Genomic DNA, 57,519 nt, shown 5'->3' with positions numbered 1-57,519 from the left:
TGTGCCCCGTCCTTCTCGTCGTAGACCCCTGACGCGGCCGCCAGCGCGCGGCCGAAGGCGTCGCCGGCGGACAGGTCGCGGGAGACACGGGTGCTCAGGCCCGCGAGGTCCGTGAGTGCCGCTCGGGCGGCCGTCGGGTTGTGGGACAGGGCGCTGAGGAAGCGGCCGGTGACGTCCGCGGGGCCGGCGGGGGTGTGGGTCAGGTGGCGGCGCGCCACGGTGGTGAGCCATTGCGTGGGGAAGGCGCCCTCGCTGACGAGCCAGGACAGGGACGTGAGGTCGATGTCGTCCCCGCCCCGCTCGATGTCGCTCATGATCTTGGGGAAGCGGGGGTCGGGCGGGGACGCCGCGGCGGCGGAGGCGAACAGGCGGCTGAACTCGCCGAGGAGCTGCTGCTCCGCGGGCCTGACGGCGATGCCGGGCGCGGCCGGTCCGAACAGGTCGAGGATGTCCTTGGGCAGGGCGAGGGTCCCGGCGGTGCCGAGTTCGCCGAAGAAGGCGGCGGCGAAGCCGGGGTCGTCCTTGTGGGCCAGTACGCGGTCCATGAGTTCCCTGAAGCGGCCGACGGCGTCGTTCGGCCGCGGGCTGCTCATGCCGAGCCTGGCCTCGTGGGCGTACTGGCGGAAGAGCGCGCCCATGGCGGCGCCCTCGCGCCGCGACTGCTCCGGGGTGCTGAACGGCATCGTGGCCTCGTCGTACGTCACGAGGCCCGGCGCCCAGCCGGGGACCTGCCTGCGGATGACGGTGTTGCGGGTGCGCAGCGCCGGCCCCTGTTCGCCGACCCAGCGTTCGATCTCCACGAACGGGGTCAACGTCAGCGTGCCGACCCCCAGGCGGGTCAGTTCGGCCCTGATCGCCTGGGTGCGTTCGGCGACGACCACGCGGGCCCGGTCCATCGCGGCGATGAACGTGTCCATACGATCGGGGTCGATTCCGGACAGGCCGGGCTGCCACGGAACCGTCGGATGAGCCACGCGTCGCTCCTCCCTCGCCCTGGGACGGCGGCCTGCTCCGGACCATACGACTGCGGGGCACCAAGCCTCCCACAGGCGATCCGGCGGCACTCCGCCGTATACCTTTTCCGCCACCTCCCATTCGGGAGGTGGCGTTTTCGCCGAGCAACCCGGCGCGGAGAACTCAGTACGGGAGGCCGTCGGGGAACGGCGGGCTGTGCCGGAACCGGGCCTGCTGTTCGGCCAGTTCGGTCTCCTCGGGTGAGAGCCAGCGCCGCACGATCTGGTCGAAGAGGTCGATGTCGACGGAGCTCGGCCGGTGTCCGCTGTAGTCGTCCACGCGCCGGTAGCACACCTGGGGGATCGCGGTGTCGTGGCCGCCGGCCGCGCTGTGGACGACCATGCACCGGGCCGGGCGGTCGCCGTGTTCCGGGTCCGGCTCCCATGCCAGCGCGTGCTCGAACCATTGACCTTCGTGCGGAGGAGTGATCGTGGTCACCGGAGCCATTATGGTGATGCGGTCCTCGTGACGGTGGGTGAATGATCCATCTCGCATCGTGTGCTTCCGGCGGGGGTCCGCCAGTCAGTCCCAAGAGGCTTACAAGAGGGTCCCGGTTACCTGGTCCTCATGAGAAATCGAGTTCGCCGGGCCGCGGCCCTGGCTCTGGTCGCGGTCACCGCCGCCCTCACCGTCGGCGTGGTCAGCGCCCCCGCGCAGGCGATGCCTCCCGGCCCCGGCTGGTATCGCTGCCACATTCCCGACTACGGCTGGATGTGGTGCCTGGACGTGTAGGTCCGGACGCGTCAGCCGCCGCTCTCCCCGAAGGGAGGGCGGCGGCGTGCTGCCGGTCAGGGAGTGCGGACGAGGGAGAAGGTGACGTCGTCGAAGTCGAGCCGGGAGAAGCCCTCCGCGTAGAAGCCGACCTTGCCGGAGGGGTTGTGCGTCGGGTTCTCGCCCTCGATGACGGGTTCGCCGTTCACGTGCACGCTGATGGACGGGCCGCGCACGACCATCCGGACGTCGTAGGCGGTGTCCGGGCGCAGGCCGCGTTCGGCCGGCAGGACGGCCTCGGCCAGCGTGCGCCACTGTGAGTCGTAGAGGGTCCAGGTCGGCCCGGTCGCGGCGTGCCGGTAGCGGACGTAGCCGCTGCCGGTCGGGCTGTGCCGGTCGTACATGATCAGGACGGCCCCGTCGGGCACCTGCGCCGGGGTCTTCAGCCGGTAGTCCAGCACATAGTCGGTGAAGGCGCGGTCGAGCAGCCCGTTGGCCCCGTTGACGATGCGGTACCAGTGGTTGCCGGTGCCGTCGTCGGCGATGCTGCGGTTGGGGTCGACGGGCCAGCCGTTGCCGCCGGACTCGAAGTCGGTGCGGTGCATGACGCCGTCACCCTCGCTCACGGTGACGGCGACCGTGTCGGTGATCTTCGGGTCCGCCGTCGCGACGGCCGAGACGGTCGTCTTCCCCGGCGCGACCGCGCTGATGGCGCCGTTACCGTCCACGGTGGCGATCGAGGTGTCGGCGCTGGTGTAGGTCACCGCCCGGTCCGTCGCGTTCCAGGGCACCGGTTCGGCGGCGAAGGAGACGGTCTTTCCGAGCGGGACGGTGAGCTCGTCGTCGGGCAGGTGCAGGCTCGCCAGTTCGATCCGGCCGGGCCCGTGCGGCAGGCCGACCTTGCCCTGGGTGCCGATCCGGTCGAAGGGGACGGCCGTGAAGCCGGGGATGCGGGTGAAGACCTCGGCGTCCGCCTTCAGGGAGAAGTCGCCGGCCTTCCAGTCGGTGAATCCGGGGTTCTGGTCGGCGACCCAGTTGCCGGAGTAGTTGAGCAGGTTCTTGACGTCGCGCGCGCCGTGCTCGTTGACGCTCGCGGCCCGCCCCAGTTCGGGGTTCCAGACGAGGTTGTTCCGGAAGTCGTTCCTGGCGGGGAAGTAGTGGTTCTCGTCGAAGAAGGTGAGCAGTTCGGGGTACTTCTGCGCGTACGGGGTGCCGACGAACCCGTTGTTGTCCGCGAACAGCTTCTGCCAGGCGGGCAGGTAGTTCTCGTCCACGGTGTTGCCCGGCTGGTCGCCCATCCACATCTCGTAGTTGTCGTAGGGCACGTGGGTGTCGACGAAGATGTTGTTCCTGGCCTTGATGTGGTCGCCGGAGCCGCTCTTGATGGCGTCGTTGCCCATCCGGTAGAAGACGTTCTCGTCGATGGTCAGGCCCATCGTGAGGTTGTCGGGGTAGACGCCTTCGACGCCGTCGCGGCCTTCGCCGATGTGGTGGAAGTAGTTGCGCCGGATGACGGTGCCGCGTTCGTGCGGTGTCATGCCGGCGTTCATGTAGATGGCGCCGAGGTCCTGGAAGGTCTGGCAGATGTCGTAGATGTCGTTGTACTCGATCAGGTGGTCGTTGCCGTGCACGATGATGCCGGGGTGTGGCGCGTCGTGGATCTCGTTGCCGCTGGCCCGGTTGCCGACGCCGTCGAACATCACGCCCGGGTTGTACGCCTTGTGGTAATAGGCGAAGTCGTGGATGTGTGAGTTCTCCACGCGGTTGCGCCCCGGCTCCAGGGTCTTGTCGTCGCCGCCGTTCAGCACGACGCCGACGCCGCCGACGTGCCGGATCGTCGAGGAGATGACGGCGTGGTCGCGGCCCTTCGACCTGTCCGGGATGCCGTCGTAGACGTAGCGGCCGGCCGAGTTGATGTAGACGCCGCCGTCGGCGAAGTTCTGGATGTCGCTGCGCTCGATGGTGACGTCGCTGCCGCCGAGGATGACGGCCGGGAGGCTGCGCCCGTACTCCATCACCAGTTCCTGGAAGGAGACGTGCGAGGCGCCGGCGGTGCGGATCATCGGCTCCTTGAGCATGGTGACGGTGACGTCGCCCTGCTCGGCGCGGAAGGCGGCGTTCGGCACCAGGTACAGCACGCCCTTGGTCCGGTCGATGTAGTACTCGCCGGGGGCGTCGAGTTCCTCCAGGAGGTTCTCGGCGAAGTGGAAGTCCGGGTACCAGGACTTCATCAGGCCGGACATCTCCCCGTAGCGCAGGGTGATCCGCTTGGCCTCGGTGTCGATGGCGGCGACCTTGTTGTACGACCACTCCCAGCTATAGCCGAAGATGCCGTCCATCCAGACGTCCTCGGCCTGGGTCCAGTGCCGGGGCCGGTCGTAGGTGTAGCCGAAGGTCCCGCCGCGGTTCTGCAGGTCGGGGTCCTTCACGGTGGGGCCGGCGTCGACGATCTCGCCCATCTGCACCGTGCCGTCGTTGGGCCAGCGGGCGAGGGTCATGCCCTGGCCGGCCACGTACAGCTCCATGGGCGGCACGACGCTGACGTCGTTGGCCTTCCAGTAGCCGTGCCGGCTGAGCTGCCCGTAGTCGCCGATGCCCAGGGCCTTCAGGTTCACCTGGAGGACCTTGCCGCGGGCCGGCTCCTCGACGATCCGCCGCAGCACGGCGTCGTCGGTCACCGGGGTGAAGTCGTCGTGCGCGAGCTTGCGCCCGCCGGTGAGGCGGACCGTCTCGCCGGGGTGGGAGCGGTAGACGATCGGCGCGTCCGCCGTGCCGGAGTCCTGCGGGTCGAGCGCGAACGACGCGGTGCGGTCGTAGGAGCCCGCGCGCAGGTACACGGTCACGCCTCCGCGGGGCAGGCCCTGGCGGGCCTTCAGTTTCCTGATCGCGTCCCTGGCCCCTTCGAGGGTGCGAAGGGGGCGGCCCTTCGTCCCGTTGCCGGAGTCGTTGCCGTCGGTCGCGACGTAGAGCGCCGCTCCGGGCTGCCGTGGCGCGGCCTCGGCCTGCGCCACGGCGGGTGTTGCCGCGAGGAGTAGGCAAGCCACCAAGGTGGCTCGCAGCCGTCGTTTCATGGAGACGTTCCCGCCTTTCCGGGGTGTCGGGGGGTGCCGGGACGAGTGAACGCGCGATCCGGCCGCTCAGCCCTTGAGGGCACCGACCGTCAGACCGCTGATGATGTGACGCTGCATGTAGATGAAGAAGATGATCACCGGTGCCACGGCGAGCAGCAGGTTGGGGAAGACCTTGGTCATGTCGGTCGAGTACTGGCTGATGCCGGCGTAGATGGCGGTGGTGACCGTGTAGGTGCCGGAGCCGGGGCTCAGCAGGATCTGCGGGCTGATGAAGTCGTTCCAGATCCCGATCGAGTTGAGGATCAGCACGGTGATGACGGCCGGGCGGGTCAGCGGGAAGATGACCTGCCAGTACGTACGGAACCGGCCGGCCCCGTCGATCGCCGCGGCGTGGTCGATGTCCCTGGGGACGGTGCGGATGAAGCCGACGAACAGGAAGATGCTCACCGGCAGCGTCATGGCGACGTCGTGCAGGATCAGCCCCGTCACGGTGTTGCCCAGCCCGATCGAGCGCAGCACGTAGATCAGCGGCACGATCAGGGCCGCCGAGGGGATGAACGTGCCGGCCAGGAAGAACAGCAGCAGGATCTGGGTGCGCCGTTTGAGGCTGCGCGCGATCACGTACGCGGCCGGCCCGGCGAACAGGATGCACAGCAGGTCGACGGCCACGACCAGCAGCAACGTGAAGCCGTAGCTCTTCAGCACGTTGTACTGCGGGCTGGTGACCGCGGCCTGGAGGTACTCCAGCGAGATCCGGGTGAACGGCAGGGCGAACGGGCTGTCCTGGATGTCCTGCTGGGACTTGAAGCTGTTGACCAGCAGGAGGTACACCGGCACGGTCATGACGGCGAACAGCAGGCTCAGCAGCGCGACGCGGATCGCCGGCGGGCGCCGGCGCCGCGCCGCTCTCGCCGGCCGCGGCGGCTCGGGGCTGACGGCGGGCGCGCCGCCGGTGGACAGGTCGATGGTCATGTGGGTGCTCCTGGGAGGTCTAGGCCGACGCCGCGCGGTCCTGGCGGTTGCGCAGGGCGGTGACGACGACCGAGAGCGCCGCGGACACCACCATGAGCCCCACGGCCTGCGCGGTGGCGAACCCGACGTCCGTTCCGGCGAACGACCGGCTGAGGATCAGGTAGGCGATGGTCTCGGTGGATCCGGCCGGGCCGCCGTCGGTGAGGCTGACGACGATGTCGTACACCTTGATCAGCCCGACGAGGTTGAGCACCATGGCGACGGTGACCACCGGTGAGATCATCGGGATGACGATCCGCCGGTTGATCTGCCACCGTGACGCGCCGTCGATCTGCGCGGCCTCGACGAGTTCGCGCGGCACGGTCTGCAGCCCGGCGACGAACAGCACCACGTTGAAGCCGAAGCCGGCCCACACGATGACGCCCACCAGGGTGATCACGGCGAGGTTCTCGTCGAACAGGAAGCCGACGGGCCCGATCCCGAGGTCGCGCAGGGTGTTGTTGATCGCGCCGTTGGTGCCGAGGATGGCGCTCCACAGGAAGCCCAGGATGAGCGCGCTGATCACGTGCGGGTAGTACGCGAGCGTCCGGAAGAACGAGTTGGACCAGCGCCGTTCCTTGAGCTGCAGCGCGTAGACCAGGCCCAGCCCGAGCATCCCCACGGACCCGAAGACGGCCACGATCAGGGTGACCAGCGCGGCCCGCGTGGTGTCCGGGTCGTCGAACAGCCGCCCGTAGTTCTCCAGGCCGATGAAGGTCGCCGAGGAGAAGCCGTTCCAGTCGGTGAGGCTCAGGTACACCGCGACGACGACCGGGGCGACGGTCATGATCGTGTACACCACGACGGCCGGGGCGAGCATGCCCGCGCTCAGCGCCGCCTCGCGCAGGCGGCGGCGCCGGGCGCCGGGCACGGCGGCGCCGGGTTCGGGACTCCGTGCGGGGGTCCGCACGGAGTCCGGGCTCAGCGCTGCGAGTCCCACCACTGATCCAGCTTCGTCGCGACGTCGGCGGCCGAGGCGCCCGTGAACAGCGACTGGACGCGCGTGTTCAGCTCATCGGCGTAGCCCTGGACCGGCTGGCGCTCGCCCTGCTTGACGAGCACCGACGGGGTCGCGTCGAGGACCGCCTGCACGCCGTCGCCGAGGCTGGAGACGTCGTACGTGAAGCCCTTGCGCAGGTTGCCGTCGGCGGCCAGTTGCGTCCTGATGGCCTCGTCGTCGGTCACCAGCCACTCGACCAGGTCGATCGCCGCCTCCCGCTGCTTCGACTGCTGGACCACGGTGTACGGCTGCGCCATGTTGCCGAACTGGCCGGGCGGGTAGGAGCCGTCGGTCGGCACGGGGAAGACGCCGATCTCGTCGCTCTTGCCCGCCTCGTCGGCCGCCGGCACGAAGTACGAGCCCATGATGTACATGGCCGAGTCGCCACGGAGGAAGGCGGCCTGGCCGTCGGGGTACTGCAGCCCGAGCGCGCTCTTGTCGACGAACCCCTGGTCCAGCCACGACCGGTAGAGCTCGTAGTAGCGCTTGTATCCGCTGGCGGCGAAGGTGGTCTGGCCGCTCTTGCGCTTGACCGTCCACTCGGGGTCCTCGGTGAGCACGCCGGCGTCGGCGAGCATGGAGAACTGCGCGCCGGTGACCCACTGCCCGGCCGCCTGGAGCGGGACGCGGCCGGCCTTCTTGAGCTTGCCCATCGCCTCCTCGAACTCGGCGATGGTGCGCACCTTCGTGGCGTCCACGCCGGCTTCCTCGAACGCCTTCTTGTTGTAGAAGACCAGCGACTGGATCTGCTCGCCGACGCCGACGACGTAGTGCTTGCCGCCGATGGCGTAGTCCTCGAACAGGGGTGTCTTGGCCGCCCACGCCTCGCCGGACAGGTCGACGAAGAGTTCGGCCGTCTCCGGGGTGGGCACCACGTGCTGGGCGATGTCGGGCGGGTCGCCCGCGGCGAGGTCCTGCCGCAGCTTGGCCTCGGCCTCGATGGTGCCGGTGAGCTCCAGTTGCACCGTCACGCCGGGGTTCTTGGCCTCGTACAGGTCGAACAGCTTGTTCCAGAACTGCTCGGTGAGGTTGGGGGTGATGTTGACGATCATGCGCAGCGTGGTGTTCCCGGATTCACCGCCTGACTCGCCGTTACCACCGCACGCCGACGTTAACGCGAGGGCCGTCGCCGCGGCCGTCAGCAGTCGCCACCTGTTCATGTGCCTCTTCTTCGTTCTTCGGATCGAGTTGTCGTTTCCCGGGCTCACCCCCGTGCCGTCACGGCTCGGGCCGTGCTGTCGGGGAGGGGGTGGTGGTCCGGGGGCCTGCCGCCGGAGTGTGGTCGCCGCCGTGCGGGTGCTTGCCGTGATGAGCCGGGGCGCCGTCGGCGGTCACCAGGTCGCCGGGCCGAGAGCCGCATCCGATCATTAATCGTCTATCGATAGGTGATGTTATTTCGTCTATCTCACTTGTTCAAGAGCTATTTCGTGCGGGTTGCCGGACAATGTCAGCGGTTCCCGTCGTCCAGGACGAGCTCGACGACCGGCAGCAGCACCTCGGGCCGGACGATCGGCAGCGTCAGGGTGAGCGTGTCCGGGGCCTGGCCGGGCGGGGCGAGGTTGTTGTGCTCGTGGTCGCCGCCGTCCAGCTCCTGGAAGCGCACCTCGGAGCCGTCGTGGAGCAACTGCGCGTACCGGACCCGGCCCGCCAGGCCGGGCAGGTGGACGTGCTTGAGCGGCCAGGCGAGCAGGTGCAGGTAGAGACGGTCGCCCCGCTGTGTGTAGAGCGTGTTCGGCGGCGCCTCGAACGTGCTCGGCCCGGCCCCGTGCACCGAACGGGCGTGCAGCGCCGTCCAGGAGCCGATCGCGCGCAGCGTCTCGGCGGCCCGCGGGTCCAGCGCGCCCCGCCCCGTCGGGCCCACGTTGAGCAGCAGGTTGCCGCCGCAGGCGACCGACTGCACGAGCATCCGCACCAGCAGGTCCGGGCTCTTGTAGTCGTGGTTGTCGCGGTCGTAGCCCCACGAGCCGTTGAGCGTGTGGCACGCCTCCCACCTCACCTCGGCCCCGTCCCGCGTCAGCGGGCGGTCGGGCTGGTACTGCTCGGGCGTGACGTAGTCGCCGGGGATGCCGAGACGGTCGTTGACGACGATCTGCGGCTGAAGGTCGCGGACCATCGCCATCAGCTCCGCCGAGCCCCACTCCTCCGGCCCCTTGGCGGGGTAGGTGAAGTCGAAGAACAGCAGGTCGATGGGGCCGTAGCCGGTGAGCAGCTCGCGTACCTGCCCCCGCAGGTACGCGCGGTAGCGCGCCATGTCGCGCTCCGCGGCCTGCTCGGGCGGCACGCTGTCGCGCAGCGGGTGGTAGCGGTCGATGGTGAAGTCGGGGTGCCGCCAGTCGAGCAGCGAGTAGTAGAGCCCCACCCGCAGCCCCTCGGCCCGCATGGCCTCGGCGAACTCGGCGACCAGGTCCCGCCCGGCCACGCGGGCGGAGGTGTAGCCGGTCAGCTCCGAGTCGAACAGGCAGAAGCCGTCGTGGTGCTTGGCCGTCAGCACCGCGTACCGCATGCCGGCCTCGCGGGCCGCCCTGGCCAGCGCGGCGGCGTCGAACAGGTCGGGGTCGAAGCGTTCCAGATAGCGGTCGTAGTCGGCGTCGGTCATCGCCTCGCGGCTGCGCACCCACTCGTGCCGGGCGGCGAGACTGTACACCCCGAAGTGGACGAACAATCCGAAACGTGCCGCCTCGAACCACTCCACGGACCTGCCTGACACTGGCGTCTCCTCCCACGGTTGACAGCCCTCGCCGGTCGGCAGTTACATCTACCATCGATAGGCGATAATTGTCGATGTTGTTGGGTGAGGCCACAGATGCACACGAACGGGCAGGGCACGGAGACCTACGAGACGATGCTGGGGCCGGCGCAGTCCTCGCCCTTCGTCCGGCCGACCACGCGCATGGTGGAGGCGCTGGCCGAGGTGAGCGCGGCCACCGCGTGCGCCAAGCTGCACCAGATGGGCATCACGCGCACGTTCATCGACGGCCCCGTCCCGCTGCACCGGGAGCCGGACGTGCGGATCACCGGGGGAGCGGTGACGCTGCAGTTCCTGCCCCAGCGCGAGGACGTCTTCTCCGGCGGCGAGCAGGAGGACGCCGAGCGCAGGACCGCGCTGTGGGCGGTGCTCGAGACCATCAGGCCGGGTGACGTGCTCGTCGTCTCCGCCCAGGCCAGCCACTTCACCGGCTGTCTCGGCGACATGCTGGTCCGCTACTTCAAGCTGCGCGGCGGGGCGGGGATCGTGGTCGACGGCCGGGTCCGCGACGCCGCGCGGGTGCGCGCCCTGGGCGTGCCGATCTGGTGCACCGGGGTGACCCCGCACTACGCCTCGCAGACGGAGCTGTTCCCGTCGGCGTTCAACGTCCCGGTCGGGGTGGGCGGCGCGCTGGTGACGCCCGGCGACCTCATCGTCGCCGACGAGGACGGCGCGGTCGTCGTGCCGCAGCGCAGCGCGGTCGCGCTGGCCGAGGACTCCCTGCTGCACCAGGACCGCGAGGAGTTCGCCCGCCGCCGGCTGGACGAGGGCGGACGGCTGTCCGACTACTACCCGCTGACCGGGGCCGGCCTGGAGGAGTACCTCGCCGGCCGCGACGCCGGCTGACCGGCCCGCCGAAGGGTGGACCCGCGGAGGGGGGCGGGTTCACCCCGGGACGGCTACGCCTCCAGCAGTTCGGGCGGCACGAAGCCCTCCTCGGCCAGGCGGTGCCACAGCTCCGGCGGGATCTCCGTCCGCGCGGCGGCCGCGTTCGCCCGCACCTCCGCCGCCGACCGGCACCCCACCACGACGGAGCCGACGGCCGGATGCAGGTACGGGAACTGGATCGCCGCCGCCGCGAGCGGCACCCCGAACCCGGCGCAGATCTCCCCGCACCGCCGCGCGCGGGCGAGCACCTCGGCGGGCGCCTGACGGTAGTGGAACATGGCGCCGGGCCGCGGGTCGGCCAGCAGGCCGGTGTTGAACACGCCGCCCACGACCACCGTCGTGCCGGTCTTCGCGCACAGCGGCAGCAGGGTCGTCAGCGCGTCGTGGTCCAGCAGCGAGAACCGTCCCGCGATGAGGACGACGTCCACGTCGAACTCCGCCACGTACGCCGCCAGCGGCTCGCAGTGGTTCATGCCGAAGCCGATCGCGCCCGCCAGGCCCTCCTCGCGGATCCGGCGCGCGGCGGGAAAGCCGGTGCGGCGCACCTCGCCGGGGAAGTCGTCCGGATCGTGCAGGAACAGGACGTCCACCGACGGGCGGCGCAACCGGCCCAGGCTCGACTCCAGCGACTCGCGCAGGCCGCGCTCGGTCCAGTCGGTCACGACCCGCTCGCCGGGCCGCAGCAGCCAGCCGGCCTTGGTGGAGATCACCGGCGCGGCGCGGCCCAGGCCCTCGACGGCCCGGCCGAGCCGCTCCTCGGCCAGCCCGTGGCCGTAGCGCGGCGCGGTGTCGAAGTACGTCATGCCCTCGGCCGCGGCGGCGGCCACGGTGTCGGCCGCGTCCCGCTCGGTGACGTCGCGGAAGAGGTTGCCGATGGGCGCGGTGCCCAGGCCCAGCCTGGGCAGGACGACGGTCATCGCGCGACCTCCCACGGCGGGGTGGCGTAGCTGGGCCGTTCGGCGCGCAGCGTCATGCTCAGCGTCAGCCGCACCTGGGAGGCGGCCGGCAGCCGCACGGCGACGTACGGGCCGCCGACCGGCCGGGGCGCGTCGTCGTCCGCGCGGGCCGTGTCGATGCGGTGCTCGGCGAACGCGCCGCCCTGCACCACCAGGGAGCACGGCGCGCCGCCGAGGTTGACCAGCTCGATCACGGTGTGGCCGGGATCGATGGCGGAGACCAGCGCGGCCACGTCCGGGGGCAGGCCGGGGCGGCGGCGCCCGGCGTCGAAGTAGCGCACGTGCATCTGGGCCAGGCCGCCGTTGTAGAGCACCTGCGGGGAGCCGGTGGTCAGTTGCAGCAGCGCCTCGGTGACCACCGGGTTGCGGTCCTGCCAGTCGTGGATGCCGAACGCGTCGGGGCCGACGGCCGGGTCCACCGGGTCGTTCTCGATCGACTCGAGCCGCTCGGCGCAGGAGTCGGCGGCGCTGCGCAGCATACGCTCGGGGAAGCCGGGGTTGCGGCCGGCCAGGTACTCGTACCAGGGCTCCTCGTGGCCCGACTCCTCCTTGGTGCGCTGGGTGTGCACCGCGCTCCAGTCCCAGCTCGACGCCGCGCGCAGGCCGTCCACGCGTTCGCGGTCGGCGTCGTCGCGGCTGAACTGCCACAGGGCCACGGGAAGCTGGGTCGGCATGACGTTGTGGTCGAACCAGCCGGAGTCGTCGCGGCGCATGGGGGCCAGCAGCGTCGGCTCGCCCTCCAGCCCGCGCAGGTGCGGACGCCAGCGCTTGGTGATCGTGGACACCTCGCCGGGACGCATGGGCGCGGCGTGGCGGAGCACCACGTCGAGCGGGTTGCGGGCCAGCTCCAGGTAGGAGCGGTCGCCGGTCAGCAACATCGCGTTGCTCGCGCCGACGATCGCGGCGGTGCCGACGGGCGGCAGGCCGTGCGGCCACGACCAGCCGTAGTGGCCGCCGTACCAGCGGCCGTCCAGGTGCTCGCCGACGATCCCGTGCGCGCCGGCGTTGTCCGGGACGACGTCGCGGCCGGCCAGGCGCTCCCGCCAGGCGTCCACGTACCCGGTGACCCACGCGGCGTGGCGGGGGTCGCCGCCGAGCAGGTAGGCGTTGGTGACCAGGCCGGTCGCGGCCAGGTTGACGATCGTGTCGCCGCGTCCCATCCGGTCCCACATGACGCGGCCGTAGGCGCGGGCCCGCTCGGGGTCGGCGGCCAGGTCGTCGAAGGGCGCGGCCTCGTCGATCCAGTCGAGCGGCAGGCCGTAGGGGCGCAGCGCCAGGCTCCACGGAAAGTAGGCGTCGTCGTCGGCGAAGCCCCAGCGCGGGCCCGCCGCGCCGTTGTGCGGCGCGCGGATGACGCGGTGCTCGGCGTCGTAGTTGGGGCCGCCGGGCAGGTAGAGGTCGGCGAAGCGGGTGGCCAGCTCCCGCAGTTCGCCGTCGTCCGGCTCGGCGAGGCAGAGGCCGTAGAACAGCAGCATGCCCTCGCCCTGGTGGAACCAGTCGTAGCCGCGTTCGAAGCCGTCGACCAGCATGCCCATCTCCGCGAGCTGGGCGGTGACGCCCCGCCAGTGCCGGCGGGCCGCGGCGAGCACGTCGTCGCTGCCGCCGAGCAGGTAGAGGGTCGGCCAGTTGAAGAACGCCTCGTAGAAGTCGTCCACGCCGTCGCGGCCGTCGAGCCCCTGCCCCAGCGTGTCGCGGAACACCAGCCGCCCGTCGCCCTCGGTGTAGCGGTCGGCGAAGATCCGCCACGCCTTGTCCTGAACGGCGAACAGCTCCCTCTGCAACTCCGCCCACGGGGGCGGGGTGGTCAGGGTGCGGCTCGCCCGCAGCGCCGGCGGGAGTGAGTTGCGCATGGAGAACACCAATCGTTCATCGATAGCCGATGACTAGAATCTTCATGAGCCCGAATCGGCATGTCAATACTGGCGAAACGTACGGAGACGATGTGATCGACTGCCATGTCCATCTTTGGGATCTCGAAGGCGGATATCCATGGATCAAGCCGGGCACGCCGCACCACCGGGTGTTCACCCCGGAAGACCTAGCCGAGTCGGGCGCGGGCCTGGAACTGACGGGCGCGATCCTGGTCGAGGCCTCGCGCGGCGACCACGAGGAGAACGTCCTGCTGCGCGACCTGCGGCTGCGCCACCCGGACCTGCTCGCCGGACACGTCGGCAACCTCAACTCCTGCGCCGGCCTCGGGCCGCCGGGCCTGACCCGGCTGCTGGCGCAGACCCGGCCGAACGGGATGCGGCTCGGCGGCGGCTCCTGGGACGCCATCCCCGCGTCCGCGCGGGAGGCCGTTCCCGTCCTGGCCGAGCACGGCGTCGCGCTCGAACTCAACCTGCACCACGCCGCTCTCAGGACGGCGGCCGAGGTCGCCGCCCGGCATCCCGGGCTCACCGTGATCGTCGACCACCTCGGCAACCCCGCCAACCTCCGGACCGCCGCCCCGGACGACTGGCGCGAGCAGCTACGCCTGGCGGCCCGCGTGCCCAACGTGATCCTCAAGATCTCCGGCCTGCTCACCCAGCAGCACGGCGTGCCCGAGCATCAGGTCGCGGACCTGGTCGCGGACGCCGTCCAGACGCTCGGCCCCGGCCGGTGCGTGCTCGGCTCCGACTGGCCGATCTGCCTGCCGCGCGGCTCCCGGGCGCGGTCGCTGCGGCTCTCGCTCAGCGGCCTGACCGGGCTGGACGAGGCCGAGCGCCGGCAGGTGCTGCGCACGACCGCGGAACGCGCCTACGGCCTGGCCGCCCAGGTTTGACAACGATCGCGCATCCCTGCTTCGATGCGACGGTTGACGATCGATAAGCGATGATTGGTTGACGATGGCGCACTTCGACCTTCCCCTGGACCAGCTCGAGCAGTACCGGCCGGCCCTGCCGGAGCCGGCCGACCTCGACGCGTTCTGGGCGAAGACGCTCGCCGGGACCGACGGTCCCGACCCGGCGCCGACGGCCGAGCCGGTGGCCAACGGGCTGGCGACGATCGACACCTTCGACGTCACGTTCGCCGGCTTCGGCGGCCACCCCGTCCGGGGCTGGCTGCACCTGCCGGTGACCAGGACCGGCCCGCTGCCCGCCGTGGTCGAGTACCTCGGCTACGGCAGCGGGCGCGGCGTGCCCCACGAGAAGCGGCTCTGGGCGTGCGCCGGCTACGCGCACCTCGTCATGGACAGCCGCGGCCAGGGCGCCGACACGCCCGACCCCGACCCCGCGTCCGGCGACGTCGCGGCGCCCGGGTTCCTCACCCGCGGCGTGCTCGACCCGGAGCGCTACTACTACCGCCGCCTGTACACCGACGCCGTGCGCGCGGTGGCGGCGGTGCGCGCGCACCCCGCGGTGGACCCGTCCAGGGTCGCGGTGACCGGCACCAGTCAGGGCGGCGGCATCGCCCTGGCCGTGGCCGGCCTCGTCCCCGACCTGCTGGCCGTCCTGCCCGACGTGCCGTTCCTCTGCCACTTCCCGCGCGCCGCCACGTTCACCGACCAGCCGCCCTACTCCGAGATCACCCGGTACGTGAAGCTGCACCGCGGGCACGCCGACACCGTGCTGCGCACGTTGTCCTACTTCGACGGCGCCACCCTCGCCCGGCGGGCCACGGCCCCGGCGCTGTTCTCCGTCGGCCTGATGGACCGCATCTGCCCGCCGTCCACCGTGTACGCGGCCTTCAACCACTACGGCGCGCGCCACGACCTGCCCGCCGCCGACAAGCAGATCAGCGTGTACGCCTTCAACGACCACGAGGGCGGCGGCTTCGAGCACGAGGCGGTCAAACTGACCTGGCTGGCGGAGCGGATCAGGAGTTCATCATCGATACCTGCTGGGCGATGAACGATTATCATGAATCGAGGGGGACGCGACAGCGCATGATGGGGACTTCATGGCATCGACACGGCAAGTGAGTGACTTCGCCTCCAGGCTGGCCACGAGCAAGGATTCGGTTCGCCCCACGCTCATCTCCGATCGGGTGTACGAACTGCTCCGCCAGGCCATCGTCGAGGGCGACCTCGCACCCAACGACCGCGTGGTGGAGTCGGAGATCGCCCGCCGTCTCGGTGTGAGTCAAGCGCCGGTTCGCGAAGCGGTCAAACAACTCGCCCGCGAGGGCCTGCTCGTGCACGTGCCGCGGCGCGGCAACTTCGTCGTCGAGATCTCCACCCAGGACGCCGAGTACGCCCGCCAGGTGCGCGAGCCGCTCGAACGGCTGGCCGCCACGATGGCCGCCGAGCACATCACCGACGAGCAGGCCGCCGAACTCGACGCGATCGTCGACCAGATGCGCGAGGCGGTGGCGGTCAACGACGTCGGCAAGTTCCGCGACATCGACATCGCCTTCCACACCGCCGTCGTCCAGATCGCGGGCAACCCGTTCCTGACGCGCATGTGGGAGGTCCTCGAACCGAACCTGCGCGCGCTGCGGGCCATCGCCGACCCGCTGTTCGAGGGCGACTGGCGGGCGATGACCGACGAGCACGGCCGCCTGGTCACGCTGCTGCGCGACGGCGACGGCGCGCGGGCCGCCGACGCGTTCGCCGACCACGCGGCGGGCCGGGCCCCCGTGCCCGACCGCCGCGCCCGCCGCAAGCCCGCCGCCCGCTGACGGCGGGCGCTCGTCCGGCCGTGCTCAGCCGGAGGTGACGGTCGCGGGCTGGGCCGACAGCAGGCTCTGGGTCCAGCCGGTGGTGTCCACCGCGCCCTGCCCGATCAGGTCGTCGCCCACGCCGTCGTAGGGGTCGCGGTCGAGGTAGCGATGAATCGCGCCCTCACGGTGGCCGTAGTAGACGCCGCCGCCCGGGGACAGCAGGTGGTCGAAGACCTGCCAGGTGGAGTCGCGGAGCTGGTGACGCTGCCAGGACCCGGCGCCGTTGATCCGGTAGGAGATGAGCTGCCCGTCGGCCGTCGTGCCGAGCAACCAGTCCGGCCCGGTGGCGGTGAGGGTCTTGAGCGTGAACCCGGTGCCGACGAGGGTGTTGCCGGTGATGTCGGCCAGGGCCGGTTTGGCGGCCGTGACCGTGTAGCGGCGCAGCGTCCCGCCGGCGATGCCGAACAGGTGGCTCTTGCCGTCGTAGGCGAGCAGATCGTGCGTCCAGCCGCTGCCGAGCAGGATCGGCGGCTCGAAGATCAGGCTGTCGCCGTTGGTGCGGACGTCGACGCGGTAGAGCGGCCCGTCGGGGTCGTCGCTGGTCACCAGGATGGTGTTGAAGTTCAGGGTGGCCATCGCCTTGGGGGTGAAACCGAGGGTGGCGGTGGAGACGACCGCGCCGTGCGTGCGCCGCCCGGTGGCCGCGTCGATGGCGGTGTAGGTCAGCCGGCCGTCCGGCAGCGTCCCGTACACCGAGGCGCGGCCCTCGGGGGCGGAGCAGTTGCCGCTGGTGACGTTGCGCCAGGTCTGGTTGTTGGACTGGCCGTAGGTGACGCCGTCGAAGGACGGCCTGACCCGCTCGGAGCCCGCGTACCCCCAGGAGGCCGAGCCGTTGCCGTCGCTGTCGTAGCCGAGCTCGAAGTGCAGGTGCGGGTGGCCGTTGGAGGTCTCGCCGGTCTTGCCGACCTTGCCGATCACCGTCCCCCGCCCCACCTTGGCGCCGACCGACACGGCGCGGGACTGCAGGTGGATGTAGGTGGTGTAGTAGCCGCCGCCGTGGTCGATCTGGATCAGGTTGCCGGCGTTGGCGTGGGTGTAGGACTGGTTCACCGTGCCGGCGGCGGGGGCGACCAGCGTGGCGCCTTCGGTGCCGTGCTGGTCGGGCTCCTTCACCATGTCCAGCGCGGGGGCGTGCGCCCAGGTGTCCAGCCGCCAGTCCTGGCCGCACGGGAAGGGCAGTTGGAGAGCGGGCGCGGCCATCGTCCGGCTCGCCGCGGCGCCGGATGTGCCGGTGGCGAGCGTGCCGGCGACGAGCGCCGCGGTGACGACGGTGCGTAACAGAAGGGCTGGGGACATGACGTTCCTCCAGGGAGCTCAGGCCGGAGACCGGCCATACACGATGCTGACCTGGCAGTGATCGATGCTCCGGCCGTCCGCGATGTTCCGCGGACTTCACTGACCCTGTCAGCGCCTCACGACGCCGACCGTAAAGCATCGTGGTATAGCCGGGGTATGGCGCGGTTCTCCTGGTGCGCCGGCCGGGTTCTCACGCCTGGCGCCGGGACTTCCGCGCCTCCCAGGACCAGCCCCCCGTGATGAGCATGATGACGGTGAGCGTGATCGACGCGAGGTACCAGGTCTCGTCGTAGAACAGGCCCGTGACCACCCTCCAGGCCACGGCCAGGCCGTCGAACGCGAGCGCCGCCGCGCCGCAGCCGGCGAGGAAGGCGAGCACGCCGACGATGACGGCGACGGTCCGGCCGGCCACCGGCGGTACGAACCGGGCGGCCTGCGCGCACAGTAAGCCGGTGAAGGCGACGTCGGCGAGCACGGCGGCTCCCAGGAGGGCGCTGCCCACTTCCTCGTCGATGGCGTCCTCCCACTCGTCCCAGGCGTAGCCGGCGAACGTGAGGCCGGCCAGGGCGAGCAGGAAGACGATCCCCAGCATCACCGCGACGCCGATGTGCTGCCATGCCCGGTTGGGGGCCTGCCCGGGGGCCCGCCGGCGCGTCTGCCCGGACGTCTGCCCGGGTGGGAGCACCCTGGTGCCGACCGTCGTGCGCTCCCGCACCGGCCCCGTGTCGCCGAGCATGGCCAGCGCCTGCTCGATGGTCGGCCTGCTGTTCGGGTCCTTGTCGAGCAGCCGGGTGATGAGCGGGGTGAGCCGGCCGGCCTGCCGCGGCGGCGGGGGCTCCTCCAGCATGACCGCGGTCAGCGCGGCCGGCTGGGTGCTGCGCCGGAACGGCGAGACGCCCTCGACGGCCTGGTAGAGCGTCACGCCGAGGGAGAACAGGTCGCTGGCCGGGTGCCCGTCGACGCCGCGCAGCCGTTCGGGGGCCATGTACTCGGGCGAGCCGATGAGCATCCCGGTGGCCGTCAGGGTGGTGTCGGTGGTGTGCACGGCGATCCCGAAGTCGGTCAGCAGCACCTGCCCGTCGCCGGAGAGCATGACGTTGGCCGGCTTGATGTCGCGGTGCACGATGCCCGAGCGGTGGGCGGCGGCGAGCGCCGCCAGCAGCGCCGCGGCCACCTGCGCGGCCCGGTCCACCGGCAGCGGCCCCCGGGCGTCGAGGTACTCGTGCAGCGACTGGCCGTCGACCAGTTCCATCACGATCCAGGGCAGGTCGTCGGTGACGATGTCGTGGATGGCCACGACGTTCTCGTGGGCCCGCAGCCGGACGGCGTTGCGCGCCTCGCGCGCGGTGCGCTCCAGCCGCTTGTCCTGCTCCTCCTGGGACATCCCGGGCAGCAGCCGCAGCTCCTTGATCGCCACCTCGACGTCCAGCACCGTGTCATGGGCCCGCCACACGCGCCCGAACCCGCCGGTCCCCAGGATGGTGATCAGCCGGTAACGTCCGCCCACCGTGTTGCCAGGCTGCGCCGCTGTCATGGCCGAACCCGCCCGTCTTGCGCCTCTACGACAGTTGATCAGGGTAATTCATCAGCCCGTCGCGTCGGGGTGTGCTTGACCGTTCTTCCCGGACGAGGAGCGTCTGACGTCGGGGGACAGGGCCGGTGAGCTGGAGCGTTATCTGACTGACGCATTTCGCCCGTTGACGGAGCTTCTTCGTTAACGGTTAACTGTCTCACCGTTAACCGTAAACGGGAGGTTTCGGAGTGCTCACCTCGAAAAGGCCCGCGCGTGCCCCGGCCCTGGGAGATCAGCTCGCCCAGGTGATGCGGGAGCAGATCGTCAGGCGCGTGCTGCGACCCGGGACACACCTCGTCGAGGACTCCCTGGCCGCGCAGTACGACGTGAGCCGGGGCCCCGTCCGCGACGCGTTGCGGCTGCTGGAGGCACAGGGGCTGGTCGAGTCCCGGCGGCGCGGCTTCTACGTCGTCGGTCTCACCCGGCGCGACATCGAGGACCTGTACGAACTGCGCGAGGCGATCGAGGTGGTGGCCGTGACCCGCGCGATCAGGCTGGCCACGCCGGAGCAACTGGAGTCCGGCCGCGCCATCGTGCGCGAGATGCTGACCGCCGCCGACCGGTCCCACGCCCGCGAGTTCGCCCACGCCGACCTGCGCTTTCACGCCCTGCTGTACGAGATGGGCGGCAACCGGCGGCTGGTCGACGTGTGGGAGGACTACGAGCCGCTGATCGCCAGCCTGATGCAGCTCACCGTCGAGGAGGACGTGGACCTGCACCCGTCCGCGCACGACCACGGGCGGCTGCTGGAGCTGATCGTCGCGGGCGAGGCGGGCCCGCTCGCCGACGAGATGCGCGCCCACCTGCGCGGCGCGCGCGACCGGATGGGGCACGCCGTCCTCGAGATGATCGAGGACGAGGCGCTCGCCACCGGTCAGGCCGGGGAGAGCGCCTCATGACCAGCCTCACCGACGACCGGCCCCCGGTCACCGGCCCGCCGCGCGCGAGCGGCGGCCGGCGGCGCACCCCGCGCGGCCCGGCCGCGCCGTCGCGCCGGCTGCTCTGGTTCGCGCTGCCCGCGCTCGCCTTCTACGGGTTCGCCGTCGTGGTGCCGACCTTCCGCGGCGGGGCGCTGGCCTTCACCGACTGGGACGGCCTGTCGCCCGGCTACGCCTTCGTCGGGTTCGACAACTTCGCGCGGATCTTCTCCACGGCCAGCTCGCTCGAGGCGCTGACCATGACGCTCGTCTTCGCGCTCGCCATCACGGTGCTGCAGAACGGCGTCGGGCTGCTGCTCGCGGTCGGCCTGCACACAGGCATCAAGACGCGCAACGTGCTGCGCGTGGTCTTCTTCGCCCCGGTCGTGATCACGCCGGTCGTGGTCGCGTACCTGTGGAAGTTCATGCTCACGCCGGACGGCGCGGTCAACGGCGCGCTGGAGGCGGTCGGCCTCGGCGCGCTGCGGCAGAGCTGGCTCGGCGACCCGACGTGGGCGGCCGTGTCGGTGGTCATGGTCGTGGTCTGGCAGCACGCCGGCTACTCGATGGTGATCTACCTGGCGGGCCTGCAGTCGATCCCGCCCGAGCTGAACGAGGCGGCGGCGGTGGACGGGGCCGGCGCGTGGCGCCGCTTCCGGTCGGTGACCTGGCCGCTGCTGGCCACCGCGACCACGATCAACGTGATGCTGACCATCATCGGCGGGTTCAAGATGTTCACCGAGGTGTACGTGCTGACCGGCGGCGGCCCCGGCGGGGCCACGGAGACCCTCTCCACGCTGCTGTACAAGTCGGCCTTCCAGTTCGACGAGTTCGGCTACGGCATCGCGCTCGCCCTGGTGCTGGCGCTCGTCGTGGCGGTGTTCTCGATCGCGCAGTACCGCCTGTCCAACCGCAAGGCGGTGAGCTGATGTTCCGCTACACCAAGGGCGTCCTCGCCCGCGAGGTCGTCATGCTCCTGGCCGCCCTCGTGTTCGTGCTGCCGGTCTACGTCCTGGTCAACCTGTCGCTGCGGCCGGCCGGCGACGTCTCCTCGCCGCTGCTGCCGGTGACCTCGCCGACGCTCGGCAACTACGTCGCCGCCTGGGAGCAGGCGGGCCTGGCCGGCGCGCTGCTCAACAGCACGATCGTGACGAGCGTCAGCGTGGTGCTGATCGTGGTCATCTCCTCGATGGCGGCCTACCCGCTGGCGCGGATCACGTCGCGGCTGTCGTCCACGCTCTTCTGGTTGGTGCTCGCCGGCATGCTGATCCCGTTCCAGGTGGCGCTCATCCCGCTCTACCAGACCATGCGCGACGTCGGGCTGCTCGGCTCGCTGTGGGCCCTGGTGATCTTCTACGCCGGCGCGCAGGTGCCGTTCTCGATCTTCCTCTACACGGGGTTCCTGCGCACGATCCCGAAGGAGTACGAGGAGGCCGCCGCGATCGACGGCGCGGGCTCGCTGCGCACCTTCCGCAGCGTCATCTTCCCGCTGCTGCGCCCGGTCACCGGCACCGTCGTCATCCTGAACGCGATCACCGTGTGGAACGACTTCCTGGTCCCGCTGCTCTACCTGAGCGGCACGCCGCAGCAGACGGTGACGGTCGCCCTGTACGCCTTCGTCGGCCAGTACGTGTCGAACTGGCCGATCGTGTTCGCCGGCCTGGTGATCAGCATCATGCCGGTCCTGGTCGTCTACTTCCTGCTGCAACGCCGGATCATCAGCGGGTTCGCGGGAGGGCTGAAGGGATGAGCGAGTTGCGGGCCCGCGAGCCCCGTACGGACGGGCAGCACGAGCCGATGGGCGTCGTCGCCGCGCCTGCCTTCTCCTGGCGGCTGGAGTCGGACCGGCGCGGCGCGCGGCAGCGCTCCTACCGCGTCCGGGTGCGGCACCTGCCGGCGACCGGCGGCGCGGTGCTGGCCTGGGACTCCGGCGTGGTGGTGTCGGAGAGCACCGCCGGCGTGCGCTACGGCGGCGCGCCGCTGGTGTCGTCGGCGGCGTACGAGTGGGAGGCCGAGGTCGAGGACGAGACCGGCGCGCGGACCACGGTCGCGGCCCGGTTCGGCACCGGCGTGGTGCACGCCGGTGAGTGGCGGGCCGCGTGGATCGGCCGCAACCCCGTCTACCGCCAGGTGGCCTCGCCGCTGCAGGACACCGACATCAGCTACACGGTCAACAAGCTGCAGCCGGTACGCCGCTTCGTGCACGGCTTCGACCTGGCCGCCGCGCCGGCGTCGGCGCGGGTGCACGCCTCCGCGAAGGGCGTCTACCGCCTCTACGTCAACGGCCGCCGGGTCGGGCGGGACGAGCTGGTGCCCGGCTGGACCGAGTACCGCACCCGGATCACGTACCAGACCTGGGACGTGACGGCCCTGCTGCGGCCCGGCCGCAACACCGTCGCGGCGCTGCTGGGCGACGGCTGGTACACGGGCTTCATCGGCACCGACCGGCGCCACCAGGCCCAGCACTACGGCACCGAGCCCGCCCTGCTGGTCCAGCTCGACGTGGACGGCGCCGACGGCGCGCGCACCTCGATCGTCAGCGGCGACGGGTGGAAGGAGTCGCCCAGCGACATCCTCTACGCCGACCTGCTGATGGGCCAGTACGAGGACTCCCGTCGCGCCGAGCCCGGCTGGCAGTCGCCCGGCCACGACACCTCGGCCTGGTCGGAGGCGGTGGTGACGTCCCGCGACACCTCGATGCTGGTCCCGGAGGCCGACCCGGCGGTCCGGGTGACCGGCCGGGTGCCGGCGCTCGCCGTGCTGCCGCGCGGCGGGGGCCGCTTCGTCGTCGACTTCGGCCAGAACCTGGTGGGCCGCGTCGCGCTGACCCTGACCGGCCAGCCCGAGGGCACCCGGGTGCAGCTCACCCACGCCGAGGTGCTCGACGAGCGGGGCGAGCTGTACACGGCGAACCTGCGCACCGCCGAGCCCGTGGACGTCTTCTGGACCGACGGCTCGCCAGTGCAGGTGTTCGAGCCGCGTTTCACCCTGCACGGCTTCCGGTACGCCGAGGTCGCGGGACTGACCGGCGAGTTGTCCCCGGAGCAGGTCGAGGCGGTCGTGCTGCACAACGACTTCGCGCTCACCGGCGAGTTCGAGACCTCCAGCGCGGACCTGAACGCGCTGGCCTCGAACATCGCCTGGAGCCTGCGGGGCAACTTCGTGTCGATCCCGACCGACTGCCCGCAGCGGGACGAGCGGCTCGGCTGGCTGGCCGACGCGCAGGTGTTCGCGCCGACCGCGCTGCTGCTCGCCGACGTCGCCCCGCTGCTGCGCCGCTGGCTGCGGGACGTGCGCATCGGCCAGTCCGCCGACGGCGCGTTCCCCGACATCTCGCCGCGCCTCATCCACCTGCGGGAGGGCGCGCCGGCCTGGGGCGACGGCGGCGTGACGGTCCCCTGGAACGTCTACCGCGCCACCGGCGACCTCGAGGTGCTGCGGGAGTCGGTGGACTCGATGGTGCGCTGGGTGCGGCACGTCGAACGGCACAACCCGGGCCTGATCTGGCGCGAGCGCGTCGGCAACGACTACGGCGACTGGCTGCAGGTCGGCGCGCAGACCCCGAAGGAGGTGCTGGCCACCGCCTACTTCGCGCACAGCGCGGAGCTGACCGCGCGCAGCCTCGCCGCGCTCGGCCGCGACGCGGAGGCGCGGGAGCCAGCCGAGCTCGCCGAACGCGTCCGCGCCGCCTACCGGGCGGAGTTCGTCGCCCCCGACGGCCGCGTGCACGGCGACACCCAGGGCGCCTACCTGCTCACCCTCGCCTTCGACCTGTGTGACGAGCAGCGGCGTGACGCCGTCGCCGCCCGGCTCGTCGAGGCGATCGAACGCCGTGGCGTCTCCCTCACCTCGGGGTTCATCACCGTCGGGCTCCTGTGCCCGGTGCTGACCGCGATCGGCCGCTCGGACCTGGCGTACGCGCTGGTCAACGACGACCGCTACCCGTCGTGGCTGTTCTCCGTGCGCAACGGGGCCACCACGATCTGGGAGCGCTGGGACGGCTGGACGCCGCAGCACGGCTTCCAGTCGCCCCGGATGAACAGCTTCAACCACTACTCGCTCGGCGCGGTCGGCGAGTGGTTGTTCACCGGCGTGCTCGGCCTCGGACAGACGCCCGATTCGGCGGGGTACGCGCAGATCCGGCTCGCGCCGCAGCTTCACGAGTCCCTCGACTGGGCGCGCGGCACGATCGAGACCCCTCGCGGCCGCGTCGGCAGCTCCTGGCGGCGCGACGGGACGGGCTGGTGCGAATGGTCGGTGGTCATTCCGCCGGGACCGGCCGCCGAGGCCGTGCTCCCGGCTCCCTCGGCGGCGACGATCACGGAAGGAGGCGAGGCCGTCACCCGTTCGGAAGGGGTCACCCTCCAGGCGGAGCAGCAGGGGCACACCTGGCTGCGATTGGAATCCGGAAGCTACCACTTCCGCTTTCCGGCCGGAGCGCCCGCCACGACGCCGATCCACTGATTCCCCGGGGGCTCCCGCCCCCTTCCTCCTCTGGAGTATAACGAGCATGATCAACCGGAAGATCACCGCTGTGGCCGGTCTCGCGGCCGCCGCGCTGGTGCTGGCCGCCTGCGGAGCGCAGCCGCAGGCCCCGAGCAATGAGAAGACCGGCGCGCTCACCGTCGCCACCACGTCGAACAACCAGGCGCCGATGGAGGCGGTGATCGAGGCGTACAAGAAGAAGAGCGGCCTCGACGTCAACCTGACCGTGGCCGACACCGCGCAGTACCAGACGACGCTGCGCACCCAGCTCTCGTCGGGCACCGCGTCCGACGTGTTCACGGTGTGGCCGGGCAGCGGCAACCCCGGCGCCATCTCCATCCTGCAGAAGGCCGGCTACCTGGCCGACCTGTCGGACCGGCCGTGGGCCGGGAAGGTCGAGCCCGGCACGGCCGAGACGCTGCGGATCGGCGGCAAGACCTACGGGCTGCCGTCGAAGCTCGACGCCATCGGCGCCATCTACAACGCCGCCACCCTGAAGGAGACCGGCCTGAAGGTGCCGGCCACCTACAGCGAACTGCTCACCTTCTGCGCGGACGCCAAGGCCAAGGGCAAGGTCGCCTTCGCGCTGGGCATCCAGACCGACTGGGTGACCCAGCTCATCCCGTACGCGCTGGTCGCCTCGACCGTCTACGCCGCCGACCCGGGCTTCAACGACAAGATGGCGCAGAACCAGGCCACCTTCGCCGCCTCCGGATGGGCGGACGCGCTGGCCAAGTACCAGGAGATGGGCAAGGCGGGCTGTTTCAACGACGACCCGCTCGGCACCGACGTGACCGCGTCCTACGGTCTCGTCAACACCGGCAAGGCCATCGGCGTGGTGCAGGTGCTGGCCTCGTTCTCGCAGATCGCCTCGACCGCTCCGGCGCGCACGGAGTTCGGCTTCTTCCCGCTGCCCGGCGGTGACAGCGGCACCAACCCGGTCCCGCGCGGCATCGGGGTGAGCTTCGCGGTCAACGAGACGGCGAAGAACCGGGTCAACGCCCTCGACTTCGTCGACTGGCTGGCGACGCCCGAGGCCATCAAGGTCTGGTTCGACGCCGCCCCCGGCATCCCCGCGATCCAGGGAGCCGACGTCGGGGCCGAGCCCGCCGTGCAGGCCGCCATCGACATCATCGCCGCCGGTCACACCGCGCCCTTCCCGGACAGCGGCTGGCCGAGCGCGAAGGTGCAGGCCGCGCACTTCACCGGGATCCAGCAGCTCTTCTCCGGCCAGGCGGACGCGGGGCAGGTGCTGGCGTCGATGGACGAGGCCTACTCCGCCGGCTGATCCGGCCCGCGCCGTCCGACCCGGGTGGCCGGGCGGGTCACCGTCCGCCACCCGGTATCCCTCATGTCACCGTCTCCCGCGAAAGACTCATGCCTACCACCTCTCATGACATCATCACCGCCGTACCCGTGTCGTTCGCCGCGGACGGGTCGCTCGACCTGGCCGGGACCCGGGAGATCCTCGCGTACGTCGCGGGCTCCGGGGTCCAGGGAGCGCTCGTGCTCGGCACGACCGCGGAGTTCCCGGCCCTGTCGATACCGGAGCGCAACGCCGTCGCGAAGCTGGCCGTCGAGGAGCTGCCCGGCATCCGGGTGATCGTGCACGTCGGGGCCGCCAGCCGGTTCGAGGTGTCGCAGCTCATCGCGGGCGCGCGGGAGGCCGGCGCCCGCGAGATCGCCGTGCTCACCCCGTTCTACCTGCCGGCGCCGCCCGAGGAGGTCTTCGCGTTCTTCCGGGACGTCAGCGCGCAGGCCGCCGGTCTGGACGTGTTCGTCTACCTCTTCGAGGCGCGCACCGGCGTGGCGGTGGACGACGAGCTGCTGGCGCGGCTCGCGGGCCTGCCGCACGTCGTGGGGGTGAAGGTCAGCGGGGAGCCCTTGGAGCGGATCGCCGCGTTCCGGGCCCGGCTGCCCGAGGGGTTCCGCATCTACACCGGCAGCGACGGCGACTACGCGAGCGCCGTCGCCGCGGGCGCCGACGGGATCGTGTCCGGGGTGGCGTCGGCGTTCGCCAGGCCGTTCGTCGCGATGCGGGAGGCGCTGGAGCGCGCCGACACCGCCGCCGTGGCGCGCCTGCAGGACGACGTGGACGAGGCGGTGGACGCCATTCGCGGCGAGCCGACCCGGATGCTCGCCGTGCACCGCCTCGCGGGCCGGCCGGTCGGCCGCTCCCGCATGCCGATCCCGGAACCCGACGAGGACGCGCTGCGGCGGCTCGCCCGGGACCTGCCGCGCTATCACTGACAGCCCTCCTCAGCGATACGGAGAAACACCATGACGCCCACCCGGTTAACCGCCCTCGCCCTGGCGGTCCTCCTCGCCCTGTCCACCGCCCCCGCGCACGCCGCCACCGCCGACGACGGGCCGCTCGTGCCGAAGGTGACCGACGGCCTCATCGACACCGCCGACACCGGCACGCTCGGCCTGGAACGCGCCGCGCGCGCCGAGACCATCACCGTCTTCGCACCCGGCGACGACGACCTGAAGTACAACCACGGCGTCGTGCTCATGCCGTTCAAGGGCCGGCTGTACGCCCAGTGGCAGAGCTCCGCAGTGGACGAGGACGCCCCCGACACCATCGTCACCTACGCCACCAGCGCCGACGGCAAGACGTGGTCGGACCCGGCCCCGCTCACCACGCCGCGCACCGACGGCTACACCTCCAGCGGCGGCTGGTGGACCGACGGGAAGACCCTCGTCGCCTACCTCAACGTCTGGCCGCGCGCGCTGACCCCGCGCGGCGGCCACACCGAGTACGTGACCAGCACCGACGGCAGAAGCTGGAGCAGTCCGAAGCGGGTGACCGGCGCCGACGGGCAGCCGGTCGACGGCATCATCGAGCAGGACGTCAAGGCGTTGCCCGGCGGCCGGGTGCTCACCGCGTTCCACGTGCAGCCGGGCCTGTTCGTCAAGCCGTACTACACCGACGACCCGCTCGGCGTCTCGGGCTGGACGCAGGGCCGCTTCGACAACCAGCCGAACACCCCGAAGATGAGCCGCGAGCTGGAGCCGAGCTGGTACCGGCGTCCGGACGGCTCGGTCGTCATGGTCTTCCGCGACCAGGGGGGCGGCACCTACCGCAAGCTCGCCGCGGTGAGCACCGACGACGGCGCGACCTGGTCGCCGTCGGCCGAGACGAACGTGCCCGACTCGCGCACCAAGCAGAGCGCGGGCAACCTGCCGGACGGCACCGCCTACCTGGTCGGCAACCCGACCGGCGCCCGCAACCGGTTCCCGCTGTCCGTGCTGACCAGCGCCGACGGGGTGACCTTCGACGCGGCGTACAACCTGCGCACCGCCGAGGACCTGCAACCGCGCCGATACGAGGGCCTGTACAAGTCCGCCGGCTACAGCTACCCGAAAAGCATCGTCTGGGACGGCTTCCTGTACGCGGCCTACGGCACCAACAAGGAGGACGTGCAGCTCAGCCGCGTCCCGGTCGCCGACCTCGCCCGCCGCGGCGGGCCGGCGGCGGTGCCCGGCAGGGGCGTGCTGTCCCACGACAACGGCTGGGACACCGGCCTGCTCGACGGCGACTACCGGGTCACGATGAACCTGTGGCGGGGCGAGAACGGCAGCTCGTTCCGGCTGTACGAGAACGGCGAGCCGATCGCGGCCCGCGACCTCGCCCACGGCGGGACCGCCCCGCAGTCGGTCACGATCCCGGTCACCGGCAGGACGAACGGCTCCTACGTCTACACCGGCGAACTGGTCAACTCCAAGGGCGTCACCGCGACGACCTCGGTCACGGTCAAGGTGACGCAGGCGTCGCCGGCCACCCCGGTGCTGTCGGCCGCCGCGCCCGGCCGGGACGGCTCCGTCCGGGTCACCGCCGACCTCTGGTGGGGCACGAACGCCACCTCCTACCGTTTCCTGGAGGGCACGAGCGTCGTCGCCGAGGGCACGCTCGTCGCGCGCACCCCGGGCGCGCAGGCGGCGGTGCTCGACGTGACCGGGCGGGCGCCCGGCTCGTACACCTTCGTCGCCGAGTTCGGCAACGCGGCGGGCACGACCAGGAGCGCCCCGCTCACGTCGACGGAGATCTCGACCATGTCGCCGGGGACGAGGAAACGCGGCGGGTCGAAGCCGAGGCCGACACCCGCCGGCGTGCCCGTCGCGATCACGTCGCCCGGCTCCAGGGCCACCGCCGCGGAGATCGTCTCGATCAGCGTGGGGATCGGGAAGATCAGGTCTGCCAGCGGGGCGTCCTGCCGCAGCTCCCCGTTGACGCGGGTACGCACGCGCAGGCCGGACACGTCGCCGATCTCGTCGCGGGTGACCAGGCAGGGGCCCATCGGGCAGTAGGTGGCGGCGCTCTTGCCGATGAAGAACTGCACGTGCCGCTTCTGCAGGGCGCGGACGGTCAGGTCGTTGACGATCGTGTAGCCGTACACGTGCCGCCACGCCTCGACGGCCGGGATCCGGACGCCGCCGGCGCCGATGACGACGGCCACCTCGCCCTCGTAGTCGCTGGTGCCGGTGCTGTCGGCGGAGACGTCGATCTCCTGCCCCGGGCCCGCGATGGACGAGCGCGCCTTGGTGAACACCACCGGATGGTCGGGCACGACCTGGCGCTGGGAGGCGTCGAAGCCGCTGCCGGCGAACTCGCCCGCGTGGTCGAGGTAGTTCTTGCCGACGCACATCACGTTGTTGGGCGGGCGGATCGGCGCCAGCAGCCGCGCCCCCCGGACGGTCTTGCCGGCGGCGGACAGTTCGGCGACCAGTTCGGCGGCCCGGTCGAGCCCCGGCTGCCCGAGCGCCACGAAACGGGCCATCGTCGCGGGCAGTTCGGGGGCGGCGGCGAAATCGACGACGTCGCCGTTCTCCAGGAGCGCGCCGATGCTCGTCGCCGGGCCGTTCTCGAAGGTCACGAGTTTCATTGTCTTCCTCTTATCGAAGGCGGTCGGAAATGCCGGAGCGGGCCGCCTCGGCATTCAGCGCGGAAATGACGTCGGCGGCGACCGGGACGCCCTTTTCGGTATTCTCGGCGCGCAGCCGGGCGGCCTCGTCGCCGGGCAGGCGCAGGGTGTCGCCGCCGGCCCGGCGCAACTCGTCCAGGTGCCGGGTCACGTCGCCGGGCACCGGTTCGGACGGCCGGAACACGTCGGCCCGCACGGCGATGAACACCTGCCCGGTGTTGGTCGGCGTGACGTCGTCGAGGCGGTGGTCCACGACGCCGGCGCCGAACGCGGCGCCGTTGAGCACGCCGGCCAGCAGGCCGATCGCGATCGTCAGCCCCGATCCCTTGTGGCCGCCGATCGGCAGCAGGAACCCCTCGTCCGCGCGGTCCGGGTCGGTGATCGGCCGCCCCTCGCGGTCGGCCACCCAGCCCACCGGCAGCGGTTCGCCGCGCTGCCTGGCCACCTTGATCGCGCCGTGGGAGGCGGCCGTGGTGGCGATGTCCAGCAGGAACGGCCTGCCGGGCGCGGCCGGGACGGCGATCGACAGCGGGTTCGGGCCCAGCACCGGGTCGGTGCCGCCGAACGGCGGCATCCCGTTGGCGCTGGCGACCGCCAGGTAGAGGCCGACCAGGCCGGCCTCGGCGGCCATCTCGGTGTAGAGCCCGGCGGCCCCGGCGTGGTTGGAGTTGACGGTGCCCACGATCGCCACGCCCGTCCCGGCCGCCTTGGTGATCGCCAGTTCGGCGGCCATCGTCATGACGACCTGGCCGAGCCCGTTGTCGCCGTCGACCTGCGCGCTCGTCGGGCTCTGCCGCCGGATCCGCGGCGTGGCGCGGGCGTTGATCCCGCCCGCGCGGATGCGCCTGAGGTAGGGCGCGACCCGGATCAGCCCGTGCCCGGCCCGGCCGCGCAGGTCGGCCTCGGCCAGCCGGCGGGCGGTCACCAGCGCGTGCTCCCCGCTGATTCCCGCGGCCCGGAACAATTGCGTGGAGAATGCCACCAGCTCGTCAAATGAATAGCGCATTGTATATCCTGTCGGTATGACCGATGAATGGTGGCCGGAATTGGCTCCGGTAATCGAGCCGACCGTTGCGGAGAAACCGCCGTACCGCGTCGTGGACGTGCACACGCATCTTTCCGTCCCGGCCGGGGAGCAGATCGCGAAACCCTTCTTCAAACCCGAGTACGAGCCCCGCCTGCGCTACTCCTCGCCCGAGACGCTGCGCTACAACCGGGAGTACCGCGCCAGCGACCGCCAGACGGCCCAGTTCGAGGACGCCGAGGCGCGCCTGGCCGACATGGACCTCCAGGGCGTCGACCTCCAGGTGCTGTCGGTGCCGCCGACCGAGTACTTCTACTGGCTGGACGAGCGGGAGGCGCTGAAGGCGTGCCGGGTGCAGCACGAGCGCTTCGCCGAGGTCGTCGCCCGCCATCCCGGGCGGTTCGCGGCCGTGGCCAACCTGCCGATGAACCATCCGGCACTGGCCGTCGAGGTCATGCGGGAGGCGCACGACGAGTTCGGCTTCCCCGGCTTCGAGCTGAGCGCCGACGTCGTGGGCCTCGACCTCGACGACGCCCGCTTCGACGTGGTGTGGGAGGCCGCCGCCGAGCTGGGCATGGTCGCCATCATGCATCCGCAGGGGTTCACCCACGGCCAGCGGATGAGCGACTACTACCTGGTCAACGTCATGTGCATGCCGCTGGCCTCGACGCTGGCCACCACCCGCATGATCCTCGGCGGCGTGTGGCGGCGGCACCCCGGCCTGCGCATGATCGTCGTCCATGGCGGCGGATACCTCCCCTCCTCCTACGCGCGCACCGACCACGCCTTCGAGGTACGTCCCGAACTGCGCCGGCACATCGACCGCAGGCCCAGCGACTACCTGCGCGAGCTGTACTTCGACAGCAACGTCTTCGACCCGGTCCTGCTGCGCCGCCTGGTGAGCGACTTCGGCGCCGAGCACGTGCTGCTCGGCACCGACTACCCCTTCGACATGGGCACCGTCGATCCGCTCGGCTTCGTCGAGCGGGCTGGGCTCGACGAGCGCGAGCGGCGGCTCGTGCTCGGGGGCAACGCCGCCCGGCTGCTCAGGCTCGACCGACCTTGAGCGCCGCCTCGTACGCCTCGGCCGAGAGGGGCAGGCCGACCGCCTCGCCCCGCTCCGCCGACAGGTCGGCGGCCAGGTAGACCTCCATCGTGGTGCGGGCCAGGCGCGGGTCCACCATGACGGGACGGTCGTGCGCGACGGCCTCCAGGAAGTGCGTGGTCTCGCGCTCCATCGGGCCCGCGTAGGTCGCGCCGACGTACTCGCCCGGCATCGTCGACAGCGGGAAGCGCACCCCGTCGGACACGGTGTTGAGCACGATGTCCCGGTGGCTGGCGTCGGCCAGCACCGCGCCGTCGGTGCCCAGCACCTCCATCCAGGTGGTCGACTGGTTCGGGTAGCCGGGCGGCAGCGACATGCCCGCGCCGACCGTGACCACCGCGCCGTCGTCCATGGTGACGAGCAGGTACTGCGTGTCGGGGGAGCCGTGGGTGGCGCGGCGTACGCCCCACGCGTTCTGCGAGTAGACCCGTACCGGCCGGCGCGGGCCCAGGCACCAGAACGCGAAGTCGAGGTCGTGGGTGGCCTCCATCGCGGCCGGCGACAACCTGGTCCGCGAGCTGATCTTCGCACCGAGCGACCTGGTGATGTGCCGGCTGATCAGGATGCTGGTGACGGTGCCCAGGGTGCCGTCGTCGATGGCCCGCCTGATCAGCGCCTGCTTGGCGTTGAAGCGCTGCGAGTAGCCGATCGTGAACTTCAGGCCGCCCGCCTCGGCCAGCCCGATCAGCTCGTCGGCCTCCTCCAGCGTGAGTGCCATCGGCTTCTCCAGCAGGACGTGCTTGCCCGCCGCCAGCGCGGCCCTGGCCATCGGGTGGTGCAGGGTCTCCGGCGTGGCCGAGATCATGATCGCGCTGATCCGGTCGTCGGCGACGAGCCGCTCCCAGTCGGCGGTCGCGGTGCGCGCGCCGGTCGCCTCCGCCACCTCCGCCAGCCGGGCGGGGTCGATCTCCGCCAGGTGCAGCCCGTCCACCAGGGCGCTGCGGGCCGAGGCCAGCGCGCGGATGCCGCCGCACCAGCCGGTGCCGATCACACCGACGTCGAGTGGTCCCGTCATCGTGCTTCCTCTCGCAGGCCGCCGCGCAGTTCCTCGGGGCTGATCGGCAGGGACACCGGCGTGCCGCGCCGGGCCGACAGGTCCATCGCCATCGTGTGCAGGAGGTTGGCGTGGCCCTCCCGCGCGGTCGCGTGCGGGGTGGCCACCCCCTTGGTGAGCCGGCTGAACCAGGACATGGTCTCCTCCCGCATCGGCCCCCACAGCAGGCCGTCCGACAGGTCGCCGGGCGGGTAGCTGCCGACGAAGTCGACGTGCCGGGTGGCCGGGGCCTCGAAGCCGCGGCTGCGGTAGCCGGCGGGCTGGCCCCGCTCGGAGGCGACGATGACGTCGCGGTGGGTGTCCTCGATGTCGATGACGCCGGTGGTGCCGACGATGCCGATCTCCAGGCCGTACACCGAGCCGGGCCAGATCGCCGGGAGGGCCCAGTTGATGTTCATGCTGAACAGGGTGCCGTCGTCCATGGTGAAGATGCCGAACGTGCCGTCCTTGGTGCCCGACGGGCCCAGCACCACGTCCGTGGACCTGGCGTACACCTCGACCGGGGTCCGGCCCTCCAGCAGCCACATGCTCATGTCGAGGCTGTGCGTGCCGGAGACCACCATCGGGGTCAGGCCGGTGGTGTCGGTGACCTTGCGCAGGGTGGCGTCCGGGACCATCCGGTTCATGAACGCGCGGGTGACGACCGAGGTCACGCGGCCGATCTGGCCGTCACGCAGGCGCTGCTTGACGGCCAGGAAGCGGCGGCGGAAGCGCTGGGTGTAGCCGACGACCGCGTCCACGCCGCTGTCCTCGATGGCGGCGAGCACCCGCGCCGACTCGACCGGGTCGGTGGCCAGCGGCTTCTCGATGAACAGCGGGTGCCCGTGCCGCACCGCCTCCATGACGGGGTCCACGTGCCGGCTCTCGTCGGTCGCCACGATCACCGCGCTGACCTCGGGCCTGCGCAGCAGCTCGGCCGCGTCGGTGGTGACGAAGTCGGCCCGGGTGTCGGCGGCCAGCTCCTTCAGCGTCGCCGGGTCGATGTCGCACAGGCCGAGCCAGGTGACGCCGGGGTACTCGCGGGCGAGTACGGCGCGGATCCGGCCGACCGTGCCGCACCCGACGACGGCCAGGCCGATCCCGTTCTCCTGCATGCGGGTCTCTCCTTACGGTAGGACGATCAGGCGGGCCCTGAGGGCTCGGTCAGCCCGAGCAGCCGGGCGGCGTTCCCCCCGGCGATCAGGTCGATCTGCCGCTGGTCGAGTCCGGGCGTCGCGCCGAGCAGCGCGAGGGGGTCGTCGTCGCCCATGTCGTAGGGGTAGTCGGTGCCGAGCAGCACATGTTCGGCGCCGTACCGGCCGACCAGGTACGCGAGCTGCTCCGGATCGAACACCATCGTGTCGAGGAAGAACCGGCGCAGGTACTCGGTGGGCAGGCCGGGGACGTCCTCCCTGACGTCGGCGCGGGCCCGCCAGCCGTGGTCGACTCGGCCGGCGTAGGCGGGCAGGTAGCCGCCGCCGTGCACCACCACGATCTTCAGCCCGGGGTGCCGCTCCATGACCCCGTCGAAGATCAGGTGGGCGGTGGCCAGCGTCGCCTCGAAGGCGTGGCCGATGATGTTGACGAAGTTGTGGTCCTGGAGGCGCTGCGGGTGCGTGCTGCCCTGGGTGTGGATCACCACGACGCTGCCCAGCCGCTCGACCTCGGCCCAGAACGGGTCCAGCCGCGGGGCCGAGATCTCCTCGCCCTCGACGTGCGTGCCGATCTCGATGCCGCGCATGCCCAGCTCGGTGGCCAGGTAGCGCAGCTCGGCCACGGCCGCCTCGGCGTCCTGCAACGGGACCGTGCCGAGCGGCACGAACCGCCCGGCGTGCGCGGCGGTGGCCTCGGCCAGCTCCTCGTTGACGAGCCTGGCCACCTTCGCGCCCAGCTCCGCGTCGGCCCAGTAGTAGTACTGGTAGACCGCGACGGCCACCGCCTGGATGTCCACCCCCATGCGGTCCATGTCGGCGAGCCGGACCTCCAGCAGGTCCATCTTCGGCCTGATGTCGGCGAGCTGCCGCTCGTTGACGGCCCGGGTGGTGGCGTTGCCGTGCCCGAGCGCCACCTTGCCGGCGGCCCTGGCGACGTCCTTCATCAGGGCGGCGGCCGGCCCGCACTCCCGGTGGCAGTGGATGTCGATGACCGGTCCGTCGCCACGGCGCGCCCTCGTCATGGATGCTCGGTCCTTCCGTCGCTCGTCCAGCGTGCTGCTGCCGACGCTACGAAGGGCGAGGACCCGCGACAATGTGGGTTTCCGGCAATCTGGGCGGCCGAAGATGCCGGACCACGCGTCCGGACGCGGTCAGCGCCCGGAGAGCAGCACCGGAAGCGTGCCGACGCTGTTGCTCAGCAGGTTGTCCACGGAACGCAGCCCGCCGGGCGGGACGGCCAGGGCCATCCGGGGGAAGGCGCCGAACAGCGCCTGCAGGGCGATCTCCGCCTCCATCCGGGCCAGCGGCGCGCCCAGGCAGAAGTGCCGGCCGTGCCCGAAGGACAGGTGGGCCCGCGGCGGGACGGTGAGGTCGAAGCGGTCGGCCCGCGGCCCGTACTGGTCGTGGTCGCGGCCGGCGGAGGCGTGGCAGCCCAGGACGGCGTCGCCGGCCCGCAGCAGCACGCCGTCGATCTCGACGTCCCGCACCGGGTAGCGCATGGGGAAGTAGCTGACGGGCGAGTCCCAGCGCAGCGTCTCCTCCACCGCGGTGCTCCAGGGCACCGTGCCGGAGCGCAGCAGCGCGAGCTGGCCGGGGTGGGTGAGCAGCGCGTGGGCGGCGTTGGTGATCAGGTTGACCGTGGTGATGTGGCCGGCGATGTACAGCAACTGGACGGTGTCGAGCAGCTCGGCGTCGGTCAGGTGCCGCAGCAGGCCGCTGATCAGGTCGTCGCCGGGGTGGGCACGGCGGATCGCGACGATCTCGGTGAGCAGGTCGTAGATCCTGGCGCGCAGGGCGGGGCTGTCCTCGGGGCCGTCGCCGACCCTGGTCACCGCCTCGGTCAGGGAGTGCAGCTCCGCGCGGTGGGAGGCGGGGATGCCGAGCAGTTCGGAGATGACCCCGAGGGGCAGCGCGTAGGCGAACTCGCGGCGCAGGTCGACGGGGCCGGAGCGGTCGAGGCCGGCCAGGCGGTCGAGCGAGCGGCGGGTGTGGGCGGCGATGTGGGGGCGCAGCGCGCGCATGCGGCGGGGCGAGAACGCCTGGGCGGCCGGGGCGCGCAGCCGGGTGTGCCGCTCGCCCTCGGCGTTGAGCATGGACGCGTCGGAGATGACGTTGGTGACGGGGGTGCCGGCAGGGGCGGCGCGGCGGGCGTCGGGGTTCCAGCAGGCGATGTCGCGGGACAGGTCCGGATGGGACAGGACCGCGCGCAGGGTGGCGTGGCGGGTGGCGGCCCAGGCGGCCACCCCTTCGGCCAGCACGGGCACGAGCGGTCCCGCCGCGCGCAGCCGCCGGTTGTCGGCGTGCGGGTGCGGGCTGGCCGGGTCGAGCAGCCGGGCCTCGGTCATGACGCCCCGGCCGCGACGGGGGCCCGGCGCGCGTAGCAGAACAGGTGCTCCTCCCGCGCGGACGCGTTCGGCCTGGTGAACGGGACCGTCTCCCGGTGGAGGAGGTCGAAGCCCGCCTGCCGCAGCCGCCGCTCGTACTCGTCGGCGGGGAAGCTGGTGATGCTCTCCCTGCGGCCGAGCCATTCGGTCTCGTGCCCGTCCCAGTCGCCGCAGACGGTGCCGAGCAGCAGGTAGCCGCCGGGTGTCAGCCAGTCGTGGATCCTCGACAGGGTGGTCACGATGTCCGGCCGTGGCATCGACAGCAGGGAGAAGAAGGCGCACACGGCGGTGAACGATCCGGGCGGCGACCGGAAGTCCCGTACGTCGTGCTGCTCGAAGCGGGCGTCCGGCACGCGGCTGCGGGCCAGGCCGAGCATGGTGGCCGAGACGTCGATGCCCAGCACGTCGAGCCCGGCGCGGACGAGGGTGTCGGCGGTGGGCCGGCCCGTGCCGGAGCCGACGTCCAGCACCGGGGCGCCGGGCGGCAGCCGCTCGGTCAGCCAGGCGAGCGCGGCGAGCTGCTCGGGGATCTGCCCGTAGACCTCCTCGTAGGTCTCGCCCAGCGTCAAGAACGGGTCGAAGGCGCTGTCACCCATGACCGTGCTCCTCGGGTGTCTCGGTGCCGTGTGCGGAGGCGGTGTCACGCCGGTTCGGCGGTCAGCCAGATGTGCTCTTTGGTGTGGAAGGTGCTCTTCCAGACGGCCCGTCCGACCTCGTCGAGCGTGGCCGTGTCGTCGGGATGGACCTGCCCCAGCACGGGGACGCTCAGCGTCTCGGTGGTGTGGCCGTACTGCAGCACCAGCTTGTTGCCGGTGGCCTGCGAGTAGCGCAGCCTGCCCACGGGCGCGTCGCAGATGCGCTCCACGACCGGCGCGGCGGCCAGCGTCACCAGGGGCGTCCAGGCGTACATGGACTGGCCGGTGACGACGGCGTGATCCTGCAGCACCGTGAACGGCAGCGCGCTGAGGAAGTCTCGGCACAGCTCCTCGTTGAGGTCGGCGAACAGCTCCGCGCGCACCTCGATGCCCAGGGGCTGCCAGCTCAGCCGCAGCGGCACCCGCCGCGTCGAGGCGGAGGCGTGCGGGTCGGCGCCGGCGGGGGCGGCGGCCTCGGGCGGGGCCTCGTCGTAGCGGTAGCGTTCGCCCTGGTCCCACGGGAAGTAGTGGTGGGACCAGGCGGTCAGGCGGTTGACGTAGCGGGTCAGCACGGTCAGCGCCGCGATGAGGGCGTCGCGCTCGCCGTACTCGCTCTGGCGCAGCTCGCGGGCGCTGCGCGTGAGCGTGGTGAAGCCGCTGTCGCCCAGGTACTCGCTGTAGATCGGGTCGAGCCGGCGCAGCACGGCCAGCACGCCGTTGACGCTCAGGTCGCCGCTGGCCGCCAGGGCGAGGGTCTGGTAGACGTTCATCGAGTAGTCGCGCAGGATCGCGTTCGCGAAGTCCCAGGTGGTGAAGTACTGCCCGTACGACCCGGGCTGGTGTGCCAGCGTCCCGGTGCGCAGGGCGTGGATCTCGGGCGGCTCCTGGGTGCGCAGGCGATCGGTCAGCAGACCCAGCTCGCCCCATCCGGAGGTGGTCATTCCTGCTCTCCTGACTCCGGCGTCGTCGCCGGGCTGGGCTCGGGCACGTAGCGGGAGGCGACGACGCCTTGCGGGTCGAGCGCTCGTTTGATCGCCGAGACGCTGCGCCAGAAGCCGTCGTCGGTGCGGCGCAGGAAGGCCGGGGCCACGTCGATGTCGATCCGCATCGGGTAGATGGCCGCGGCTTCCAGCCGGTCGAGCAGCTCGTCCTTGAACCGGTGGGCGCGGGCGACCGCCTCGGGGTCGGTCCGCTCGAAGTAGAAGGGGAAGAACCCGGACAGGGCCGTCGGGCCGATCCGGCCGAACAGGCGGGCGCAGGTCACGCCCATCTCCTCGGCGGTCCGCCGGACCAGCTCGGCGCAGGTCACCACGTGGCTCCCGGTGAAGGGCAGCGTGACGTTCAGGCACAGGAACCCGGGCAGGTCGCGGTCGTGGTCGAGGTCGCCGGGCGCGCCCGTCCAGGCTTTGCCCGCCGTCTGGGCCAGGTTGTGCAGGGAACGGTCGGAGGGGACGCCGTCCGCGAGCTGGAGCCGGGCCTCCAGCAGCGCACGTTCCTGTTCGTCGCACCCGGCGGGGTCGTCGTGCTCGGTATCGAACGACTGGACGCTCTCGGCCAGTCCGCTCAGGCGGTGCTCGATCTCGGTGGCCGCGGCGGCCCGCATCCCGGCGTTGCCGTACAGGGTGAGCTGGGCCTTCCACGTCGGGGTCGCGCTCGCGCGGAAGAAGCGGATGTTGGGGTCGGCGCCGTCGGTGATGCGCAGGTAGCCGGTGACGAGGTTGTCCTGGCACATCGCCGACAGCTCCTCGACCAGGTCCGGCAGGAGCGGCTCGCGGACCTCGACCGTCACCTCCCGCAGCGGGCGCGAGGGGTGCAGGCGCAGCGCCATCTTGGTGACGACGCCGAAGCCGGACTGGACGAACAGGCCGAGCAGGTCGGGGCCGAGACCGGGCGGGTAGTGGTGCACGGTGTCGGCGTCGAGGTGCCACAGCCCGGTCCTGACCACTTCGCCGTTGCCCAGCACCACCTCCAGCCCGAGCAGGTCGGCGGCCCGCGCCCCCAGGTTGCCGCCGCCGCGGTCGAGCACGTTGCCCACCAGGCTCGTCTCCCTGGCGCTGCCGGTGACGTTGATCTTGAGCGTGCCGCCGAGGGCGGCCAGGTGGTCGGACAGCCGCCCCTGGGTCACGCCCGGCTCGATCACGGCGTAGCCCAGCCGGCCGTCCACCTTCAGGATCCGGTCCATGTCGCCGAGCTGCACCAGGGCGGCCGGGCCGCGCGGCGGCAGCGCCGAGCCGAACCCCCAGTTGCGGCCCGTGCTGACCGGCTGGAGCAGCACCTTCGTGCTCCGGGCGACCTCGATGATCTGCCGCACGTCGCTCACCCCGGCGGGCCGCAGGACGGCGACCAGCTCGCGTGGCGCGAACTCGGAGGTGTTGCGCTGCCAGGCGGCGAGCGTGGGCCCGTCGGTCCGGACGCGCGCCTCGCCCAGCGCCGCCCGCCATCCCTTGAGCGCGGCCTCGACGTCGCCGGCGGCAGCAGTGCCCGTGTCGTGCTCGGTGTCGTGCTCCGTGTGGTGGTCGGTGTGGTGCTCGGTGGCGTCGGTGGATCGCGTTCCGGTGTCCATGTCCATCGGCGTCTCGTGCCTTTCCTGTCCGGTGCTGTTCACAGGGGTTCCCGCCGGTCGCCTGGCCCTTGTGGCTCGTGCGGGCCGTGGCTCTCGGCGGCCAGTTCCCCGGTGACGAGCCGGTGGCGGAGCGACGCTTTGTCGATCTTGCCCATCGGCGTCCGGGGAACCGTCTCGGCGACGGCGAGGCGGACGGGCAGGAACTCCTCGCTCATGTGACGCGCGCGCAGGAAGGAGCAGAGGTCCGCCAGCGACGGCGGCACGCCGTCCGCGATGATCACCGCGCAGGCGGCCTCGTGCCCGTCATGGTCGGGGACGCCGACGAGCGCGCTCTCGACCACCGCCGGATGGGCGAGCAACTCGCTCTCGACCTCGGCGACCGGGATCATGTTGCGCCAGCCCACCCGGTCGAAGGAGCGGGACACGTAGCGCAGCCGGCCCCGCTCGTCGCGGCGGCCGACGTCGCCGGTGTCGTACCAGCCGTCGTCGTCGGCGGGGGTCCAGGTGGTCGCGCCGGTGCGGATGTCCAGCATGCCGCGGCACAGCGCCGCCCCCCGCACGCGCAGCGGCCCCGTGCCCGACCCGTCGTCGCGCACCTCGACGGTCATGCCGGGCATCGCCCGGCCGATGCTCTCCTCGGCCGGGTCGCCGGGGTCGTCGGGGGCGGTGGAGGCGATCGCGCCGGCCTCGGTCAGGCCGTAGACGTTCATGAGGCAGGGGGCCAGCAGCGCCCGTACGTCGGCGGCGACCGGGGCCGGCAGGGGGGCTCCGGCGCTGAGGACGCGGCGCAGCCGGGACAGGTCGCGCGGGTCGCGCCGCTGGGCCGCGTTCAGCCGTCCGAGCCAGGTCGGCAGCGTCACCAGGCAGGTCACGCCGCAGCCCGCCACCAGGTCCAGCCACGCCTCGGCGTCGTAGTCCCCGCCGTGGCTCATGAACACCGACCGGGAGCCGGTGAGCAGCGGCTTCAGCGCGAGGAAGCCCAGGCCGACCGAGTGGGTCAGGCCGGCGTCGGCGGCCACCACCGCCGGGGACGGCAGCAGCCCGGCCGAGGTGCGCACGCACGCGTACAGAGTGTTGTAGCTGTGCAGGACCGCCTTGGGCGACCCGGTCGTGCCCGAGGTGAACACCACCTGGCAGGCGTCGTCGGCCGACACGCGCGGCCGGTCGGCGGTGGGCAGGGGCTCGGCCAGGCGCGAGCGGGTGAGCAGTTCGTCGAGGGAGGCGGTCAGGCCGGGGCCGCCGGGGATGGCCGGGCCGCCGTCGTCCGCGCCGATCAGCAGGCGGGGCTCGGTGGCCGCGAGCATCAGCTCCGTCTCGCGCCGGCCGGTGGACGGCGACAGCGACATGGCCACCGCGCCCACCCGGCCGCAGGCCAGCCAGAGGGCCGCGCTCTCCCAGTGGTCGGGCAGGCGGAAGGCCACCACGTGGCCGGGCCGCACGCCCCAGGACCACAGCACCGCCGCCATGCGCTCGACCCGGCCGGCCAGCTCGCCGAAGGTCACGGTGCGCGGTTCGCCGCCCGGCTCGCGGATGTTCGTGTACACCAGCCGGCCGGGCTCGGCCAGGGCGCGCGCGTGCAGGTCGTCGAGGAAGACCCCGCGCCGCCAGCGGCCCTCCCGGTGGTAGCGGACCCCCGCCGCGGGCATGGCCGGCAGCGCGGCGGCCACCCGGCTCATGACGGCCCCCCGGCGGCCCGCTCCGCGCCCGGATCCGGCGGGACGGCTTCGTACCGGCCGGGGGCGAGCACCGACAGCGGGTCGAACACCTCCTTCAACCGGCGCAGCAGTTCCGGCGGGCCGCCCGCGTCCATGTGCTCGATGTCCAGCCGGTAGGGCCGCCAGCCGGCCGCGGCGAACCGCTCGTGCAGCAGGTCCAGCGCCCGGTGCGCGGCGGCGGCCGACGCCTTGGGGAACCGGCACGAGACGACGAGGTCGATGACGTCCGACGAGATCGCGTTCACCGTCGGCGACCAGGTGGTGCCGGTCTCGGCGGCGATCTCGCGCACCAGCGTCCTGGCCCGCGCCACGGCCGCGCCGTCGAAGGGCAGCAACGGCAGGAAGAACAGGAAGCCGGTGTCCGGGTTGCCGTCCACGCCCGCCGCGCCGGCGCCGAACCAGGTCTCCAGCAGGGCCTCGTTCAGGCTCGGATCGCCGGTCAAGCAGTGGTGCAACTGCGTGGCCAGTTCGTCGTCCGGCACGTCCTCGCCGACGTCGTCGAACAGCCCGCTGCGGCGGGCGTGGCGCATCAGCAGGGCCGAGGCGAAGCGGGCCAGCTCCGGGTCGCCGTCCACGCAGCAGTAGGCCCAGCACTCCTCGCTCTCGACGGGCTGGTAGATCTTCAGCACCCCGCTGACCAGCCGCTGGCCGAGGTAGCCGCGCAGTTCGTCCACGGCGGCGGGCAGGCGGGAGGCGTCGAAGGTGAGCCGCAGCAGGCGGGCGGCCCGCGGGCGGGGGAGCAGCCGGATCACCGCGGCGGTCACCACCCCGAAGTTCGACTGCGCGAACAGCGGCATCAGGCCGGGGCCCAGCTCGTGCCGGTACGGCGTCACCCGGCCCCGCTCGTCCGGCCAGCTTCCCAGCCGCAGCAGGGTGCCGTCGGCGAGCACGACCTCCAGCCCGGCCACGTCCTCCCAGCGCTGGCGGCGCAGGCCCACGCCGCGCTCGACGGCGTTGCCGACCACGCTGGTGTGCGGGGAGGAGGCGGTGACGTTGGCCATGAAGGACGTGCCCGCCAGCCTGCCGGCCAGTAGCCCCTGGGTGACCCCCGGCTCCACCACGGCCACCCCGATCGTGGTGTCGAGCAGCCGGATCGTGTCCAGCCGGCCCAGGTCGAGCAGGACGGCCCGGTCGGTCACCGGCTGGCGCGAGCCCAGCCCCCAGTTGTAGCCCGTGCTGACGGGGTAGAGCGCCACCCCGGGGACCGCCGAGGCCACGATCTGCCGCACCTGCGCCACGCTCGACGGGCGCAGGACGCCCAGCACCTGACGCGACGGGAACATCCCGACGTCGGCCCGCCGCGCTTCGTGTGTGCCGCCCGGTCCCAGCCCGCGCACCCAGTCGCGGAGCCACGCGGCGGCGTCGTCGTCACGGGCTCGCACCGGGAGCTCGGCCCCGGCCTTCGATGAGCGCACGTCCACCCCCCTTGTCCGCCGCCCGGCGCAGGGGTCTCGGCGACCTCTCGTCCGGCGGCGAATCCCATCGTGCACGGAATGTAATTTACTCACTACTTACCGTAACGACACGATTGTGTGGGGGGCGCGCGAGGCCCGTTGAGCGGCGCAAACGCACGAGGCCGCCCTCGCCCCCGGCGGGGGCGAGGGCGGCGATCACGCCAGGAGGGAACCGGTCAGTGGCCCTTCCCGGACGCCTTCACCCGCATGACCACGTCGATCGGGTCGTGCCGGTACGGCGAGTCGGTGTCGAGCGACAGGTTGGCGGTGTACCGGCCGGCCGCGCTGACGTGGGCGTCGGCCTTGACCGTCAGCGTCGCCGAGCGGCCCGGCGCGAGTTCGAGTTCGGTGTGGTTCTCCTTCAGCCAGGCGACGTCGTCCCCGCCGCACGAGTCGTAGCCGGGCAGCACCTCGGCGACGGCCGCCGGGTTCCACGAGGGGGTTCCGCCGATCTTGTACAGGCCGCAGCCGCTGCCGGGGACGTCCACGGCCTGCCGCATGTCCGGGAGGTCCCGCCACGTGCCGGTGACCGGGTCGAACTCCGCTGCCCGGCCGGTGGGGGCCAGGTTGCTGATGCCGCCGGCGACCTGCAGCCTGCCGTTGGCCCCGCTGAAGGCCATCCCGTAGTTCTGGTAGGGCATGTCCGCCAGCGCCGTCCAGGCGTTGCGCCGCGGGTTGTAGGCGTAGGTCGAGGTCAGCTCGCGGAAGCTGGGCCCGCTCCCGGTGTTGACGAACCTGTCCCGCCCGCCGGCGCAGATGATCTGGTCGCCGAGGCCGGCGCAGGCCGGGTTGTTCGCCCGCGACGGGTAGTCGGCGACGCGGGTCCAGGTGTCGCGCCGCGGGTCGTAGCGGTAGACCGCCGCCGACGTCTCCGTGCCGCAGTCCACCACGCAGCCGCCCACGACGTACAGGTGCTTGCCGAGCACGGCGGCGGTCGCCTTGCTGAGCGTCGTCGGCAGGTCGGCGAGCCGGGTCCAGGCGTTCTTGTCCGGGTGGTAGGCGTACGCCGTGGCAACCGGCCGGTGTTCTACGTCCTCGCCGCCGAAGACGTAGAACACGCCGTCGAGGAAGGCCCCGGCGGAGCCGAGCAGGGCCTGGGGCAGGTCGGCGATCGGGCTCCAGGCGCCGGTCGCCGGGTCGTAGACGTAGCCGGCCGAGACCCGCCGGCCGCCCGTCGTCCAGCCGCCGGCCGAATAGAGCTTGCCGGCGTGGCTGCCCGCCGCGTTGTTCGCGATCGGGAGCGGATAGTCGGCGATGTCGGTCCAGCCGGCGTCGCTCGCTCCGCCGCCGGACCCGGCCGGCGCGCTGTGCTCGCCGATCGTCACCTTCAGCGGCGCGCCGCCGGTGTTGGTGAGCCGGACCTTGCGGGTGCCGGCCGAGCGGCCCAGGGTGGCGTCGAACGAGACGCCCGTCGTGTCGGCCGAGAGCCGGCCGGCCCGCAGCGTCCAGTCGCGGCGGGTCACCTTGTCGGCGGCGACGGTCACCGTGCCGGTCGAGGACGCGTAGCGGCCCGCCGACGCGGTCAGCTTCGTCTTGCCCGCCTTCCCGGCGAAGGCCCAGTACCAGCCGTCGGCCGTGCTGGGCGTGGAGCCGCCGACGCTCGCGCCCGGCACCGGCTCGCCGGTGTTGGCGTCGGTGACGACGCCGCTGACGAGCCCGCCGGGCTGCGGGACGCAACTGCCGACGGTGATGTCGTCGAGCTGCCAGACGGAGGAGCCGTGACTGGCGAAGTGGAAGCGCACCCGGGCGTCGGAGCGTCCCGCCGCCTGGGGGATCGCGACGGAGGTCGACCCGTTGGTGCCGTTGACGGCCCCGCCGACGGTGCTCCAGGTGGCGCCGCCGTCCAGGCTGAGCTGGACCTCGCCCACGCTCTCGGCGTCCGGGACGATGAAGAGGTGGTTGAACCGGACCGTCGGCGCGCTCTCGCCGGACAGGTCGATCGCCGGTGAGGTGAGGTAGGTGTCCTGGGCCGTGCCGCCGTTGATGAACGGGGAGGCGGCGGCGAAGTTGCCCTCGCTGCCCATGAGGTTCTGGGGCTTGCCGGTGAAGTCCCAGCCGGGCGTGGACCCGGAGACCGTCCAGCCGTCCTGGGGCGTGGTGCCGCTCCAGCCCTCGAAGTCGACGCGGCTCGGGAAGTCGTAGCCGGGGGCCAGGCAGGCGCCCCGGTCGACCGAGAGGGAGGCGTCCGTGCCGGTGTCCGGCCCCGTGTCCGGGACGCTGACCCGCTGGACCTTGGTGGTGTAGCCGGGGTAGTCGGCGGAGACGCGGAAGGTGTAGTCGGCGTCCTTGGGCAGCTCGACCGAGTAGCGGCCGGTGTACGGGTCGGTCCTGACCCTGCCGTGCGGGTAGCCGTCGATGGCGATCGACGCGGCCAGCGGCCAGGCGCGGTCGCCGTCGCCGGTGATCGTCCCGGACACGGTCCGGCTGGGCACCGCGCGCATCGGGAAGTCGGCGCTCACCTTCTGGTCGACCGGCACCGCCACGCCCGTGCTGGTCGTCTTGGCGTAGCCGAAGCCCGTCGCGGTCAGGTCGTACGTGCCGGCCGGAACCAGCAGCGTGTAGCCGCCCTTGCCGTCGGTGCCGGAGCGGTAGGTCTTGCCGTTGCCCACGTTGCGGGCCGAGACGTCGGCGGAGCCGATCGGAACACCGGTGGCCTGGTCGGTGAGGGTGCCCGCCAGGGTGCCCGCGGGGCCGAACGTCAGCGCGCCGAGGCCGTTCGGGGTGCCGAGGCCGGTGGGCCCGTCCCAGCCGGGGCCGGCCTCGCACAGCACGTTGCCGCAGACGCCGTTGCTGCCCTCGGTGATGTCGAACAGGTCGGGCAGCCCGGCGGCGGCGTAGGGGTAGGTCACCGGGTAGGTGCCCGGCGTCGGGGTGCCGGCCAGCGCGTACATCGCGGCGACCAGCGGGGCGGACAGGCTCGTGCCGCCGTACTGCAGCCAGCCGCTGTAGCCGTCGGAGGAGAAGGAGTGGTAGACCGACAGGCCGCTGGCCGGGTCGGCGTCGGCCGAGATGTCGGCGGTCGCGCGCCCGTTCGGGCAGTTGGTGTCGATGCCCTCCTGGAAGGCCGGGCGCGGCTCGTACGGCGAGCAGCCCGATCCGCCGCCGGTCCACGGGCGCTCGCTCCAGCCGCGGGCGGCCGACGCGTCGCGGGTCAGCCGCGTCCCGCCGACGGCGACGACGTTGGGGTTGCTGGCAGGCCAGCTTGAGATGTTGCCGATGTCGCCGGTGGCCGCGGTCACCACCACGCCGGGGTGGTCGTAGTGCTTGTCGTAGGCCTGCTGGCCGTCGGCCTCGCCCGGGATGCCGTAGGAGTTGGAGACGAACTTGGCGCCCAGGGCCACGGCGGTGTCCACCGCCGCGGTGAGGTCCGGGACGGACGCGGAGTCCGCCTGCACCAGCAGCAGCTTGCAGCGTGGGCAGACCGCGGAGACGGCGTCCAGGTCGAGGGCGCTCTCCGCCGCCCAGCCCGCGTCGTCGGGCGGGTAGTCGGTGCCGCCCTTCTGGTCGACCTTGCGGAAGCAGCCGTTGGCGGTGGTGCACTCGGGCAGGCCGTACTGGGAGCGGTAGACGGCCAGGTCGCTCTCGGCGGCGGAGTTGCCGTGCGCGACGACGACGGCGACGGTCTGCCCCTCCCCGCCGTCGGGCAGCTTGTACGCCGACCGGATGTCCTCGGGCGTGAGCGCGGTGGGCCGGGGCTGGTCGGCCTTCATCGCGATCCGCGCCCCCTTGGGGGTGTAGATCTCCAGGAGGCAGCGGGCGTGCTCGGCCGGCAGGTCCGAGCGGTTGCAGCCGCCCGGCGTGTAGTCCGGCTCGGGGATGCCGGACAGCGGCTGGGCGGCCGGCGTCTCGGTGGCCTGCGTCTCCGCGGCCTGGGTGTTCGTGGCCTGCGTGTTCGGGGCCTGGGCGTTCGGGGCCTGGGTGTTCGCGGCCGGTAAGTCCGTGGTCTGTGTGGCGGTGCTCTGCGGGGCGGGGGGTTCGGGCGCGGCACGTGCCGGTGTCGCGGTGAGCACGCCGGCGGCCAGGCCGGCGGCGGCTGCCAGGGAGACGAGTCTGCGCAGACGCATGATTCTCCGATCAGAGCGGTTCATAGCCATGCCACTTCTCCGAGCCGTCCGAGCCCTTCGGGTTCTCCGGGCTGTCCGAGGCGGCATCGCCGTCGTCGCGGGCCGGCTCGGAAGTCGGCTCCTGCGCCGGTTGCCGGGCTGGTTCGGCGTCCGCGCCGTCGGCGGGCCGGTCGTCGGATGGCTGCGGAGTCGTAGGCACGCAGCGAGTATCGGAGCGGCGTCCGGTCGCTTGCTATTGGGCGGATGACCTAAAGTTCGCCGGCGGGCCCGGCCGCGCGTTCGTCCGGCGACCCGTCGCCGGGCCCGTCGGCAGGCTCCTCGGGCCCGAGCCCGGCCTGGACGGCGGCCACCGCCAGCGCCGTGCGCGAGGACACGCCGAGCTTGCGCATCGCGGAGTTGACCTGCGCGGCGACGGTCTTCGGCGAGCGCGACAGCGCCTCCGCGATCGCCTTGTTGCCCAGGCCGGTGATCAGCAGCCGGACCACCTCGCGCTCCCGCGGCGACAACTCGCTGCCGTAGCCGCGCCGCCCGCCCCGCCAGGCGCGCCGCACGCCGTGCTCGTGCAGCCGTTCGGCGACCCGGTCGGCGTCGCCGGTGGCGCCGAGCCTGGACAGCCCGCGCAGCACGCCGGTCAGCAGGTCCAGCCCGTCCGCGCGCCGCCCGGCGGCCACCAGGCAGGACGCCTGCCGCTCGCGGGCGAGCAGCGCCGCGTAGGGCTGGGGCAGCGCCTCCCACCGCGCGGCGGCCAGCGCGTACGCGTCCGCGGCGGCCTCGGGCCCGTCGTGCGCCTCGGCGAGGTGGGCGCGGCATTCGGCCAGCGCCGCGTGCGCGCCGGCCGCCGGGCAGTCCCGCAGGCCGCGCTCGTACTGTGCGACGAGGTCGGCGGCGTCGGCCGGACGTCCTGCGGCGAGCAGCGCCCGAGTCCGCACCGGCAGGAGCTCGGTGGCCCACAACCAGGTCCCCTTGGCGACGACCAGCCGCATCGGCGCGCCGGTGAGGCGCAGCGCGCCGTCGGGGTCCCGCTCGGCCAGGCACAGGCGGGCCAGGGCCGCGGCCGGTTCGATCGGCACCTGCGCCAGACCGCGCCTGCCGGACTCCTCCAGCACCCACCGCAGCCGGGCCCGCGCGCGCTGATGCTCTCCCCGCGCCACGTCGAGCAGCCCGGCGACCGTCCGCGCGTCCAGCCGGATCTCCGGCTCGCCGTCGAGTTCGGCCAGCCGCGCGGCCCGCTCGGCGAGGCCGTCCCACTCGCCGGTGAACCAGTCCAGGTGCGCGCGGGTCACGGCGATCATGTCGTTCAGCCGCACGTAGCCGCGGTGCTCGGCGAGCCGGACGCCGCGGGCCAGGTGCTCGCGCGCCTCGTCGTAGCGGCCCCAGTGCATGGACCAGTTGCCCAGGTTCAGCGCCGCGCGGGCGAGCGGGGCGGCCTCGCCCGGGGTGGCGGCGGTGTCGGGCAGCCCCGCGGCGACGATCCAGCCCTCGGGGTCGCCGAGGGTCAGCAGCCCGGTCGCCCAGTTGACCTGGAGGTCGAGCACCTCCCGCCGGGGCAGGGAGGTCCGCGCCACCAGGGCCGCGGCCCGGTCGAACCAGCGCCGGTGCACCTTCGCCGGCCAGTGCGTGCTGTACGGCATGCCCAGGCCGGTCATCGCGTGGGCCTGCCGGACCGGGTCGTGGTCCAGATCGGGGACGGCGCGCTGCAACTCGGCGACCGCGGCCTCGTGCTCGCCTCTGCGGATGAGCGCCGCGCCGAGCTGGGCGCGGATCTCGGCCCGCCGCCGCCTGGACAGCGAGGTCCGGTCGAGCACCGAGCGCAGCACCTCCACCAGGCCGCTGCGGTGCAGGTAGCCCGTGGACGCCAGCGTCGGCATCTTGTCGGCGACGCGGGTCAGCGCGTCCGCGGGCAGGTCCGCTTCGAGCAGGTCGAGCAGGTGCACGGACGCCGTCGCGTCGTCGCCCACGTCGAGGGCGAGGTCCGCGGCCTGCTCGGCGTACCTGCGCCACCGGTCGGTGTCGCCGGTCTGCCGGAAGTGCCGGGCCAGGCGGGCCGCGGCCGGCCGGCCCGCAGCCTCCAGGGCCTGACCGGCCCGCCCGTGCAACATCCGGCGGATCGGGCCGGGCACCGCGTCGTAGCTGGCGCGAGCGGCCAGGACGTGCGCGAACGCCAGCCGGCCGCGCTCGTCCTCCACGAGCAGGCCGCCGGCGATCGCGTCGACGATCCCGGCGCGGGCCTGCCGTTCCGGCAGCTCGGCGACCGTGCGCAGGACCGCCTCGTCGGCGGGTTCGGCGAGCACCGCGGCGGCGTGCAGGATCGTCCTGGCCGCTTCCGGGAGCCGGCCGATGCGCTCCAGCACGGCGTCGCGGATGGTCGGGGGCACGGCGATCTCGTCGAGGCTGCGCCGCACCCATTCGCCGTGCACGCGGACGAGGTCGGCGCGGTCGCGCAGCAGCCGCACCGACTCCTCGACGGCGAGCGGCAGCCCGTCGGTCTGGGTGTGCAGGAAGCGCGCGAACGCGTCCGACACGTGCTCGGCGTCCAGCATGGACGACACGAGCGCGGCGGTGTCGGCCACGCCGAGGCGGCCCAGGGCCAGACGCAGGTGGCCGGGGCCGCCGCGGACCCGCGAGGACAGCCGGCGCAGCAGCGACCCGGCCGGCACGTCCTCCGGCCGGTAGGTCACGAGCACGCCGACGCCGGGCGGCTGCCGGGCGGCGAGCAGCAGGAGCAGTTCGAGGGTCGCCTCGTCGGCCCAGTGCGCGTCCTCGACGACGAGCAGGCCGACGCCGAGGCGGTCGAGCAGCTCGGACAGGGCGCGCAGCAGCCGGTGCTGGGTGGCGGTCGCGTCCGGCAGCGGTTCGACCGGGTCCGGCAGTTCGCCGGCCCAGTCGGGGAACAGCGGGCGCAGCGCGCCGGCGAGCCCGCTCAGCCCCAGCCCGGCGGCGGACACGCCGGTCTGGCGGACGGCGTCCACGACCGGGCCGAGCGTCGAGGCGTCCTGGAAGGGCGGGCAGGCGGCGACGAGCAGCCGGTCGCGTCCGCTGACGGCCTCCTGCACGAGCCGGGTCTTGCCGATGCCCGCCTCGCCCTCGACGAGCACCAGCGCGGACGGGTTCGCCAGCGCGCGGCGCAACCGCACCAGCTCCGCGTCGCGCCCCACCAGGCGCGGCACGCGTACGAGGGGAACGGACTCCTCTCGTGCGCGAGTCACCGGCGATCCTCACCCTCCGCGGAGCGGAGCCCGCACCGCCGTCCAGCAACGTTCTGGCACCGGAAATCTTCGCACCGCATGATCGGCCGCGGTAGGCGTCAAAGGCGAAATCCGATGGGAAAAAGGCGCAGAAGGGTCGTATCTCCCTATTGATCACGAAAAAGGTCGAATCTCACGGTCGCGCGCCCGTGACTGTGATCACGGGGGCGCGGCCCTGACCGCCTCCATGGCCTCGAACGCGAAGTCCTCGGCTGGGGACTTGAAAGTCCTCGCATGGGGATATAGCGTGAGCGGCGAGGAGGAAAGATGCAACGGACAGGTCGCCGGCCGGGCACATCGACCACCAGAGACGAGATCGTCGCGGCAGCCGCCGCGTCGTTCAGCGAGGCCGGCTACGACGGCACCAGCCTGCGCCAGGTCGCCGCGGACGCCGGGGTGGACCCGGCGCTCGTGCGGCGCTTCTTCGGCGGCAAGGAGCAGTTGTTCAGCGCCGTGGTGGCGGAGGTGTTCCAGCCGGAACAGGCCGTGCGCGCGCTCTCCGACGGCCCCCGGGCCGAGCTGGGGGAGCGGCTGGCCCGCTTCGTGCTCACGCTGCTCGGCGACGTGCGGCGGCCGGGCCCGCTGCTCGGCCTGATCCGCTCCGCCGCGACCAGCGAGCACGCCGCCGCGCAGATCCGGGAGTTCCTGGCCCGCGACATGCTCGGCAGGCTCACCCGGCAACTCGGCGTCGACCACCCCGAGTTGCGGGCGGCACTCGCGGCCGGCCAGCTCGTCGGGCTGGCCATCACCCGCTACGCCGTCCAGGTGGACGTGCTGGTCGCCACCACCCCCGACGAGCTCGTCCGCTGGGTCGCGCCGACACTGCAGCGCTACCTCACCGGCCGGGCACCCCAACCCTGAGGAGATCGACATGTACGCCATAGTGCGCCACTACGCCGCGAGCTCCGGCTCGATCGAGAAGATGGTCGAGCAGGTCGACCGCGAGTTCGCCGACCGCATCCCCGAGCAGGTCGGCTCCATCCTCTACACCGCGGTCCACACCGGGCCGGAAACCGTCATGACCATCACCATGTTCGCCGACGAGGAGGCGGCGGCCGGCTCGGAGCGCACGGTCGCCCAGGTCCAGGGGGCGCTGGGGGCGCGCTTCGGCGTCACCGAGACCGCCGTGCAGCGCGGCGAGGTGATGGTGAACAGGGCTTCGCGGGCGGTCGCCGAGACCGTCCGGTTCGCACGATAGGAGGAACGTTCCATGGTCGATCTGCCGAGTGGTCCGCTGGCCGAGGTGGACCTCGAATTCCAGAAGATGGCATTGGAGACGGCCGGGCTCACCTTCGCGCTCGCGGGCACCGGCGTGCGGGAGAAACTGTTACAGGTCACCGCGCACGACATCTGCCGCGGCCACCTCGGGCTGGCCTTCTCGATGCACGTCACCGCCCTGCACGCGCACGGCGTCCCGTACGCCGACGTGCTCGCCCTGATCAGGTTCGTCGCCCCGTACGCCGGCTACCCGGCGGCGGCCGACGCGCTGGGCCGGCTGGCGGAGGTTGCGGCCGGGCTCGGCCTCGACACCACCCCCGAGCCGAGCCGGGTGGCCGCGGGCACCTCCGCCCCCGGCTGGCCGGCCGGCGATCCGTGGCTGGCCGGGTTCCTCGCCTCCCGCACCGGGCGGGCCTGGTCGGAGGAGCGGCTGAGCGCCCGCGAACGCGCGTTCGTCACGCTGACCGCGCACGTGGCCCGCCGCGCCTTCGGCGAGTCCTTCCGCCGGCACGTCGCCCTCGCCCTGCGGACCGCCGGCGCCGACGAGGTCCGCGACGCCGTACGCTTCACCGCCGAACTCGGCGTGATCGACGCGGCCGACGCCATGGAGGCGCTGGAGCAGGCCCTGACGGCGGCCTGACCTCCGGGCCGCGCCGACACGTCGTCAAGAAAGTGTGGACTGTCTGCTAACGACATTCCCCGGAGATCGCGGCAACCTGGGCAGCACCCACCAGGGGAGGCGGGAGAACGGAGTCCTGGCGAGCCCGTCCGGCACGGCGAAAGGCCGTGGCCGTGGCGCCGGGGATCACCGATCCGCTGGTCGGCGTCCGCGTTGTTGGCCATGGAAGGAGTTGACATGAAGCGACTCGTGCAGCGAGCGGGTGAGCGGCTCGTCGGAATGGTGTTGCCGCAGGTCGAGGCGGGTGCGTGCGTGGCGGAGCACGGCCAGTGCTGCAAGAAGGGCCTGCGCTTCAACTGCTACGGAAGCTGCGTCTCCGCCTCATCCTCCTGCTGAACACCCACTGACCGGACCGGCCGGCGGGGGAGGCCACCGCGTGCCCCGCCGGCTGCCGTCCCCGTCCGGAGGCCATCGTGCTCGATCCGCTCGCCCGGGTGTTGCTCGCCGTCGTCTTCATCGCGGCGGTCGTGGGGAAGACCCGCTCCCGGCAGGGGTTCGCCGGGTTCCGTGACTCGGTGGCGGCGATCGGGCCGCGATGGCTGCCCACCGGTCCGGTGGCCGGGGCGGTCGTCGCGGGGGAGGCCGCCACCGTGGTGCTGCTCGCCGTTCCCGGCACGCGGCTGGCCGGTTACGCCCTCGCGGCGGCGCTCCTGCTCGTGTTCTGCGCCGGGATCGGCCGCGCGGTCCTCGCCCGGCAGTCCGTCCGCTGCCAGTGCTTCGGCGCGGACGGCGGGCTGCTCGGCCCGCGCCACCTCGTCCGCAACGGCCTGCTGGTCGCGGTCGCCGCCGCGGGCGCGCTCGCCGGCGGCGGGCCCGCCGCCGCCCCGGCCACGCTGGCCGGCCTGGTCGCCGGGGCGTTTCTCGGCCTGCTCACGACCCGCTGGGAGGACGTCGCGTTCCTCCTCGTTCCCGCCGGGAGAAACCGTTGATCCTGCTCACCACCGCCGTCGTCCTGCTCGCCCTGGTGGTCGCGGTGCACCTGCTGTTCACGTTCGCGCTGGTCACCAGGGTCCGGCAGATGAGCGCGCACGGCGGTCACGGAGCGGGCCACGCCGGCGGCCCGCAGGTGCCGAGGCCCGGCACGGTCGTGCGCCCGTTCGCGGTCACCGACACCGGCGGCGCGACGATCACCGAGGCCGATCTCGACGGCCCCGTCCAGGTCGGGTTCTTCCAGGTCGGCTGCGGGCCGTGCCGGATGTTGTCCGACGCCCTCGCCGCCGCCCCGCCGCAGGCCCGATTCGTGTCCGTTGTGCAGGGGGACCCGGAGGCCCCCGACGCCACCGAGCGGCTGGCCGGCAAGCTCGGCGCGCTCGGCCGGGTCGCGGTCGTCGGCGTGGACGATCCCGTGCTGACCGCGTTCGAGGTCGTCGCGTTCCCGACGCTGCTGCACACGCACCGCGGCGTGGTGACCGCGTCCGGCATCCGGCTCGACGACTTCGCGCCGGCGACCGGCGTCCCGGCGAAGGCGGCATGACCCGATCCGCCGCCCGCACGGGCGCGGCGGCGCTCGCGCTGCCGTTCCGGGCCACACCGGTGGCGGCCGGCACCTCCCTGGTGCTCACCGTGCTCGCCGGCGTCGCGCCCGCGACCGGGGCGTGGCTGACGATGCTGCTGGTGGACGAGCTCACCTCGGGGGCGGCGAGCGCGGGCCGGGCGGCCTTCCTCGCCGTCGCGTCCGCGCTCGCGGGCGGGCTCGCCGGCGCGCTGCTCTACCTGGTCGGCCACCTCGGCGAGGTGGTGCGCCACCGGGTCACGCTGACCGTGGAGAGCCGGCTGTTCGAACGGGTCGCCTCCCTGCCGGGGCTGCGGCACATCGAGGATCCCGCCTTCCACGACCGGCTGCGGCTCGCCGAGCAGGCCGCGCAGGAGGCGCCCGGTACGGTCACGCAGTTCGCGCAGGAACTGGTCCGCTCGGCGGTGCTGCTCGGCGGTTTCGCGGGGGCGGCGCTGGCGGTGTGGCCGCCGATGGCCCTGCTGCTGCTCGCGTCGGCGCTGACCGCCGTGCTCGCCCGCCTGGCGACCGTGCGGCGCGAGGCGGCCACCGAGGAGGCGTGGGTGGCCACCGACCGTCGCCGCCTGTTCTACCGGGCGCTGCTCACCGACGTGCGGGCCGCCAAGGAGATCCGGCTGTTCGGCCTCGGCACGCTGCTGCACACCCGGATGATCGGCTCGCTGGCGGCCGTCTCGCGCGCCCGGCTGGCCGTCGCCCGCCGGGGCACGCTGGCGCAGAGCGGGCTCGCGCTGCTCGGCGCGGCCGTCACCGGGGCGGGCACGGTCGCGGTCGCCACCAACGTCGTCGCCGGCGGCGCGTCGGTCGGCGACCTGGTGCTGTTCCTCGGCGCGGTGACCGGCGTGCAGGCCGGGCTGACCGGCGTGGTGCTCCAGCTCGGCGACGCCGGCCGCGCGGTGCGGCTGTTCGGGCACTACCTCGACGTCCTCGGCACCGGCGACGACCTGCCCGCCGGCACCCGCACGCCGCCGCCGCGGGCGGCCGTCGAGCTGCGCGACGTCTGGTTCCGCTACGCGGACGACGGCCCGTGGGTGCTGCGCGGGGTGAACCTGACCATCCCCGCCGGAACCGCCGTGGGGCTCGCCGGCGTCAACGGCGCGGGCAAGAGCACGCTGGTGAAACTGCTGTGCCGGTTCTACGACCCGCAGCGCGGCACGATCACCTGGGACGGCGTGGACCTGCGCGAACTGGACGTCACGGCGCTGCGCGCGCGGATCGGCGTGGTGTTCCAGGAGTTCATGACCTACGACCTGACCGCGGCGGAGAACATCGGCATCGGGCAGGTCACGCACCTCGACGACCGGCCGCGGATCGTCGAGGCCGCGCGGGCGGCCCACGCCGACGAGACGCTGACGGCGCTGCCCCGCGGCTACGACACCGTGCTGTCCAGGACGCACACCGACGACGCCGAACGGGCCGGCGTGACGCTGTCCGGCGGCCAGTGGCAGCGGGTGGCCCTGGCCCGCTGCCTGATGCGCGCCGACGCCGGGCTGATCGTGCTCGACGAGCCGACCTCCGGGCTGGACGCCGAGGGCGAGCACCGGGTCCACGGCATCCTGCGCCGGCACGCCGCGGGACGTACCCGGCTGCTGATCTCCCACCGCATGTCCGCGCTGCGCGACGCGGAGCTGATCGCCACGCTCGTGGACGGCCGGATCGCCGAACGGGGCGGGCACGACGAGCTGATGGACGCCGGCGGCGAGTACGCCCGGCTGTTCCGCCTCCAGGCCGGCGGCTACCAGGACGCGAGGGTGCGATGATCGGGTGGATCAGGGTGATCGTGCGGGGCGACAGCATGTCGCCCACCTTCGGCGACGGCCGCCGCCTGCTCGCGCGCCGGCTGCGCCGCGACCCCCGGCGGCACGAGGTGATCGTGTTCCGGGTGGCCGACGAGCGGCTGCCGCACCGGATCAAGCGGGTCGTCGCGGTCGCCGGCGACCCGCTGCCGGGCTGGCTCGTCCCGGCGCTGCCGGAGGTGTCACACGTGCCGGCCGGTCAGGTCGTGGTGGCCGGGGACAACCCGCGCTCGCAGGACTCCCGTCAGCTCGGCCTGGTCGACCGCCGCGACATCCTCGCGACCGTCCGCGCCGCGCCGCCGCCGCTCGCGCGGGACGACGCCCGCTAGGCCGGGTCGCCGCGCCCAGGAGACGCGGCACCCGGCCGGCGGTCAGGCGGGGAAGGCGGCCACGTCGCGGTCGTAGTGCCGGTGCGCCGTGACGGCGTCGGCGAACTGGCGGGTGAAGCCGTCCCCGGCCGAGGAGTCGACCACGCCCTGGCGGCCCGGCAGCGCGGCGGCGCGCAGCAGCGGCTCGCCGTCCGCGAGCGCCCCGATGGCCTTGCCGTGCTTGAACGCCTCGCGCACGAACTGCACGGCGTGGCCGTTGCCGGTCAGCTCCTCGCCGCCGGTGCACAACACCGCGTCGTACAGCACCGAGGAGGCGGCGCCGAGCTGTTTGTCCACGGCCAGCGTGGCGGCCATGCCCTCGTGCGGCGCGATCACGTGGCAGATCGCCTTGCCGCTCTCCAGCTCCTGCATCACCGGGTACAGCGCGCCGGCGTCGGTGCCGTCGGCCACCAGAATCGCGATCTTGCGGGTGGCCAGGGCGGACGGCTGGCGGTCCTGGCTCAGCGCCGGCGAGTTACGGCCGTGGTTGCTGCCCCTGGGCGCGGGGGCCGGCAGGCCGAGCCCGGCGGCCACGTGCCCGGCCAGCCCGGTGTCGACGTTCGTCAGCCGTTCGACCACCTGCTCCTTGATGTAGCGGCGCTGCACGTGACCCAGCTCGAACAGGAACGCCTTGACGATGTGGTCCTTCTCCCAGGCCGCCATGCTGTTCCAGAACAGGGTGGCCTGGCTGTAGTGGTCGCCGAAGCTGGGGCTGCGCCGGCGGATCTTCTCTCCCTCGACCCGCTCGGTGTAGTGCCGGAAGACGCCCTTCATGTCGCCGGCCAGCACTCCGGTGGCCGGGCAGCCGCCGCTGATGGAGTTCTTGGAATAGTTCGTGTGACTGGTGTGGATCATGTGCTGGTGGAAGCCGTCCCGGTTGTCGTTGTGCACCGGGGCCAGCGGGCGGTTGATCGGGATCTGCTGGAAGTTCGGCCCGCCCAGCCTGAGCAACTGGGTGTCGAGGTAGGAGAAGTTGCGGCCCTGCAGCAGCGGGTCGTTGGTGAAGTCGATGCCCGGCACCACGTTGGCGGTGCAGAAGGCGATCTGCTCGGTCTCGGCGAAGAAGTTGTCCGGGTTGCGGTTGAGGGTCATCCTGCCGACCATCCGCAGCGGCACCTCCTCCTCCGGGATGATCTTCGTCGGGTCGAGCAGGTCGAAGTCGAACTTGTGCTCGTCCTCCTCCGGCACCAGTTGCAGCCCCAGCTCCCACTCCGGGTACTGGCCGCTCTCGATCGCCTCCCACAGGTCACGCCGGTTGAAGTCGGGGTCGTTGCCCTGGATGCGCAGCACCTCGTCCCACACCAGGGAGTGCGTGCCGAGCAGGGGCCGCCAGTGGAACTTCACGAACGTGCCCTTCCCCTCGGCGTTCACCAGGCGGAAGGTGTGCACGCCGAAGCCCTGCATCATGCGGAAGCTGCGCGGGATGGACCGGTCCGACATCAGCCACATGATCGTGTGCATGGTCTCCGGCTGCAACTGCACGAAGTCCCAGAGCGTGTCGTGCGCCGACTGCGCCTGGGGGATCTCGTTGTGCGGCTCGGGCTTGACCGAGTGCACGAAGTCGGCGAACTTGATCGCGTCCTGGACGAAGAACACCGGGAAGTTGTTGCCCACCAGGTCGTAGTTGCCCTGGCGGGTGAAGAACTTGGTGGCGAAGCCGCGCACGTCGCGTACGGTGTCGGCCGAGCCGCGCGACCCGGCCACGGTGGAGAAGCGCACGAACACCGGGGTGACCAGCGACGGGTCGCACAGGAAGTCCGCGCAGGTGTAGTCGGCCAGCGACTCGTACACCTGGAACACCCCGTGCGCGCCCGAGCCGCGCGCGTGCACCACCCGCTCGGGGATGCGCTCGTGGTCGAACCGCGTCACCTTCTCCCGGAAGTGGAAGTCCTCCAGGATCGTGGGGCCGCGCTCGCCGATCGACAGCGAGTTGTCGGTGTCGTCGACGCGCACACCCTGGTCGGTGGTGTAGCGGCTGTTGGTGGCATCGACCCGGTACTGGTCGAGTTGCTGCTGCTTGTCGCTCTCGTTGTCCGGCACGGGTCCTCCCGGTTGTCGCGGCTGCGCTTGGACCGGGGGGCCACGGCCCTTCATACCCGCGCTCGTCGCGGCTGCAACCCGGACGTGCCGCCGCTCAGCCGCACGACCCGGACCAGGAGCGAACGCCGCCACGAACCGGCCCCGGCATCGGACCGGACACCACCCGCGTACACTCGGACCCCGCAGAACCCGATCTTCGCCGCGGTGCTCGCCGATCGTCGGGCGAGCACCGCGGCGAAGATCGGGTTCTGCGGGGTCCGAGTGTACGCGGGTGGGGTCCGGTCCGATGCCGGGG

The 57,519-nt window shown here is 72.5% G+C and carries 46 protein-coding genes and 1 pseudogene (1 of these 47 only partly in view); 21 read left to right on the top strand and 26 right to left on the bottom strand.

Annotation, left to right across the window (positions count from 1 at the left end):
• Positions 1–974, bottom strand: the 5' end (the start) of a protein-coding gene (locus FAF44_RS10280) for a hypothetical protein (RefSeq protein WP_237102836.1). The gene continues 1,018 nt to the left of window position 1, outside the view; 974 of the gene's 1,992 nt are visible here — the first part of the coding sequence; its start codon is at positions 972–974; its stop codon lies beyond the left edge, outside the window.
• Between the two features lie 163 nt (positions 975–1,137).
• Positions 1,138–1,452 carry a hypothetical protein gene (locus tag FAF44_RS10275; RefSeq protein ID WP_237102835.1) on the bottom strand — a complete coding sequence of 105 codons (315 nt, stop codon included), beginning with the start codon at positions 1,450–1,452 and terminating at the stop codon, positions 1,138–1,140.
• Between the two features lie 129 nt (positions 1,453–1,581).
• Here FAF44_RS10275 and FAF44_RS10270 point away from each other — a divergent pair, with 129 nt between their 5' ends.
• A complete protein-coding gene (locus tag FAF44_RS10270; RefSeq protein ID WP_237102834.1) occupies positions 1,582–1,746 on the top strand; it encodes a hypothetical protein in 165 nt (54 codons plus the stop codon).
• Positions 1,747–1,802: 56 nt separating this feature from the next.
• Here FAF44_RS10270 and FAF44_RS10265 read toward each other — a convergent pair whose 3' ends face one another.
• From FAF44_RS10265 to FAF44_RS10245, 5 genes are all read right to left on the bottom strand, one after another.
• Positions 1,803–4,736, bottom strand: a complete 2,934-nt coding sequence (locus tag FAF44_RS10265; protein ID WP_237102833.1) for an Ig-like domain-containing protein — start codon at positions 4,734–4,736, stop codon at positions 1,803–1,805.
• A 126-nt stretch (positions 4,737–4,862) separates the two neighbouring features.
• The gene (locus FAF44_RS10260) at positions 4,863–5,768 is read right to left on the bottom strand and encodes a carbohydrate ABC transporter permease (RefSeq protein ID WP_237102832.1); all 906 of its coding nucleotides are present in this window, start codon (positions 5,766–5,768) and stop codon (positions 4,863–4,865) included.
• A 19-nt stretch (positions 5,769–5,787) separates the two neighbouring features.
• Positions 5,788–6,750, bottom strand: a complete 963-nt coding sequence (locus FAF44_RS10255) for a carbohydrate ABC transporter permease (protein WP_237102831.1) — start codon at positions 6,748–6,750, stop codon at positions 5,788–5,790.
• A complete protein-coding gene (locus FAF44_RS10250) occupies positions 6,729–7,967 on the bottom strand; it encodes an ABC transporter substrate-binding protein (RefSeq protein WP_237102830.1) in 1,239 nt (412 codons plus the stop codon). Before FAF44_RS10250 ends, FAF44_RS10255 begins: the two co-directional genes overlap by 22 nt.
• 287 nt (positions 7,968–8,254) lie before the next feature.
• The gene (locus FAF44_RS10245; protein ID WP_237102829.1) at positions 8,255–9,514 is read right to left on the bottom strand and encodes an alpha-L-fucosidase; all 1,260 of its coding nucleotides are present in this window, start codon (positions 9,512–9,514) and stop codon (positions 8,255–8,257) included.
• 96 nt (positions 9,515–9,610) lie between these two features.
• On the opposite strand from FAF44_RS10245, the gene FAF44_RS10240 reads away from it, so the two are divergent.
• Entirely contained in the window at positions 9,611–10,399 is a 789-nt protein-coding gene (locus tag FAF44_RS10240; protein WP_237102828.1) for a hypothetical protein, read from the top strand.
• A gap of 53 nt (positions 10,400–10,452) precedes the next feature.
• Here the strand turns inward: FAF44_RS10240 and FAF44_RS10235 are convergent, their stop codons facing one another.
• On the bottom strand, positions 10,453–11,358 hold the full coding sequence (locus tag FAF44_RS10235) for an aldo/keto reductase (protein WP_237102827.1): 906 nt from the start codon (positions 11,356–11,358) through the stop codon (positions 10,453–10,455).
• Positions 11,355–13,247 carry a hypothetical protein gene (locus tag FAF44_RS10230; RefSeq protein WP_237102826.1) on the bottom strand — a complete coding sequence of 631 codons (1,893 nt, stop codon included), beginning with the start codon at positions 13,245–13,247 and terminating at the stop codon, positions 11,355–11,357. Before FAF44_RS10230 ends, FAF44_RS10235 begins: the two co-directional genes overlap by 4 nt.
• 92 nt (positions 13,248–13,339) lie before the next feature.
• Here FAF44_RS10230 and FAF44_RS10225 point away from each other — a divergent pair, with 92 nt between their 5' ends.
• The 3 genes from FAF44_RS10225 to FAF44_RS10215 all read left to right on the top strand — a co-directional run bounded on the left by FAF44_RS10225 (position 13,340) and on the right by FAF44_RS10215 (position 15,999).
• A complete protein-coding gene (locus tag FAF44_RS10225; protein WP_237102825.1) occupies positions 13,340–14,161 on the top strand; it encodes an amidohydrolase in 822 nt (273 codons plus the stop codon).
• 64 nt (positions 14,162–14,225) lie between these two features.
• Positions 14,226–15,230, top strand: coding sequence for an acetylxylan esterase (locus tag FAF44_RS10220; RefSeq protein WP_237102824.1), 1,005 nt, complete (start codon positions 14,226–14,228; stop codon positions 15,228–15,230).
• A 67-nt stretch (positions 15,231–15,297) separates the two neighbouring features.
• On the top strand, positions 15,298–15,999 hold the full coding sequence (locus tag FAF44_RS10215) for a GntR family transcriptional regulator (RefSeq protein ID WP_237102823.1): 702 nt from the start codon (positions 15,298–15,300) through the stop codon (positions 15,997–15,999).
• Between the two features lie 24 nt (positions 16,000–16,023).
• Here the strand turns inward: FAF44_RS10215 and FAF44_RS10210 are convergent, their stop codons facing one another.
• Positions 16,024–17,337, bottom strand: a complete 1,314-nt coding sequence (locus FAF44_RS10210) for a M23 family metallopeptidase (protein ID WP_237102822.1) — start codon at positions 17,335–17,337, stop codon at positions 16,024–16,026.
• A gap of 190 nt (positions 17,338–17,527) precedes the next feature.
• Positions 17,528–18,871, bottom strand: a complete 1,344-nt coding sequence (locus tag FAF44_RS10205) for a serine/threonine-protein kinase (protein ID WP_237102821.1) — start codon at positions 18,869–18,871, stop codon at positions 17,528–17,530.
• A 227-nt stretch (positions 18,872–19,098) separates the two neighbouring features.
• Here FAF44_RS10205 and FAF44_RS10200 point away from each other — a divergent pair, with 227 nt between their 5' ends.
• The 7 genes and pseudogenes from FAF44_RS10200 to FAF44_RS10170 all read left to right on the top strand — a co-directional run.
• The gene (locus FAF44_RS10200) at positions 19,099–19,809 is read left to right on the top strand and encodes a GntR family transcriptional regulator (RefSeq protein ID WP_237102820.1); all 711 of its coding nucleotides are present in this window, start codon (positions 19,099–19,101) and stop codon (positions 19,807–19,809) included.
• Positions 19,806–20,756, top strand: a complete 951-nt coding sequence (locus FAF44_RS10195) for a carbohydrate ABC transporter permease (RefSeq protein ID WP_237102819.1) — start codon at positions 19,806–19,808, stop codon at positions 20,754–20,756. The genes FAF44_RS10200 and FAF44_RS10195 overlap by 4 nt, the downstream gene beginning before the upstream one ends.
• Positions 20,756–21,577 carry a carbohydrate ABC transporter permease gene (locus FAF44_RS10190; RefSeq protein ID WP_237102818.1) on the top strand — a complete coding sequence of 274 codons (822 nt, stop codon included), beginning with the start codon at positions 20,756–20,758 and terminating at the stop codon, positions 21,575–21,577. Before FAF44_RS10195 ends, FAF44_RS10190 begins: the two co-directional genes overlap by 1 nt.
• Positions 21,574–24,291, top strand: a complete 2,718-nt coding sequence (locus FAF44_RS10185; protein ID WP_237102817.1) for an alpha-L-rhamnosidase — start codon at positions 21,574–21,576, stop codon at positions 24,289–24,291. The genes FAF44_RS10190 and FAF44_RS10185 overlap by 4 nt, the downstream gene beginning before the upstream one ends.
• A gap of 46 nt (positions 24,292–24,337) precedes the next feature.
• Positions 24,338–25,600 (top strand): ABC transporter substrate-binding protein, encoded by a 1,263-nt coding sequence (locus tag FAF44_RS10180; protein ID WP_237102816.1) that lies wholly within the window; start codon positions 24,338–24,340, stop codon positions 25,598–25,600.
• 89 nt (positions 25,601–25,689) lie between these two features.
• Entirely contained in the window at positions 25,690–26,562 is an 873-nt protein-coding gene (locus tag FAF44_RS10175; protein ID WP_237102815.1) for a dihydrodipicolinate synthase family protein, read from the top strand.
• Positions 26,563–26,592: 30 nt separating this feature from the next.
• Positions 26,593–27,696, top strand: a pseudogene (locus FAF44_RS10170) (sialidase family protein); the annotation flags it as partial.
• A gap of 485 nt (positions 27,697–28,181) precedes the next feature.
• On the opposite strand, the gene FAF44_RS10165 reads toward FAF44_RS10170, so the two are convergent.
• Both FAF44_RS10165 and FAF44_RS10160 read right to left on the bottom strand, forming a co-directional pair.
• Positions 28,182–29,189, bottom strand: coding sequence for a fumarylacetoacetate hydrolase family protein (locus FAF44_RS10165; RefSeq protein ID WP_237102814.1), 1,008 nt, complete (start codon positions 29,187–29,189; stop codon positions 28,182–28,184).
• 19 nt (positions 29,190–29,208) lie between these two features.
• On the bottom strand, positions 29,209–30,243 hold the full coding sequence (locus tag FAF44_RS10160; protein ID WP_237102813.1) for an Ldh family oxidoreductase: 1,035 nt from the start codon (positions 30,241–30,243) through the stop codon (positions 29,209–29,211).
• Between the two features lie 16 nt (positions 30,244–30,259).
• Here FAF44_RS10160 and FAF44_RS10155 point away from each other — a divergent pair, with 16 nt between their 5' ends.
• Positions 30,260–31,327 (top strand): amidohydrolase family protein, encoded by a 1,068-nt coding sequence (locus FAF44_RS10155; protein WP_237102812.1) that lies wholly within the window; start codon positions 30,260–30,262, stop codon positions 31,325–31,327.
• Here FAF44_RS10155 and FAF44_RS10150 read toward each other — a convergent pair.
• From FAF44_RS10150 to FAF44_RS10095, 12 genes are all read right to left on the bottom strand, one after another.
• A complete protein-coding gene (locus FAF44_RS10150; protein ID WP_237102811.1) occupies positions 31,308–32,381 on the bottom strand; it encodes a Gfo/Idh/MocA family protein in 1,074 nt (357 codons plus the stop codon). The two genes, FAF44_RS10155 and FAF44_RS10150, sit on opposite strands and share 20 nt — an antisense overlap.
• Positions 32,378–33,514 carry a Gfo/Idh/MocA family protein gene (locus FAF44_RS10145; RefSeq protein ID WP_237102810.1) on the bottom strand — a complete coding sequence of 379 codons (1,137 nt, stop codon included), beginning with the start codon at positions 33,512–33,514 and terminating at the stop codon, positions 32,378–32,380. Before FAF44_RS10145 ends, FAF44_RS10150 begins: the two co-directional genes overlap by 4 nt.
• A gap of 26 nt (positions 33,515–33,540) precedes the next feature.
• A complete protein-coding gene (locus FAF44_RS10140; protein WP_237102809.1) occupies positions 33,541–34,575 on the bottom strand; it encodes an amidohydrolase family protein in 1,035 nt (344 codons plus the stop codon).
• Positions 34,576–34,704: 129 nt separating this feature from the next.
• Positions 34,705–35,898, bottom strand: a complete 1,194-nt coding sequence (locus FAF44_RS10135; RefSeq protein ID WP_237102808.1) for a cytochrome P450 — start codon at positions 35,896–35,898, stop codon at positions 34,705–34,707.
• Entirely contained in the window at positions 35,895–36,533 is a 639-nt protein-coding gene (locus FAF44_RS10130) for a class I SAM-dependent methyltransferase (RefSeq protein ID WP_237102807.1), read from the bottom strand. The genes FAF44_RS10135 and FAF44_RS10130 overlap by 4 nt, the downstream gene beginning before the upstream one ends.
• A gap of 44 nt (positions 36,534–36,577) precedes the next feature.
• On the bottom strand, positions 36,578–37,513 hold the full coding sequence (locus FAF44_RS10125) for a hypothetical protein (RefSeq protein WP_237102806.1): 936 nt from the start codon (positions 37,511–37,513) through the stop codon (positions 36,578–36,580).
• Positions 37,510–39,177, bottom strand: coding sequence for an FAD-binding oxidoreductase (locus FAF44_RS10120; RefSeq protein WP_237102805.1), 1,668 nt, complete (start codon positions 39,175–39,177; stop codon positions 37,510–37,512). The genes FAF44_RS10125 and FAF44_RS10120 overlap by 4 nt, the downstream gene beginning before the upstream one ends.
• Positions 39,174–40,811 (bottom strand): class I adenylate-forming enzyme family protein, encoded by a 1,638-nt coding sequence (locus tag FAF44_RS10115; protein ID WP_237102804.1) that lies wholly within the window; start codon positions 40,809–40,811, stop codon positions 39,174–39,176. Before FAF44_RS10115 ends, FAF44_RS10120 begins: the two co-directional genes overlap by 4 nt.
• Entirely contained in the window at positions 40,808–42,265 is a 1,458-nt protein-coding gene (locus FAF44_RS10110; RefSeq protein WP_237102803.1) for an FAD-binding oxidoreductase, read from the bottom strand. Before FAF44_RS10110 ends, FAF44_RS10115 begins: the two co-directional genes overlap by 4 nt.
• 215 nt (positions 42,266–42,480) lie before the next feature.
• Positions 42,481–46,368: a carboxypeptidase regulatory-like domain-containing protein gene (locus FAF44_RS10105; protein WP_237102802.1), complete on the bottom strand. Its 3,888-nt coding sequence runs from the start codon at positions 46,366–46,368 to the stop codon at positions 42,481–42,483.
• Positions 46,369–46,378: 10 nt separating this feature from the next.
• Positions 46,379–46,567 carry a hypothetical protein gene (locus FAF44_RS10100; RefSeq protein ID WP_237102801.1) on the bottom strand — a complete coding sequence of 63 codons (189 nt, stop codon included), beginning with the start codon at positions 46,565–46,567 and terminating at the stop codon, positions 46,379–46,381.
• A gap of 49 nt (positions 46,568–46,616) precedes the next feature.
• The gene (locus FAF44_RS10095) at positions 46,617–49,574 is read right to left on the bottom strand and encodes an AAA family ATPase (protein ID WP_237102800.1); all 2,958 of its coding nucleotides are present in this window, start codon (positions 49,572–49,574) and stop codon (positions 46,617–46,619) included.
• Positions 49,575–49,880: 306 nt separating this feature from the next.
• Between FAF44_RS10095 and FAF44_RS10090 the strand changes: the two genes are divergently transcribed.
• From FAF44_RS10090 to FAF44_RS10055, 8 genes are all read left to right on the top strand, one after another.
• The gene (locus tag FAF44_RS10090) at positions 49,881–50,474 is read left to right on the top strand and encodes a TetR family transcriptional regulator (protein ID WP_237102799.1); all 594 of its coding nucleotides are present in this window, start codon (positions 49,881–49,883) and stop codon (positions 50,472–50,474) included.
• A 10-nt stretch (positions 50,475–50,484) separates the two neighbouring features.
• Positions 50,485–50,811, top strand: coding sequence for a hypothetical protein (locus FAF44_RS10085; RefSeq protein ID WP_237102798.1), 327 nt, complete (start codon positions 50,485–50,487; stop codon positions 50,809–50,811).
• A 12-nt stretch (positions 50,812–50,823) separates the two neighbouring features.
• Positions 50,824–51,471: a hypothetical protein gene (locus tag FAF44_RS10080; protein ID WP_237102797.1), complete on the top strand. Its 648-nt coding sequence runs from the start codon at positions 50,824–50,826 to the stop codon at positions 51,469–51,471.
• Between the two features lie 216 nt (positions 51,472–51,687).
• A complete protein-coding gene (locus FAF44_RS10075; protein WP_237102796.1) occupies positions 51,688–51,846 on the top strand; it encodes a hypothetical protein in 159 nt (52 codons plus the stop codon).
• A 77-nt stretch (positions 51,847–51,923) separates the two neighbouring features.
• Positions 51,924–52,439 (top strand): MauE/DoxX family redox-associated membrane protein, encoded by a 516-nt coding sequence (locus FAF44_RS10070; protein ID WP_237102795.1) that lies wholly within the window; start codon positions 51,924–51,926, stop codon positions 52,437–52,439.
• A complete protein-coding gene (locus FAF44_RS10065; RefSeq protein ID WP_237102794.1) occupies positions 52,436–52,984 on the top strand; it encodes a hypothetical protein in 549 nt (182 codons plus the stop codon). The genes FAF44_RS10070 and FAF44_RS10065 overlap by 4 nt, the downstream gene beginning before the upstream one ends.
• On the top strand, positions 52,981–54,780 hold the full coding sequence (locus tag FAF44_RS10060) for an ABC transporter ATP-binding protein (RefSeq protein ID WP_237102793.1): 1,800 nt from the start codon (positions 52,981–52,983) through the stop codon (positions 54,778–54,780). Before FAF44_RS10065 ends, FAF44_RS10060 begins: the two co-directional genes overlap by 4 nt.
• The gene (locus FAF44_RS10055; RefSeq protein ID WP_237102792.1) at positions 54,777–55,145 is read left to right on the top strand and encodes a S26 family signal peptidase; all 369 of its coding nucleotides are present in this window, start codon (positions 54,777–54,779) and stop codon (positions 55,143–55,145) included. Before FAF44_RS10060 ends, FAF44_RS10055 begins: the two co-directional genes overlap by 4 nt.
• 42 nt (positions 55,146–55,187) lie before the next feature.
• On the opposite strand, the gene FAF44_RS10050 is transcribed toward FAF44_RS10055, so the two are convergent.
• The gene (locus FAF44_RS10050) at positions 55,188–57,278 is read right to left on the bottom strand and encodes a catalase (protein WP_272894306.1); all 2,091 of its coding nucleotides are present in this window, start codon (positions 57,276–57,278) and stop codon (positions 55,188–55,190) included.
• Positions 57,279–57,519 lie beyond the last annotated feature (241 nt).

It is taken from the genome of Nonomuraea sp. MG754425 (genome assembly GCF_021699195.1).
Lineage (GTDB): Bacteria > Actinomycetota > Actinomycetes > Streptosporangiales > Streptosporangiaceae > Nonomuraea.
Note: the sequence above shows the minus strand (reverse complement) of the source record. Positions and strands in the feature narration are given on the sequence as shown.

What these genes read in the sequence shown, in the direction of transcription:
- FAF44_RS10080 (WP_237102797.1), top strand. Translation starts at nt 50,824, where the DNA reads ATGGTCGATCTGCCGAGTGGTCCGCTGGCCGAGGTGGACCTCGAATTC.
- FAF44_RS10220 (WP_237102824.1), top strand. Translation starts at nt 14,226, where the DNA reads ATGGCGCACTTCGACCTTCCCCTGGACCAGCTCGAGCAGTACCGGCCG.
- FAF44_RS10055 (WP_237102792.1), top strand. Translation starts at nt 54,777, where the DNA reads ATGATCGGGTGGATCAGGGTGATCGTGCGGGGCGACAGCATGTCGCCC.
- FAF44_RS10145 (WP_237102810.1), bottom strand. Translation starts at nt 33,514, where the DNA reads ATGCAGGAGAACGGGATCGGCCTGGCCGTCGTCGGGTGCGGCACGGTC.
- FAF44_RS10090 (WP_237102799.1), top strand. Translation starts at nt 49,881, where the DNA reads ATGCAACGGACAGGTCGCCGGCCGGGCACATCGACCACCAGAGACGAG.
- FAF44_RS10240 (WP_237102828.1), top strand. Translation starts at nt 9,611, where the DNA reads ATGCACACGAACGGGCAGGGCACGGAGACCTACGAGACGATGCTGGGG.
- FAF44_RS10125 (WP_237102806.1), bottom strand. Translation starts at nt 37,513, where the DNA reads ATGACCACCTCCGGATGGGGCGAGCTGGGTCTGCTGACCGATCGCCTG.
- FAF44_RS10085 (WP_237102798.1), top strand. Translation starts at nt 50,485, where the DNA reads ATGTACGCCATAGTGCGCCACTACGCCGCGAGCTCCGGCTCGATCGAG.
- FAF44_RS10135 (WP_237102808.1), bottom strand. Translation starts at nt 35,898, where the DNA reads ATGACCGAGGCCCGGCTGCTCGACCCGGCCAGCCCGCACCCGCACGCC.
- FAF44_RS10160 (WP_237102813.1), bottom strand. Translation starts at nt 30,243, where the DNA reads ATGCGCTATTCATTTGACGAGCTGGTGGCATTCTCCACGCAATTGTTC.
- FAF44_RS10270 (WP_237102834.1), top strand. Translation starts at nt 1,582, where the DNA reads ATGAGAAATCGAGTTCGCCGGGCCGCGGCCCTGGCTCTGGTCGCGGTC.
- FAF44_RS10195 (WP_237102819.1), top strand. Translation starts at nt 19,806, where the DNA reads ATGACCAGCCTCACCGACGACCGGCCCCCGGTCACCGGCCCGCCGCGC.
- FAF44_RS10105 (WP_237102802.1), bottom strand. Translation starts at nt 46,368, where the DNA reads ATGCGTCTGCGCAGACTCGTCTCCCTGGCAGCCGCCGCCGGCCTGGCC.
- FAF44_RS10155 (WP_237102812.1), top strand. Translation starts at nt 30,260, where the DNA reads ATGACCGATGAATGGTGGCCGGAATTGGCTCCGGTAATCGAGCCGACC.
- FAF44_RS10115 (WP_237102804.1), bottom strand. Translation starts at nt 40,811, where the DNA reads ATGAGCCGGGTGGCCGCCGCGCTGCCGGCCATGCCCGCGGCGGGGGTC.
- FAF44_RS10050 (WP_272894306.1), bottom strand. Translation starts at nt 57,278, where the DNA reads ATGAAGGGCCGTGGCCCCCCGGTCCAAGCGCAGCCGCGACAACCGGGA.
- FAF44_RS10250 (WP_237102830.1), bottom strand. Translation starts at nt 7,967, where the DNA reads ATGAACAGGTGGCGACTGCTGACGGCCGCGGCGACGGCCCTCGCGTTA.
- FAF44_RS10235 (WP_237102827.1), bottom strand. Translation starts at nt 11,358, where the DNA reads ATGACCGTCGTCCTGCCCAGGCTGGGCCTGGGCACCGCGCCCATCGGC.
- FAF44_RS10060 (WP_237102793.1), top strand. Translation starts at nt 52,981, where the DNA reads ATGACCCGATCCGCCGCCCGCACGGGCGCGGCGGCGCTCGCGCTGCCG.
- FAF44_RS10130 (WP_237102807.1), bottom strand. Translation starts at nt 36,533, where the DNA reads ATGGGTGACAGCGCCTTCGACCCGTTCTTGACGCTGGGCGAGACCTAC.
- FAF44_RS10180 (WP_237102816.1), top strand. Translation starts at nt 24,338, where the DNA reads ATGATCAACCGGAAGATCACCGCTGTGGCCGGTCTCGCGGCCGCCGCG.
- FAF44_RS10140 (WP_237102809.1), bottom strand. Translation starts at nt 34,575, where the DNA reads ATGACGAGGGCGCGCCGTGGCGACGGACCGGTCATCGACATCCACTGC.
- FAF44_RS10260 (WP_237102832.1), bottom strand. Translation starts at nt 5,768, where the DNA reads ATGACCATCGACCTGTCCACCGGCGGCGCGCCCGCCGTCAGCCCCGAG.
- FAF44_RS10190 (WP_237102818.1), top strand. Translation starts at nt 20,756, where the DNA reads ATGTTCCGCTACACCAAGGGCGTCCTCGCCCGCGAGGTCGTCATGCTC.
- FAF44_RS10075 (WP_237102796.1), top strand. Translation starts at nt 51,688, where the DNA reads ATGAAGCGACTCGTGCAGCGAGCGGGTGAGCGGCTCGTCGGAATGGTG.
- FAF44_RS10175 (WP_237102815.1), top strand. Translation starts at nt 25,690, where the DNA reads ATGCCTACCACCTCTCATGACATCATCACCGCCGTACCCGTGTCGTTC.
- FAF44_RS10230 (WP_237102826.1), bottom strand. Translation starts at nt 13,247, where the DNA reads ATGCGCAACTCACTCCCGCCGGCGCTGCGGGCGAGCCGCACCCTGACC.
- FAF44_RS10150 (WP_237102811.1), bottom strand. Translation starts at nt 32,381, where the DNA reads ATGACGGGACCACTCGACGTCGGTGTGATCGGCACCGGCTGGTGCGGC.
- FAF44_RS10185 (WP_237102817.1), top strand. Translation starts at nt 21,574, where the DNA reads ATGAGCGAGTTGCGGGCCCGCGAGCCCCGTACGGACGGGCAGCACGAG.
- FAF44_RS10210 (WP_237102822.1), bottom strand. Translation starts at nt 17,337, where the DNA reads ATGTCCCCAGCCCTTCTGTTACGCACCGTCGTCACCGCGGCGCTCGTC.
- FAF44_RS10205 (WP_237102821.1), bottom strand. Translation starts at nt 18,871, where the DNA reads ATGACAGCGGCGCAGCCTGGCAACACGGTGGGCGGACGTTACCGGCTG.